The 55,818-nt window shown below is 71.0% G+C and carries 49 protein-coding genes (2 of these 49 cut by a window edge); 22 read left to right on the forward strand and 27 right to left on the reverse strand.

From position 1 onward, the window contains the following. The 6 genes from ACWD5F_RS33010 to xylB all read right to left on the reverse strand — a co-directional run. Nucleotides 1–593, reverse strand: partial view of a GAF domain-containing protein gene (locus ACWD5F_RS33010; protein WP_451260011.1) — the 5' portion only. It extends 739 nt beyond the left edge of the window; only the first 593 of its 1,332 coding nucleotides appear in the window; the start codon lies at nt 591–593; the stop codon falls past the left edge of the window. Nucleotides 594–664: 71 nt separating this feature from the next. Beyond that, entirely contained in the window at nt 665–1,264 is a 600-nt protein-coding gene (locus ACWD5F_RS33015; protein ID WP_451260013.1) for an N-acetylmuramoyl-L-alanine amidase, read from the reverse strand. 81 nt (nt 1,265–1,345) lie between these two features. Further along, nucleotides 1,346–2,359 (reverse strand): acetamidase/formamidase family protein, encoded by a 1,014-nt coding sequence (locus tag ACWD5F_RS33020; protein ID WP_451260015.1) that lies wholly within the window; start codon nt 2,357–2,359, stop codon nt 1,346–1,348. Then, entirely contained in the window at nt 2,356–3,840 is a 1,485-nt protein-coding gene (locus ACWD5F_RS33025) for an APC family permease (RefSeq protein WP_451260017.1), read from the reverse strand. The genes ACWD5F_RS33020 and ACWD5F_RS33025 overlap by 4 nt, the downstream gene beginning before the upstream one ends. Nucleotides 3,841–4,037: 197 nt before the next feature. Next, nucleotides 4,038–5,282 carry an ROK family protein gene (locus ACWD5F_RS33030; protein ID WP_451260019.1) on the reverse strand — a complete coding sequence of 415 codons (1,245 nt, stop codon included), beginning with the start codon at nt 5,280–5,282 and terminating at the stop codon, nt 4,038–4,040. A gap of 37 nt (nt 5,283–5,319) precedes the next feature. Next, on the reverse strand, nt 5,320–6,759 hold the full coding sequence (gene xylB, locus ACWD5F_RS33035) for a xylulokinase (RefSeq protein ID WP_451260021.1): 1,440 nt from the start codon (nt 6,757–6,759) through the stop codon (nt 5,320–5,322). 215 nt (nt 6,760–6,974) lie between these two features. On the opposite strand from xylB, the gene xylA reads away from it, so the two are divergent. Both xylA and ACWD5F_RS33045 read left to right on the forward strand, forming a co-directional pair. Continuing rightward, on the forward strand, nt 6,975–8,141 hold the full coding sequence (xylA, locus tag ACWD5F_RS33040) for a xylose isomerase (RefSeq protein WP_451260023.1): 1,167 nt from the start codon (nt 6,975–6,977) through the stop codon (nt 8,139–8,141). Nucleotides 8,142–8,336: 195 nt separating this feature from the next. After that, nucleotides 8,337–8,810, forward strand: coding sequence for a hypothetical protein (locus tag ACWD5F_RS33045; protein ID WP_451260025.1), 474 nt, complete (start codon nt 8,337–8,339; stop codon nt 8,808–8,810). 7 nt (nt 8,811–8,817) lie between these two features. Here ACWD5F_RS33045 and ACWD5F_RS33050 read toward each other — a convergent pair whose 3' ends face one another. The 3 genes from ACWD5F_RS33050 to ACWD5F_RS33060 form a co-directional block, all read right to left on the reverse strand. Next, nucleotides 8,818–10,158: an esterase-like activity of phytase family protein gene (locus ACWD5F_RS33050; protein WP_451260027.1), complete on the reverse strand. Its 1,341-nt coding sequence runs from the start codon at nt 10,156–10,158 to the stop codon at nt 8,818–8,820. A gap of 193 nt (nt 10,159–10,351) precedes the next feature. Next, nucleotides 10,352–11,635 (reverse strand): SWIM zinc finger family protein, encoded by a 1,284-nt coding sequence (locus ACWD5F_RS33055; protein WP_451260029.1) that lies wholly within the window; start codon nt 11,633–11,635, stop codon nt 10,352–10,354. Beyond that, on the reverse strand, nt 11,632–14,565 hold the full coding sequence (locus ACWD5F_RS33060) for a DEAD/DEAH box helicase (protein ID WP_451260031.1): 2,934 nt from the start codon (nt 14,563–14,565) through the stop codon (nt 11,632–11,634). The genes ACWD5F_RS33055 and ACWD5F_RS33060 overlap by 4 nt, the downstream gene beginning before the upstream one ends. A gap of 183 nt (nt 14,566–14,748) precedes the next feature. Here ACWD5F_RS33060 and ACWD5F_RS33065 point away from each other — a divergent pair, with 183 nt between their 5' ends. Beyond that, nucleotides 14,749–14,931: a hypothetical protein gene (locus tag ACWD5F_RS33065; protein ID WP_401726133.1), complete on the forward strand. Its 183-nt coding sequence runs from the start codon at nt 14,749–14,751 to the stop codon at nt 14,929–14,931. A 246-nt stretch (nt 14,932–15,177) separates the two neighbouring features. Continuing rightward, a complete protein-coding gene (locus ACWD5F_RS33070) occupies nt 15,178–18,582 on the forward strand; it encodes a hypothetical protein (protein ID WP_451260033.1) in 3,405 nt (1,134 codons plus the stop codon). Nucleotides 18,583–18,768: 186 nt separating this feature from the next. Here the strand turns inward: ACWD5F_RS33070 and ACWD5F_RS33075 are convergent, their stop codons facing one another. From ACWD5F_RS33075 to ACWD5F_RS33085, 3 genes are all read right to left on the reverse strand, one after another. Then, nucleotides 18,769–19,623, reverse strand: a complete 855-nt coding sequence (locus tag ACWD5F_RS33075) for a hypothetical protein (RefSeq protein WP_401726136.1) — start codon at nt 19,621–19,623, stop codon at nt 18,769–18,771. A 135-nt stretch (nt 19,624–19,758) separates the two neighbouring features. Continuing rightward, nucleotides 19,759–20,055 (reverse strand): hypothetical protein, encoded by a 297-nt coding sequence (locus ACWD5F_RS33080; RefSeq protein WP_401726138.1) that lies wholly within the window; start codon nt 20,053–20,055, stop codon nt 19,759–19,761. Nucleotides 20,056–20,169: 114 nt separating this feature from the next. Continuing rightward, nucleotides 20,170–20,769, reverse strand: coding sequence for a class I SAM-dependent methyltransferase (locus ACWD5F_RS33085; RefSeq protein WP_451260036.1), 600 nt, complete (start codon nt 20,767–20,769; stop codon nt 20,170–20,172). 152 nt (nt 20,770–20,921) lie between these two features. On the opposite strand from ACWD5F_RS33085, the gene ACWD5F_RS33090 reads away from it, so the two are divergent. The 5 genes from ACWD5F_RS33090 (at nt 20,922) to ACWD5F_RS33110 (ending at nt 25,909) form a co-directional block, all read left to right on the forward strand. Continuing rightward, on the forward strand, nt 20,922–21,695 hold the full coding sequence (locus ACWD5F_RS33090) for an MHYT domain-containing protein (RefSeq protein ID WP_451260038.1): 774 nt from the start codon (nt 20,922–20,924) through the stop codon (nt 21,693–21,695). A 109-nt stretch (nt 21,696–21,804) separates the two neighbouring features. Further along, complete coding sequence (locus tag ACWD5F_RS33095; RefSeq protein WP_451260040.1) at nt 21,805–24,354, forward strand: nitrate- and nitrite sensing domain-containing protein; 2,550 nt, start codon at nt 21,805–21,807, stop codon at nt 24,352–24,354. Beyond that, nucleotides 24,351–24,788: a roadblock/LC7 domain-containing protein gene (locus ACWD5F_RS33100; protein WP_124000755.1), complete on the forward strand. Its 438-nt coding sequence runs from the start codon at nt 24,351–24,353 to the stop codon at nt 24,786–24,788. The genes ACWD5F_RS33095 and ACWD5F_RS33100 overlap by 4 nt, the downstream gene beginning before the upstream one ends. A 20-nt stretch (nt 24,789–24,808) precedes the next feature. Continuing rightward, nucleotides 24,809–25,222, forward strand: coding sequence for a DUF742 domain-containing protein (locus tag ACWD5F_RS33105; protein ID WP_124000756.1), 414 nt, complete (start codon nt 24,809–24,811; stop codon nt 25,220–25,222). 81 nt (nt 25,223–25,303) lie between these two features. Continuing rightward, nucleotides 25,304–25,909 carry a GTP-binding protein gene (locus tag ACWD5F_RS33110; protein WP_401726147.1) on the forward strand — a complete coding sequence of 202 codons (606 nt, stop codon included), beginning with the start codon at nt 25,304–25,306 and terminating at the stop codon, nt 25,907–25,909. A gap of 24 nt (nt 25,910–25,933) precedes the next feature. Here the strand turns inward: ACWD5F_RS33110 and ACWD5F_RS33115 are convergent, their stop codons facing one another. Continuing rightward, nucleotides 25,934–26,362, reverse strand: coding sequence for a PPOX class F420-dependent oxidoreductase (locus ACWD5F_RS33115; protein WP_451260043.1), 429 nt, complete (start codon nt 26,360–26,362; stop codon nt 25,934–25,936). Nucleotides 26,363–26,454: 92 nt separating this feature from the next. On the opposite strand from ACWD5F_RS33115, the gene ACWD5F_RS33120 reads away from it, so the two are divergent. Beyond that, nucleotides 26,455–26,868, forward strand: coding sequence for a roadblock/LC7 domain-containing protein (locus tag ACWD5F_RS33120; RefSeq protein WP_451260045.1), 414 nt, complete (start codon nt 26,455–26,457; stop codon nt 26,866–26,868). Nucleotides 26,869–26,993: 125 nt separating this feature from the next. Next, entirely contained in the window at nt 26,994–27,941 is a 948-nt protein-coding gene (locus ACWD5F_RS33125) for a DUF6397 family protein (RefSeq protein WP_451260047.1), read from the forward strand. Between the two features lies 1 nt (nt 27,942). On the opposite strand, the gene ACWD5F_RS33130 is transcribed toward ACWD5F_RS33125, so the two are convergent. Next, nucleotides 27,943–28,809, reverse strand: coding sequence for an acyl-CoA thioesterase (locus tag ACWD5F_RS33130; protein ID WP_451260049.1), 867 nt, complete (start codon nt 28,807–28,809; stop codon nt 27,943–27,945). A 37-nt stretch (nt 28,810–28,846) separates the two neighbouring features. Next, entirely contained in the window at nt 28,847–31,360 is a 2,514-nt protein-coding gene (locus tag ACWD5F_RS33135; protein WP_401726157.1) for a DEAD/DEAH box helicase, read from the reverse strand. Nucleotides 31,361–31,505: 145 nt separating this feature from the next. On the opposite strand from ACWD5F_RS33135, the gene ACWD5F_RS33140 reads away from it, so the two are divergent. Then, nucleotides 31,506–32,300 carry a metal-dependent hydrolase gene (locus tag ACWD5F_RS33140; protein WP_451260051.1) on the forward strand — a complete coding sequence of 265 codons (795 nt, stop codon included), beginning with the start codon at nt 31,506–31,508 and terminating at the stop codon, nt 32,298–32,300. A gap of 62 nt (nt 32,301–32,362) precedes the next feature. On the opposite strand, the gene ACWD5F_RS33145 is transcribed toward ACWD5F_RS33140, so the two are convergent. The 5 genes from ACWD5F_RS33145 to ACWD5F_RS33165 all read right to left on the reverse strand — a co-directional run bounded on the left by ACWD5F_RS33145 (nt 32,363) and on the right by ACWD5F_RS33165 (nt 37,611). Continuing rightward, complete coding sequence (locus ACWD5F_RS33145; RefSeq protein WP_451260053.1) at nt 32,363–32,860, reverse strand: carboxymuconolactone decarboxylase family protein; 498 nt, start codon at nt 32,858–32,860, stop codon at nt 32,363–32,365. 162 nt (nt 32,861–33,022) lie between these two features. Then, nucleotides 33,023–33,301: a type B 50S ribosomal protein L31 gene (locus ACWD5F_RS33150; protein ID WP_401726161.1), complete on the reverse strand. Its 279-nt coding sequence runs from the start codon at nt 33,299–33,301 to the stop codon at nt 33,023–33,025. A gap of 33 nt (nt 33,302–33,334) precedes the next feature. Next, the gene (locus ACWD5F_RS33155; RefSeq protein WP_124000766.1) at nt 33,335–33,805 is read right to left on the reverse strand and encodes a DUF5709 domain-containing protein; all 471 of its coding nucleotides are present in this window, start codon (nt 33,803–33,805) and stop codon (nt 33,335–33,337) included. 204 nt (nt 33,806–34,009) lie between these two features. Further along, nucleotides 34,010–35,791, reverse strand: coding sequence for an ABC transporter ATP-binding protein (locus tag ACWD5F_RS33160; protein WP_451260056.1), 1,782 nt, complete (start codon nt 35,789–35,791; stop codon nt 34,010–34,012). Further along, nucleotides 35,788–37,611, reverse strand: coding sequence for an ABC transporter ATP-binding protein (locus ACWD5F_RS33165; protein ID WP_451260058.1), 1,824 nt, complete (start codon nt 37,609–37,611; stop codon nt 35,788–35,790). Before ACWD5F_RS33165 ends, ACWD5F_RS33160 begins: the two co-directional genes overlap by 4 nt. A gap of 246 nt (nt 37,612–37,857) precedes the next feature. Between ACWD5F_RS33165 and ACWD5F_RS33170 the strand changes: the two genes are divergently transcribed. The 3 genes from ACWD5F_RS33170 to ACWD5F_RS33180 all read left to right on the forward strand — a co-directional run bounded on the left by ACWD5F_RS33170 (nt 37,858) and on the right by ACWD5F_RS33180 (nt 41,805). Continuing rightward, on the forward strand, nt 37,858–38,544 hold the full coding sequence (locus ACWD5F_RS33170; RefSeq protein ID WP_451260060.1) for a L,D-transpeptidase family protein: 687 nt from the start codon (nt 37,858–37,860) through the stop codon (nt 38,542–38,544). Between the two features lie 57 nt (nt 38,545–38,601). Then, a complete protein-coding gene (locus ACWD5F_RS33175; protein WP_451260062.1) occupies nt 38,602–40,254 on the forward strand; it encodes a peptide-N4-asparagine amidase in 1,653 nt (550 codons plus the stop codon). Nucleotides 40,255–40,422: 168 nt separating this feature from the next. After that, the gene (locus ACWD5F_RS33180) at nt 40,423–41,805 is read left to right on the forward strand and encodes a cation:dicarboxylate symporter family transporter (RefSeq protein ID WP_451260064.1); all 1,383 of its coding nucleotides are present in this window, start codon (nt 40,423–40,425) and stop codon (nt 41,803–41,805) included. An 80-nt stretch (nt 41,806–41,885) separates the two neighbouring features. On the opposite strand, the gene ACWD5F_RS33185 is transcribed toward ACWD5F_RS33180, so the two are convergent. Further along, entirely contained in the window at nt 41,886–42,383 is a 498-nt protein-coding gene (locus ACWD5F_RS33185; protein WP_124000771.1) for a MarR family transcriptional regulator, read from the reverse strand. 93 nt (nt 42,384–42,476) lie between these two features. Between ACWD5F_RS33185 and ACWD5F_RS33190 the strand changes: the two genes are divergently transcribed. Together ACWD5F_RS33190 and mltG are read left to right on the forward strand one after the other, a co-directional pair. After that, nucleotides 42,477–44,279 (forward strand): ABC transporter ATP-binding protein, encoded by a 1,803-nt coding sequence (locus tag ACWD5F_RS33190; RefSeq protein ID WP_451260066.1) that lies wholly within the window; start codon nt 42,477–42,479, stop codon nt 44,277–44,279. A 43-nt stretch (nt 44,280–44,322) separates the two neighbouring features. Continuing rightward, entirely contained in the window at nt 44,323–45,180 is an 858-nt protein-coding gene (mltG, locus tag ACWD5F_RS33195) for an endolytic transglycosylase MltG (protein WP_451260068.1), read from the forward strand. 12 nt (nt 45,181–45,192) lie between these two features. Here the strand turns inward: mltG and ACWD5F_RS33200 are convergent, their stop codons facing one another. The 6 genes from ACWD5F_RS33200 to ACWD5F_RS33225 form a co-directional block, all read right to left on the reverse strand. Then, nucleotides 45,193–46,344 carry an NAD(P)-binding domain-containing protein gene (locus tag ACWD5F_RS33200; protein WP_451260070.1) on the reverse strand — a complete coding sequence of 384 codons (1,152 nt, stop codon included), beginning with the start codon at nt 46,342–46,344 and terminating at the stop codon, nt 45,193–45,195. A gap of 94 nt (nt 46,345–46,438) precedes the next feature. Further along, on the reverse strand, nt 46,439–47,587 hold the full coding sequence (locus tag ACWD5F_RS33205; RefSeq protein WP_451260072.1) for an LLM class flavin-dependent oxidoreductase: 1,149 nt from the start codon (nt 47,585–47,587) through the stop codon (nt 46,439–46,441). 1 nt (nt 47,588) lies between these two features. Beyond that, nucleotides 47,589–48,614, reverse strand: a complete 1,026-nt coding sequence (locus tag ACWD5F_RS33210; RefSeq protein WP_451260074.1) for an ABC transporter substrate-binding protein — start codon at nt 48,612–48,614, stop codon at nt 47,589–47,591. 61 nt (nt 48,615–48,675) lie between these two features. After that, nucleotides 48,676–49,422: an ABC transporter ATP-binding protein gene (locus ACWD5F_RS33215; protein WP_451260076.1), complete on the reverse strand. Its 747-nt coding sequence runs from the start codon at nt 49,420–49,422 to the stop codon at nt 48,676–48,678. Beyond that, entirely contained in the window at nt 49,395–50,297 is a 903-nt protein-coding gene (locus ACWD5F_RS33220; RefSeq protein WP_451260078.1) for an ABC transporter permease, read from the reverse strand. Before ACWD5F_RS33220 ends, ACWD5F_RS33215 begins: the two co-directional genes overlap by 28 nt. Nucleotides 50,298–50,467: 170 nt before the next feature. After that, on the reverse strand, nt 50,468–50,551 hold the full coding sequence (locus tag ACWD5F_RS33225; protein WP_350495123.1) for a putative leader peptide: 84 nt from the start codon (nt 50,549–50,551) through the stop codon (nt 50,468–50,470). 121 nt (nt 50,552–50,672) lie between these two features. On the opposite strand from ACWD5F_RS33225, the gene ACWD5F_RS33230 reads away from it, so the two are divergent. From ACWD5F_RS33230 to ACWD5F_RS33250, 5 genes are all read left to right on the forward strand, one after another. Next, a complete protein-coding gene (locus tag ACWD5F_RS33230; protein ID WP_451260080.1) occupies nt 50,673–51,095 on the forward strand; it encodes a secondary thiamine-phosphate synthase enzyme YjbQ in 423 nt (140 codons plus the stop codon). 320 nt (nt 51,096–51,415) lie between these two features. After that, nucleotides 51,416–52,249: a PIG-L family deacetylase gene (locus tag ACWD5F_RS33235; RefSeq protein WP_451260082.1), complete on the forward strand. Its 834-nt coding sequence runs from the start codon at nt 51,416–51,418 to the stop codon at nt 52,247–52,249. A gap of 339 nt (nt 52,250–52,588) precedes the next feature. Continuing rightward, nucleotides 52,589–55,087 (forward strand): nitrate- and nitrite sensing domain-containing protein, encoded by a 2,499-nt coding sequence (locus ACWD5F_RS33240; protein ID WP_451260084.1) that lies wholly within the window; start codon nt 52,589–52,591, stop codon nt 55,085–55,087. Further along, on the forward strand, nt 55,084–55,515 hold the full coding sequence (locus tag ACWD5F_RS33245) for a roadblock/LC7 domain-containing protein (protein WP_401726722.1): 432 nt from the start codon (nt 55,084–55,086) through the stop codon (nt 55,513–55,515). Before ACWD5F_RS33240 ends, ACWD5F_RS33245 begins: the two co-directional genes overlap by 4 nt. After that, nucleotides 55,512–55,818: the 5' portion of a DUF742 domain-containing protein gene (locus ACWD5F_RS33250; protein ID WP_451260085.1), read on the forward strand. 92 nt of this gene lie beyond the right edge of the window; the window shows 307 of its 399 coding nt (coding positions 1–307); it begins with the start codon at nt 55,512–55,514; the stop codon falls past the right edge of the window. Before ACWD5F_RS33245 ends, ACWD5F_RS33250 begins: the two co-directional genes overlap by 4 nt.

A 55,818-nucleotide genomic window follows, 5' to 3' on the forward strand; every position in this document is an offset into this window, starting at 1 on the left:
GCACCGAGCACCCGCCCGGTGCGCGGATCGTGCACCGGAGCCGCCGCGCACGTCCAGGGCTGCACCCGCCGGGTGAAGTGCTCGGCGGCGAAGACCTGTACCGGCCGGTCGACCGCCACCGCCGTCCCCGGCGCGTTCGTCCCCATCGCCGTCTCCGCCCAACGGGCACCCGGCACGAAGTTCATCAGCCCGGCCTCACGCCGGGTCGACGCATGGCCCTCGACCCACAGCAGCCTGCCCTGCGCGTCGCACACCGCGAGCAGATGCTCGCCGTCGGCCGCGAACGTCCCCATGAGCTCACGGAACAGCGGCATCACCCGCGCCAGCGGATGCTCGGCCCGGTAGGCGCCGAGGTCACCGTCCGTGAGATCCACACTCGCCGTGCCGTCGGGTCCCACGCCCGCCCGCCTGGAACGCCGCCACGACTCGGCCACCACCGAACGCACCGGCCGAGGCACCGTGCCCTTCTCGGTGAACGTCTCGTGCGCGCGACGCAGCATCCGCGCGTGCTCGGCAGGGTCGGCCCCCGGTTCGAGGGCCACCCACGGATCGGTCAACTGGGCCTCCTCGAAGGGCGATGCGGTTGGGGACATCGTCACTCCGGGTACGCGCGCCGACAACCTTTTCGACCGGGCTCACCGCAACGATGCGCGTCGGTTCGCCGTCAGGCGAAGTTGACCAGCCTTATGTAGCGCGTCCAGTCCCAGTTGGGCCCGGGATCGGTGTGGTCCGTCCCCGGCACCTCGTAGTGCCCGATGATGTGCGCCCGGTCCTTGACGATGCCGTACTTGGCGCAGATCGCCGCCGTGAGCCTCGCGGACTGTTCATACAGGGCGTCCGTGAAGTAGGCCGGTTTGTCCACCCACCCTTCGTGCTCGATGCCGATGCTGTGTGTGTTGTAGCTCCAGTTCCCCGCGTGCCAGGCGACATTGGCCTCCCGGACGCACTGCGCCACATGACCGTCGGCGGACCGCACCAGGTAGTGCGCGGACACTTTCTTCTGCGGGTTCTTGAAGATGCCGATCGTGTCCGTGTACGTCTCCTGCGTGACGTGGATGACCACGCGGTTCACGGCGTAGGAGGCGGGGCGGTCGGACACCGTGTAGTTGGAGGTGCTCGCCGGCTGCCATTCGGCGCCCGGATAGTCGACGGCCAGGGGCTGCGCGCCGGCCCGTGTGTCGGGGAGTAACGCGTACGGGACGGCGGCGAGTGCGGTGCCCTTCAGGAACCGTCGCCGGGTGGTGTTCGGTCTCGCTTGCTCCATCGAGCCGCGCCTTTCGGTCGTGACGTGTCTTTCGGCCGTGGGGTGTGGCGGGCCGCTCAGCCCAACAGCGTGGCGGGCCGCTCAGCGCAGCAGCGTGGCCGCGGTCTCCCGCAGCCGCGCATGCACTCCGCGGTGAGTCTCGCGCGCCGGCAGCCACTGCTTGCGGAGCTTGGCCACGCACGTGTAGTTCGTGTCGCACACGTTGGCCAACGGCGACTCCACGGCCTGGGTCGCGAACTGGTACGCGTCCAGCTCGCTGAACCCGTAGTCGCGCACCAGCCACTGCACCAGGTCGAGCTGGGATATCCGGAACGCGTCCTCCAACGGACGAGCCGAGCCAGTCGAGATGATGTGCGTGTCGGACTCGATGCGCGGCCACGGGGTGGCGATCCCCTTGAGCAGCTCGACGATCACCATGGTGTTCATCGCGCACTCGACGGCGACGCCACAGGTCTCGCCCTCGCCCTGCCTCGCGTGCCCGTCACCCAGGCTGAGCAGCGCGCCCTCCACGTTCACCCCGAGGTAGCAGGTCACGCCCGCCCGCATCTCCGGTGTGTCCATGTTGCCGCCGTGCGCGTCGGGCACCAGGGCCGAGCGCACCTCCAGATTCGCGGGCGCCACACCGACCGTGCCGTGCATGGGGTCCATCGGCAGCTCGGCCTCGAAGTCGCTGTCGTGCGCCCGGAACAACGCCGTGCGCCGCGTCCGGTCCAACTGCCAGATCCAGACGGTCTCCGGCAACGGCGGCTGGAGCGTGGCCGTGGTGTGCGTGGAGGTCAGCGCGCCGAACAGCGGGACCGTGGTCGACGCCGCCCAGTCCCGGGCCGGCTCGATCGACACGAAGTGCACGGCGACCGTGTCACCCGGTTCCGCGCCCTCGACGTGGAAAGGGCCGGTCTGCGGGTTGAGGAACGGGAACTCGCACACCTCGGACACCAGGTCCTTCTCGGACCGCACCCGCCCCGCGAAGCAGTCCTCGGTGTACAGGTCGAGAACAGTGCCGGGCGCGATCCGGGCGACGGGCGGCGCGCCGCCGAACGTCCAGGCGTACTCGCCCGGTTCGGGCCGTACGGTCAGGATCCGGGGGCCGTTCATCGCTGTGCTGCTCCGTTCTGCGGAAGGCCGCTCGGGGTGGGGTCGTCGAGGTGGACACGGGCGGTCTCGGATATGCGCTCGGGATGGCGCCGCATCAGCACGACCAGGACCACGATCCCGGCCGCCATCCACACCCCGACGACCGGGCCCGCGTAGGACACCGGGGCGGTCAGCTCGGAGACGAAGTCGAAGACGGGCAGGCCCGCGGCGGTCAGCAGGGCCGGCACGAACGCGACGATGCCGAGGACGGGCAGCACCAGGTGGCGTACCGGTTTGAGCCTCGCCCGCCCGCGGCGCAGGAAGTAGCCGGCGCAGGCCAGGTTCACGACGATGTACACGCCGATCACGACCGTGACGATCACCGTGGCCAGCAGCAGGAACGCGGTCACCGGGTCGTAGCCGAACCCCAGCCCGAGCACCGCGCCGACCGCCACCACCATCTGCACGGCGATCCCGGCGACGGGGGAGCGGTACCGGGGATGGAGCGAGGCGAAGAGGCCGGGCAGGACACGGATGCGGGCCAGCGCGAAGGCCGTCCGCGTCGAGACATTGGCACACGCGTTGGCGTTGGCGATCGTGGAGTTGACCACCGCGAGGAACACCAGCACCCAGAAGAAGCCGAAGGATGCCCGTGCGACTCCCTCCCAGGACGCGTCTCCGGATGCGCCGAAGGTCGCGAAGCGGTCCGGCCCGAAGTACACCGTCATCGCATACGTCGTGACCACGTAGAACAGGCCGATCGACAGAGCGGCGCCGAGCACCGCGCGGTGCATCGTGCGGCGCGGGTTCCTCGTCTCCTCCGCGAGCGGTGCCGCGGCCTCGAATCCGGCGAAGGCCAGCACCGTGTACACCGACCCGGCGAATACCCCGCTGATGCCCTCATGGTCCGCGGGCGTGTGGGACGTACCGAACACCGACAGGGTGTTGTCTCCGCCGGCCTTGCCGATCAGCCAGACGGCGAAGACGAGGAAGACGAGCACCTCGAAGACGCCGAGGACCGTGCCGAACCGGGCCGACGCGCGCACTCCGAAGTAGCCGGCGGCCGCGATGATCGCCGCGCCCGCGAGCGCCCACGGCCACCACAGGTCGGCCGGATACGAGGACCACTCCTGGTGCAGCGTCCCCGCGGTGGTGAAGCCCAGTTGAAGTAGCAGCAGCGGCGGGATCAGCGCCTCGACGAACACGTAACCCCAGCCGACGAGGAAGCCCACGGTGGGGTGCAGGCCCTGCGCCGCGTAGGTGGCGACCGAGCCCGCGCTCGGGAGTTCCCGCGCCAGCTCGGCCACGCAGGACGCGGTGAACAGACAGGCCACGAGCGCGATCAGTACCGCGAGCGGCAGGCTGCCGCCCGCGAAGGCGGCACCGGACGGAATGGACGCGGCGACCGCCGCGGCCGGTGCCATGGCCGTGATGCTCTGGAACAGGACCTCGCGCAGTCCGATCGCGTCCGGCCTGAGGCCCGCTTTCGCTTCCCCCGACATGTGAATCCCCCTCAATCCACGCCGACTTGCTCGGCATCGCCCGTCGGAACGGGTGTGCCTCGCGTGAATCACGGTACGGCGCTCGTGGGTCGGGCAGAAGGGCACAGCGTGGTTCGGTGGACGGCGCCCCGACTGTGGACAACTCGCTCACCCACAGGGGTGAACAGCCGGGGATTCAGCGGAGATTGGGGCCGGAGTCAGGCCCGTCCCGCCACCGCCGTCGGGTCGTCGAGGACCGCCCGAACCACCGAGTGCGCGGCGCCCAGCAACGGCCCGTCGGACCCCAGCCGCGACACCGACACCGGACAGGCCGGCCCCGCGGTGCGCCGGTCCAACTCCGCCTCCAGCGAGGGCAACAGCCAGGGCGCGAGCCCGGCCAGCGCGCCGCCGAGCACCACACTCTCGGGGTCCAGCAGATTGACCGCACCGGTCAGCGCGATGCCGAGCGCCGTTCCCGCGTCCTGCAGCGCACGCCGTACGTCCTCGTCGCCCGCCGCCGCCCGGTGCGCGAGCAGCCCGACCCGGTCCTCGCCCGGCTCCAGGCCCGCCGCGCGCAACACCGCCTCCTCACCGGCGTACTGCTCCAGACATCCGCGCCCGCCGCACGCGCACCCGGGTCCGTCCGGCCACACCGGCACATGCCCCAACTCGCCCGCGAAACCGCGCGTTCCGCGCAGCAGCCCACCGGCCACGACGACCGCCGCGCCGATGCCGATCTCCGCCGACACGTGCAGGAAGTCCAGCGGAGTGTCCTGGCCGAGCCAGAGTTCGGCGAGCGCGCCGAAATTGGCCTCGTTGTCGACGGTCAGCGGGAAGTCCGTGGGCAGCAGCGCGCCGAGATCGGTGTCGTGCCAGTCGAGGTTCGGGGCTCGCATGACCGTGCGGGCGTCGCGCGCCACCAAGCCCGGGACGGCCACCGCCAGACCCGCGGGCCACAACCCCTCGCGCTCCGCCTCGGCGACGACCCGGCGGACCAGTTCGGTGAGTTCCTCGATCACAGGGCCGGGGGAGCGGCCGCGGTTGGCGCCGTGCAGCACGGCTCTCGCGCGGACCTGCCCGCGCAGATCGACCGCGCACACCGCGAGATGGTCGACGCCGACCTCGGCGCCGATCCCGGCGGGACCGTGCCCGCTGACGGCGAGTGCCGAGCCGGGACGGCCCACTCGGCCTGGCCGCTCGGGGCCCAGCTCTTCGAGCAGGCCCGAGCGGATGAGCTCGTCGACAAGGGTCGACACGGCCGCCCGGGTCAGACCGATGCGCGAGGCCACGGCGGCCCGGGAGAGCGGCCCCTCGGCGCTGACGGCGTGCATGACCCGGGCGAGATTGCGGCGGCGCATGCCCTGCTGTGTGTCGGGCAGGGCCCGCGCGGTGCCGACCGGACGGGCCTCGTGCGACGGCCGCCCCGGGCCGTCGGGGTGGGCCTCGTGCAGCGGTGCGGTCATGCCTGGGTCAGTCCTCGGTCGCCGTCCGTCGGGGAGTTCAGTCGGTCCCCCGTTCCAGCAGCGGGGCCGCGTCGGAGAGTACTCCGGCGATCCTGGCCAGCGTCGCCTCGTCCCGTTCCACCGCTTCGAGGACCGGTCCCGCGGCCGTGTTCCAGCGCCGGGCGACGGCGGCCGGGTCCTCGCCGGTCAGCACGCCCGCCGCCTGCGCCGCGGCGCCGAGCGCGACCAACTCCTTGGCCTCGGGCACCTGGACGGGCCTGCCCGACAACCGGCGTACGGTCTGCTGCCAGGCCGCGCCCCGGGCGCCGCCGCCGATCAGCAGCAGGGGAGCCGAGCGGTCCGCGTCCTCGTCGAGGACCAGGTCCAGTGCCCCGAGCAGGGAGTGCACCGCGCCGTCGTAGGCGGCCTGCAACAGCTGGCCCCCGGTGGTGTCGTGGCGCAGCCCGTGCAGCAGGCCCGAGGCGTTCGGCAGGTTCGGGGTGCGTTCGCCGTCCAGGTAGGGCAGGAGCGTGACGCCGGTGACGGGTTCGACGGCCTCGCGGTCCAGGCCCAGCAGGGCGGCCACGCGGTCGACGGCGAGCGTGCAGTTCAGCGTGCAGGCCAGCGGCAGCCAGTCCCCGTGGGCGTCGGCGAAGCCGGCCACCGTGCCCGTCGGATCGGCGGGCCGCCGCTTGGAGACGGCGTACACCGTGCCCGAGGTGCCGAGACTGAGCACCGGTGTGCCGGGACGCAGCCCGAGGCCGAGCGCGGCGGCGGCGTTGTCACCGGTGCCGGGAGCCACCAACGTGCCCTTGGAGAAGGGCAGTTCGTGGCTGTCGCGCACGGTTCCCGCCACCTCGCCGGGTCGCACCACGCGCGGCAGCAGTGCCGGATCGAGGCCTACGTGCGCGAGGGTCTCCTGGTCGTACGACTCCGTCCCGGCCGCCCACCAGCCCGTGCCGGAGGCGTCACCGCGGTCGGTCGTGCCCTGTCCCGTGAGGCGCTCGGTGAGGTAGTCGTGGGGGAGACGCACCGCCTTCGTGGCACGGACCGCCTCCGGTTCGTGCTCGGCCAGCCAGGCCCACTTCGTGACAGTGAAGGACGCGCCGGGCACACTCCCGGTGCGCTCCGCCCATGCCTTCGGGCCGCCCAGCTCCTCGATCAGGCGGCGGGCCTGCGGCGCCGAGCGCACGTCGTTCCACAGCAGGGCCGGGCGCACCGGCTCGCCCCGCTCGTCCAGCGTCACCAGACCGTGCTGCTGGCCGCCGATCGACACCGCCGTCGCCTCGTGCGCCGCGTCACCGCACTGGCGCAAGGCCTCGCACAGCGCGTCCCACCACTGACGGGGGTCGCTCTCGCGGCCCGCCCCCGAGGAGACGGTGTGCGGCGCCTGACCGCTCGCGACGATCCGACCGGTGGCCGCGTCGACGACGAGCGCCTTGGTGGACTGGGTGGACGTGTCCACGCCGACGACGAGCGGACCCTCGGCTGCTGACATCGGGCTCTCCCTTTTTCCGCGGCTCTGCGGGCTCTGACCTGCTGTTTCGAGGGTGCCAAGGCCTGGGCGACCCGGACCGCACCCCTTCGGGGACATCTTGTCCCTTCCCAGGGATGCGTCCGCATACTAATTTGTAAACCGCCATGACGAAATAGTCGCAAGCGAGCAGTCACCGGCAATCAGTGAGCAGTCGCAAGCAATCAAGGAGCCGCGGCATGAGCTACCAGCCCACCCCCGACGACAGGTTCACCTTCGGGCTGTGGACCGTCGGCTGGCAGGGAAGGGACCCGTTCGGCGACGCCACGCGGCGTGCCCTCGACCCCGTAGAGTCCGTGCAGCGCCTGGCCGAGCTCGGCGCCCACGGTGTCACCTTCCACGACGACGACCTCATCCCCTTCGGGTCCTCGGACAGCGAGCGCGAGTCCCACATCAAGCGCTTCCGCCAGGCACTCGACGCCACCGGCATGAAGGTGCCGATGGCCACCACCAACCTCTTCACCCACCCGGTCTTCAAGGACGGCGCGTTCACCGCCAACGACCGCGACGTGCGCCGCTACGCGCTGCGCAAGACCATCCGCAACATCGACCTGGCGGTCGAACTCGGCGCGCAGACCTACGTCGCCTGGGGCGGCCGCGAGGGCGCCGAGTCCGGCGCCGCCAAGGACGTACGCGTGGCCCTCGACCGCATGAAGGAGGCCTTCGACCTCCTCGGCGAGTACGTCGTCTCCCAGGGCTACGATCTGCGCTTCGCGATCGAGCCCAAGCCGAACGAGCCGCGCGGCGACATCCTCCTGCCGACCGTCGGCCACGCCCTCGCGTTCATCGAGCGCCTGGAGCGCCCCGAGATGTACGGGGTCAACCCCGAGGTCGGTCACGAGCAGATGGCCGGGTTGAACTTCCCGCACGGCATCGCGCAGGCCCTGTGGGCGGGCAAGCTCTTCCACATCGACCTCAACGGCCAGTCCGGCATCAAGTACGACCAGGACCTGCGCTTCGGCGCCGGCGACCTGCGTGCCGCCTTCTGGCTGGTCGACCTCCTGGAGACCGCCGGTTACGTCGGTCCCCGGCACTTCGACTTCAAGCCGCCGCGGACCGAGGACCTCGACGGCGTATGGGCCTCGGCGGCCGGCTGCATGCGCAACTACCTCATCCTCAAGGACCGCGCCGCCGCCTTCCGCGCCGACCCGGAGGTCCAGGAGGCCCTTAAGGCCTCGCGCCTGGACGAACTCGCCCAGCCGACCGCCGCGGACGGTCTGCAGGCGCTGCTCGCGGACCGCGGCGCGTTCGAGGAGTTCGACGTCGAGGCGACCGCCGCGCGCGGGATGGCCTTCGAGCACCTCGACCAGCTGGCCATGGACCACCTGCTGGGGGCTCGCGGCTGACACCGTCGGCACCTTTCGCACGCGCACGCGTGTGTGGCTGACACCGCTCGTACACGCGTGCACGCGTGTGTGCTTGCGGCGATGCACACACGCGTGCGTGCGTTTGCTGCGGAATCGTGCGGTCCACGGCATGGGCCCGTATCAACTTCCGCGTGGGGGTCGCCTGATGTCCGTTCCGAGGCGACTCTGGACGGTATGGCCATGCCGCCCGTACCGCCTCAGCCGCCCGGACCGCCGGGTGGCCCGCCGCCCTCGGGCGGTGGCTTCGGACCGCCCTCGGACGACTTCGGCCCCGGTTACGGGGCCTATGGGAACGGAGGAGGACACGAGCCGCCGACCCAGGCGGGTTGGCAGCCGCCACCGGAGCCGCCCGGAAGGCGTCGGAACCCGCCCTTCCTCCTCCTGGTCGGCATCGCGGCGGTCGCGGCCGTCGTCGCCGTCTTCGTGTGGATGGCCTCCGGCAACGACGACTCGCCCGACAAGAAGTCACCCGCCGAGAGCAGCGCGAGCTCCAGCGGCTCGCCCAAGCCGTCCTTCAGCATTCCGACCACCCTGCCGAGCGAGTTGCCCAGCGGTCTCCCCACGAAGCTGCCCACCGAGCTGCCGAGCGGCATCCCGAGCGAGATCGAATCGCTGATCCCGTCCCTGGGGGACATCGACCTGCCGTGACGTCGGCTCAGATGCCGTGCGGCAACCGCACGTAGGTGACCGTCGTCTCGATCCCGCTGTCGACCAGCCGGCCCTGTGCGTCGAAGGCCTCCCCGCCGTCCGTCATACCGAAGTCGTTGTCATTGATGAGGGCGATCGTGTCGCAGTCCACGCGCGCGACGCCCTCGATCTTCTGGGGCACACCGGCGACCGTGCCCAGGTCGACGACCAGCTTCTTGGCGAGCACCGGGACACCGGCGGCGGCCGGGTCGTCGAGCTCCTCCAAGGAGGGCGACGTCGAGTCGTCGTCGTAGGCGCCGCCCAGGATGTTCGCGCTCCGCCCGAGCTTGACCACCTGGAGCCGCGCGGCCTTGTCGGTGCGCTCCTCGACCAGCAGCCGGTCGTTGGCCAGGGCGACGACGGAGGAGATCTTCAGCTCGGAGGTGTCGTCCTCGCTCGGGTCCACGACGTTCACCGGGTCGAAGCGGTACGCGTACTCGGCGATGACCGCCTTCTTCTTGGGCGAGAAGCGCAGCAGGCGGGTGTTGAGGGAGCCCTTGGCGGTGTCGTCGTCCGGCACCGACAGCGGGCTCTGCAGGGCGATCACCAGGTCGCCGCCGGGCAGTTGGGCGAGTCCCTCGAAGCCGCGGTTGATCTGCCGGTGCAGATAGACGGCCGGCAGGGCCTCCACCACCGGGTAGTCGGCGCCGCTGAGGTGCAGCCCCTTGGGGACGTACCGCGTGAGCACCTTCCCGCGCGCGGAGACGTGGACGATCGAGGGCCCGTACTCGTCGACGAGCCAGAAGGTCCCGTCCGCGGCACGCACGATGCCCTCGGTGTCCAGCCCGTTCGGGTTGTACGACAAGGGGGTCTGGGCGTCGTAGGAGTACGGCGCCTCGTCGCGTCCCTCCTGGTTCGACAGCCCGGTGACGGCCTTCCCCGAAGACGTGGTGATCGGGAGCGCGTCGAGCACCTTCACGGAGCTGCCGGACACCCGGATCTTCACGATCGCCGGATCGAACCCGGGCACCGGGAACGTACGGCGCTTCTTGCCGGACACCTTGATCTGGCCGTTCGGCCCGCGGTCCGTGACCGTCCAGAACTCGCCCTTGCGGCCCGCCGGGTAGATGTCGCTGCCGATGCCGCCGAGGTCGACGCCCCGGTCATTGGCCACGGTGCCGGGCAGCAGGGAGTTGCTGAACGGCCCGAGCGGGATGTCGCCGAGCGTGGCCGTGTGGATGACGTGCGCGGTCCGCGACGGGGTGCCTGCGGCCGGGCCGGCCGCCACGAGGGCCGCGATCACGGCGAGCGGAACACCTGCCGCGACGGAACGTCTGATGCGGTGCGGGCCGGTGGCGTGCGGGGACATCGGGCCTCCTGAGTGACAACTTCGTAGACAGCGGCCAGATTTCGGCCCTCCGGCGAACGCGCCGCTACCAAGAGGTGAACTGGGGGCGTCGGCTGACCGAGCACACGGGCCGACCGTGTCGCTGGTGAGGGCCCTGGTGGGCGCATCCTGCTCGCGGATCCGGTGTCGCCCATGTGTCGAGGCGACGCCCGTCTCAGGAGCCCGCCTCCCCGGGCGTCGGCTCCAAAGCGGCCAAGGCGGTCGCCGGATCCCTGGACGTGCCCGAGACGGGCACCCAGCGCCCCTGCTGCCTGCGATACGGCCACCAGCGGCCGTCCCGCCCCAGGCGCAGTTGATTCGGCGAGCCGACGACGGTCCATCGGTTGCCCCGCATCCGAAGTGCCGGACGTTCGTCCTCGTCCCAGGCCGACTCGAGAGCCGCACGCGCGCGTGTGAGCGTTTCGCCGGAGACGGACCACTCCTCCTCCAGCACGGACAGCGAGGTGGTACCACCCACGTGCCAGGCCTCTACGGCCGCGGTCAATTCCTCCTGGCTGCGCCCCGATCCGACGGCGAGCCGGTCCAGGACCTCCTCGTCCTGGGCATCCACGGCCAGCCGAACGGCATCCTGGGCGACCGTCAACTCCGGCTCGAAGCCCGGCAGTTCCGATCCGGCGCGGAGCACGTCGGCAAGCAGCCGACGTGCTTCCACCGCCGTACGGGCGATCAGATGGCGCAGGGCGGCCGGATCGACGCCCGGTCCGGGTGGGACCTCGGTGTCCAGCGAGGGCGGCACGCCGGGCGACGCGGGCAGCTCGGGCGGGTCGGGCAGGGGCGGCAGGATGTCGCCGGCCGCGTACGCCTCGGCGGCGTCCACTCCCGGTGGCCCGGCGGGAGCCTCGGTGGAGGCGGCGCTGCGGGCCTGGAGGTCGTCCAGGAGGGCCCGTTCGCCTCGTCCGCGTATCAGCAGCAGGACGAAGGGGTCCTCGTCCAAGAGCCGCGCCAACTGGTAGCAGAGGGCCGCCGTGTGCCCGCAGTGGTCCCAGGCGCCGCAGTCGCACTCCGGCTCCAACTCGCCCATGCCCGGCAGCAGTTCGACGCCGGCGGCCGACGCATCCTCGACCAGGTGCGGGGGCATCTCCCGGTCGAGGAGGGCCGCGACGTGCCCGGCCCGCTCGACGGTCATCCCGAGTAGACGGTCCCACTGCTCCTCGGAGAGTTTCGCCAGGAGGACGTCGGCCCGGTGAGCTGTGCGGTCCCGGCCCTGGACCACGGCCGTGATCCGCCCCGGCCGCACGGACACGGCACCCACCGCTCCGGCGCGCGCGAGCCTGCGACCCGCCTTGAGCTGCTGCGAGTCCAGCGTCGCGTCCTCCAGCGCCTTCAGCCACGCCTGGCCCCACCACGTCCGTGCGAAACCTCGCCCCTGTGCGGGCGGCAGCGCGGCGAACGTCCGCTCCATGTCGCCGTCGTACGCATCGCCGTCGTACGCGTTCATCGCCCGCCCCCTCGCAGCTCGACCAGAGCTGCCAGCTCCGTGTCCGTCAGTTCGGTGAGCGCCGCCTCGCCGGTGCCCAGCACCGCGTCGGCCAGTTCCCTCTTGCGGTCGAGCATCTCGGCGATGCGGTCCTCGATGGTTCCCTCGGCGATCAGGCGGTGCACCTGCACGGGCCTGGTCTGGCCGATCCGGTACGCGCGATCCGTGGCCTGCGCCTCGACGGCCGGGTTCCACCAGCGGTCGTAGTGCACGACGTGCTCGGCCCGGGTGAGGTTCAACCCGGTGCCCGCGGCCTTCAACGACAGCAGGAAGACCGGCACTTCACCCTCCTGGAAGCGCCGCACCATCGACTCGCGCTCGGCGACGGGCGTCCCGCCGTGCAGGAACTGCGTGCCGATGCCACGGGCCGCCAGATGCCGCTCCAGGAGACGTGCCATCTGCACGTACTGGGTGAACACCAGGATCGACGCGCCCTCGGAGAGGATGGTGTCGAGCAACTCGTCGAGCAGTTCCAGCTTTCCGGAGCGTCCGACGATCTTCGGCCGCTCCTCCTTGAGGAACTGCGCCGGGTGGTTGCAGATCTGCTTCAGCCCGGTCAGCAGCTTCACCACGAGTCCGCGCCGCACCATGCTGTCGGCGGCCGCGATCTCCGCGAGCGTCTCGCGCACCACCGCCTCGTACAGACCGGCCTGTTCCGTCGTCAGCGACACGGCACGGTCGGTCTCGGTCTTCGGCGGCAGTTCGGGGGCGATCCCCGGATCCGACTTGCGGCGCCTCAGCAGGAACGGCTGGACGAGGCGCGCGAGCCGCTCGCCGGCCGCCGGGTCCTGGCCGCCCTCGACCGCCTGCGCGTACCGGGCGCGGAAGGTCCCGAGCCGGCCCAGCAGCCCCGGGGTCGTCCAGTCGAGGATCGCCCACAGCTCCGAGAGGTTGTTCTCCACCGGGGTGCCGGTGAGCGCCACGCGTGCGCGCGCGCCGATGGAACGCAGCTGCCGCGCGGTCGACGAGTACGGGTTCTTCACATGCTGCGCCTCGTCCGCCACGACCATGCCCCACGGCACCTCGGCGAGCCGGGCCGTGTCCAGGCGCATCGTCCCGTACGTGGTGAGCACGAACTCCCCGTCGGCCACCCCCTCCAGGCTGCGCCGCGCCCCATGGAAGCGGCGCACCGGCGTGCCCGGCGCGAACCTCTCGATCTCGCGCTGCCAGTTGCCCAGCAGGGACGTCGGGCACACCACGAGCGTGGGACCGGCCGACGGCTCTTCCGTCTGCCGGTGCAGATGGAGCGCGATCAGCGTGATCGTCTTGCCGAGCCCCATGTCGTCCGCCAGACAGCAGCCGAGCCCCAAGGACGTCATGCGGGCCAGCCAGCTCAGCCCCCGCCGCTGGTAGTCGCGCAGCGTGGCCGAGAGCGCGGCGGGCTGTGCCACGGGCTCCTGCGCCTCGGGATCCGCGAGCCGCTCCCGAAGGGCCGCCAGCCACCCCGTGGGCTGTACGTCGACCAACTGACCGTCCGCCTCCGCGGAGCCCGTCAGAGCGGCGCCCAGCGCCTCCACGGGCGTGATCTTGCGTTCCTGCCGACCGCGGGCGCGGCGGACCTCACGGGGGTCCACGAGCACCCACTGGTCGCGCAGCCGCACGACGGGACGGTTCGCTTCGGCGAGTCGGTCCAGTTCCTCGCGCGTGAGCTGGTGATCGCCCAGCGCGAACGACCAGTCGAAGGCGAGCAGCGCGTCGGCGGACAGGAACGACGGCGTGTCCGAGGCCAACCGCCCGGTCTTCGGCGCGTCGTCCGGCGGGCCGATCACGGCACGAGTGGTCAGCTCGCGGGCGAGCTCCCTGGGCCAGTGCACGTCGACACCGGCCGCGGCGAGCGCCTGGGCGCCCGCTCCGAGAAGCTCGGTGACCTCCTCGTCGGCCAGCTCGACCGCGTCCGGCACGCTCGCCGACAGCAACGGCGCGAGCGGCGGCCAGGCCCGCGCCGCGCGACGGAGAGCGAGCAGGGCGTCCATGCGCGCGCGTGGACCGAAGACGCCGGATCCGCCCCACACTTCGGTGGCATCGGCCACGAGACCCGGATCGGTCACGCCGTGCACCTGGGGAACGGCCCGGAAGGTCAGCGTCCCCTCGTCCAGGGCAGGGTCCGCGAGGCCGTGCACCTCGATCCGCAGCGAGATCCGTACGCCGGCGTCGTGGCCGGCGGAGACATCGGCGGCCCAGGCGCGCTGCTCGGGCATGTGCCGCGGCTCGCGCGCCGCGTAGGCGGGTCCGCCCGTCACGAGCGGGGCGGCGGGTGAGCGGGGGAGGGTGTCGGCCACCGCGTCGAGGAAAGCGCGCAGCAACTGCTCTGGATCGGGCAGCCGTGGCGGCGCCGAATCGTCGACCGCAGCGGCGTGGGCCTCGACCGGCACGGCGTGGGCCTCGGGCGGCATCGTGGCGGCCAGTCGGCGGACGCGGTCGACGTCCTCCGTGGACAGCGGGCCCACCCGCCACGCGTCGTGGTCTGCGGGGGACAGACCCGGCAGCAGCAACCCCCGTGCCACGAACTGCAGGGCCAGCACGGAAGCGGCGCCCCAGAACACGCTTCCGCGGTGTCCGTTCGCGTCGGTACGCGCACGCGTGAGCACCGGCAGCGCCGCCCGCACGGGCAGGACGACGGCGCGCACACTCCTCGGCAGGACCCCGTCGTCGCCCGGCACGGCGACGGTCAGGTCTTCGGCGGACCCGGCCGTGACGAGCGGCGGCGCGGTGCCGTCGGGCCGCCAGAAGGCGACGCTGCCGGTACGGGCCGGATCGCCCGGGACGAAGACGGCGCAGCAGCGGGCCAGTTCGGAGATCTCGGACGGTGTTGCCGCAGGGACACTCTGCACAGCGATACCGAACTCCTCAAATTTGACTACCAGGCCCTGAGGTCGCCGAGGGTACAGCATGGGAACGATCCACCGGAGCGGCCGATCCGTGACCTGGCCGAGTCCGGGATTGGGTAGGAGGGTCTCAGGGACGAGTAGGGGTCGCGCCTCAGGGATGTCTCAGGGTCGCCGTTCGGAACTGTGCGCGGCGCGGACCCGTTTTCAGGACAGAGAGCGGCCCCGGCCGCGAAGGAGGCGACGTACATGTCGAAGAAGGCGAAGATCGCCGCAGGGGGTGTGGCGGTCGGGCTCATCCTGTTGATCTGGTTGCCGTGGTGGGCGACGCTCCTGATCATCCTGGGAGTCCCGACCGCCGCGTACCTCACGTTGGACCCTTCCCAGCGGCGCAGGCTGCGCCGGGTCAGCCGCAAGGAGCTGGGTCGCTGACCGGACCGGCACGGAGAGACACCGACGCAGAAAGACACCGGCACGGAGAGGTACCGACGCGCGGCGGCCGCGAGGCCGGCGTGGGCACAGACGTCGGTCACATCGCCGTCCGCGGGCTGTGGGACGTACGGTCCGCGGACGGCGAGTGGCGTGTACTCAAAATCGTTTGCGTGCCTTGCGCGCGGCACCTCACCATGACCGCATGAAGCATGGAAAGGAGGCCCAGCGACTCCACGGTGAGCGCTGATGGCCCGATACGAGGCGTCCCCGACGCCGTCCGGACAGCCCCAGACCCCGCCGGCGCCCCTGACGCCCGCCTGGCTGAGGACCCACTTCGACCCTTTGCCGTTCCCGGCACGCATGAGCGCATTGGCGCGCTATGCCCGCACGCTCACGCCACACGCGTACGAGACCCTGCACCACGCCCTCGACACCGGCGACGGGGACGAGCGGCACACCGCCCTCTTCCTGGCCGTCGTCCGCCGCGATCTGGAACGCGTGGCCAAGGCTCTCGCCGACCCGCTGCTGGGCCGCCGCGCGCGTGCTGCGGCCATCCGACTCCCGATACCCGAACAGGCCCTGGAACGACTGGCGTCGAGTGACATCAGGGCCATTCGCCTCGACACCTACCGGCTGCTCAGGCGCAGCCGCCGCCACACCCTGGCCGCCGGACTGCTGCCCGGCGTCTTCGAACGCCACGGGCCTCGGGAAGCTGCCGAGCTTCTGCCCGCATGTCCTCCGGAGACCGTGACGGCCTGGTTGCCCCGACTCGAACCGTCCGCCGGCACGATCAACTCCCTTGCGCGCACGGCACCCCAGGCCCTCGCCGCGTATCTCGCGGCACAGAGCGACCAACAGGCGCGGGAGGCGTCGTACGCCTTCGACCGCAGCCATCGCGGGGCCGCGACGGTCGCCGCGCGCCGTGACCCGGACGCGGCGGTCCTGCTCCTGGAACGGGCCCCCGATCTGCTCACCGCGCGTGGAGTCCTCTCCGCGCTGTACCGGCCCGTGAAGGCGGCAGCCGTTCTGCGAGCGGCTCCGCCGCGCGAGGACGGGCGTCATCGCGAACGGCCCGTGCCCGGGGGACCGTTGCCGCCCTCCCTGCGACGGATCCTCGTCGAATCGCCCCCGGCGGATCTCCTGGTGCTCGCCGAGCACTGTCCCGCCACCGGCAGCCGGTACGCCGGGCCCGGCCGCCAAGAGGTGGCCCCCGACGCTCTGTTGCTGCTCCTTCCGCCCGTCGAACGGCGGCGGATCGCGGAGCTCCGCCTCTCGCGCCACCGATTGAGTGCCGCCTTGGCCCCAGCGCTCGCAGCGCTGGACCCCGCCGACCGCGCGGCCTTGATCGAACCCCGGCTGAAGCACTCACGCAGGCCCTGGTACTCGGCCCGATGGGCCATGACCCTCCCACTGGCCGACGGCGAACCGCTGCTGCGGGAACTCGCCGAGAACCACCGCGTCCACCATCGCGCCCATGCCTGGCCCGCCCTGCTGGCCTGCGCGGAACTCCAAGGCGACCCCGCGGAGTTCGCACGGGTCGCCGCCGGCTGCGAACGGGCCTGGCACGACCGGGACGAGGTGCGCCGCCCGGCACTGCAACAACTCGCCGGCACCGCACCCCACCTGCTCGCCGCGCTGCCCGAACAGGTGCTGCGCGACGCCGTCCGCACCACCGTCCAGTCACGCGACTCGACGGCCGACACCCTCGACGCGGCCCGAACGCTGCTCCACCGCGTCGTCGAACGAGCCGCGGCAGTCGGTGACATCGCACGCGCGGCGCTGGCCGTCGCCCTCCTGGGCGAGGTCGCGTCCGCGCCGCGGCACACCGGCCCGCTGACCCCCGTGCGCGTCGACGAGGCGGCCGCCCGCGCCATCTGGGCCACCACGGCCCGGAGCGCACCGCAGCGGCCCGAGGCGGGCACGGCCTACGCCGAACTCCTCAGGACACACCTGACCGAGCTGCCCGACCTCGACGCGCAGACGCGGCGCATCGCTGTCGAGGGCGACGACCCGGTGCTCGCGGCCCGCGCCGCGGCTGCCTGGGTGTGGCCGCCACGGCTGCGGGAACAGCGCTGCGCCGAACTGATCGCCTTGGACGCCACTTTCGCCACCGTGCCCCTCGTCCTGCGAACCGTGGCGGAACGCCGGACGACCCTCCTGGATCCCGTCCTGGCAGCCGCCGGCGGGGAGTTCAAGGGCCGTCTGCGCAGCCGTGCCACGCCTTGGACACCTCGGCTGCACCCCGGAGTGATCGGCCGATGGCTGCCGCGGCAACGAGACGCGTGGAGCGAGCATCACGCGCGTGTGGCCGCCGACGAGACGGCTTCCCTGCACGTCCGCACGGACGCGGCACAACTCCTCGGAGATCCCGTGCGGTTGACCGCGCTCGCCGAGCAGGCGCCACAGCCCGTGGCTGCCGCGGCGCTCACCGCTCTGGGCGAGTTCCCCGGACGGGCGGCCGAGGACGCGCCCGAGGCGTCGGCCCTGCGTGACCTCCTGCTGCGGCACGCGGCGACCGGCGGCGTGCGGGGGCGGGCCGCGATGGCCGCGATCCGGCGCCTTCTCGCGCGCCTGCCCGACGACGAGGCAGTGCGCCTGCTCGCCCCGGTGGCCCGTGCGGCCGACGCCCCGGTGGGCACCCGTAAGGAGGCCGCCCGAGCACTGGGTTCCCTGCCGGGCGACGACGCCTTCGAGGCGCTCGTCGAGGCCTGGGACCAGCCCGACGGGCACCCCGATGTCCGGGCCGTGCTGGCACGCGCGTTGCTGCCCGCCGTCGACCGGCCCGGTGTGACCGACCGCCTTCTCGGCGCGGTCCACGAACCTGCCGTACGCGAAGCCGTCGTGCACGCACGCGTACGTGCGGTGCCCACCTCCAAGAGGCTGCCGTACACGGCCTTCCTGGTGCGGATCGTCGAGGAGGGCGACGACGAGTCGGCGGCGGCCACGTGCGGTGTCCTGCCGTCGTGGCTCGGCGCGGACACGCCGGACGGGATCCGCGTGCTCGCGGACACCGTGGCGGACCCGGAGCGATCCGGCCGGGTGTGGCACGCCGCTGCCCGTCACCTGCTGCGCCTGCCACCCGGACCGGAGTCGGAGACCGCCGTCCGCCACGCGTTCGGCCTGCTGGAGGAGCGGGCCCGCGCGCGGGACCCCCTGGTGCGTACCGACGCCCTGCGCAGGCTGCACGCGATCGCGGACGACGTGCGGCCGGGTGTCGGCGGTCCGCAGGCGCTGCGCCTTCTGGACGCGCTGATCGACACCCTGGAGGCGGTCGGCCTGTCGGCCGACGCCGCGCGCCTCACCTGGGACGCCGCCCTGCACGACATCGGCCGCGGCAGATACGTGGCGGACCACTGGACGAGGCTGGCGCGACTGTGCGAAGCGGCACCGACACGCCTGCCGGTGCCCACGTACCTGACCGTCGACCTGGGGCGGGCACCCGCGCGAGAGGTCGCCCTCGCCGCGGCACGCACACTGGGCGCCCACGACACGGCCCTCTCAGGTCAGTTGGCCCTGGCGTTCGTCCGGGCCGGCGGCCGAGCCGCACAGTGGGAGGAACCCTGGAGGGCCGAACTCGAAGCGCTGCGGGCCCACCAGGATCCGGACACGGCGATGGGCGCGCTCCTCGTCGACCCGGACGCGGGACGGTGAGCCGGGTCAGACCGCACGCGCGCGTGACGCGGCCCCGTTGCGCCGAGCCGCGTGGGCTCTTGGCGCGCGTGAGCGTGACGCCAATTTGATGTAGGACGGCGTGCGCAAGGCAGTGGGCCTCCCGCGCGCGTGGGCGTCACTGTCGCCCCTACGCGCGGGAGCTCCCTACACGCGTGAAGCAGCCGTTCAACTGGGCCGTACGGCCATCTTGTCGAGCGCTTCCAGAAGACCCGGCAGCTCCGGTCCGCGGCCCACCGGCAGGACCTCGCCCGGTTCCTCGTCGAGCAGTACGAACGCGATGTCGTCGGTCCTGGCCACGAGCGACCAGCCGGGACCGTCGGCACGCAGCGTCCGTGCCTCGCCCGGGGCGAAGGACGATCGCACGCGGCCGAGCGGCGGCGGGGACTCCACGTATCCCCGTGCCTCCGAGAGGACGCGTCGGATGCCGCTGTGGCCAGGCTTCTTCTCGGTGCCCTCGTCCGGGCCCTGATCGGCCTTCTCGGCCCCGTCGGGGTCCGTGGTGGCCTCCGGGACCCGGAAGTCGGCGTCGTCGATCTGCTCGCGCCACACGGCCCACTGGAGGGCGATCTCGTCGGCGCCCAGCCGTCGTTGGGCCGGCCCCCACGTCGTCGTGTCCGGCGGCGACAGCGTGGGACCGTCCACGACGTCGGGACCCGGGTCGTGCGGATCCGGCACGCCGGGAGCCGCGACGGCGACCGCCAGGGGCCAGCCGGGCAGGGCGGCGACGACCGTGCGCTCGGTGGGCGAGAGGTCGTACTCCATGCCGCAGTCCCAGGACGCGATGGCCACGGCGACCAGGGAGACGTCGTCGACGACGACGGTCCACCGGGCGCCGTCGCCGTCCTGGCCGAGCACCAGGCCGTATCCGTCGGCGAGCGGCGCGAGGCCGAGCGCCGCGCAGGCCTCCGGATAGTCGTCGCCCAGCACGCTCGGGAACTTCGCCGGCGTCAGCAGTACCGCCGTGAGCACATAGAGCGCGTCGTCCTCGGCGGCGACGGCGTCCTCGTCCGTCCCGGCCATCCCAGCCTCCCCATCGGTTCGTCCAACGGCGCGCACCCTAATGCGACCGGAAGCAGCTTGTCACGACTGCCCGGCGACGCGGACCTGCAGTTTTCCGGGTGCACGGGGCGAATCGACCGCGCAATGCCCCGCGCGTCAGTCCGCGGGGAGCCCGAGGAGCGCGCGGGCCACGTTCTGCGGGGACTCGTCGCGCTCCCGCGCGAGCGCGACGACGGCCCTGCACGCGAGCTCGCTGACACCGAAGGACAGCGCCTCAGGCGACACCCAGCCGGCCGCCTCGTCGATCCGGTCCTGGTCGTCCTCCGCGCGGGCCGAGACGTATGTCGCCGCGGCCTCGAAGAGATTGTGCGGATGTTTGTCCCGGCCAGGGTCCACCTCCACGCGCAACGCGTTGCGGACTCTGGAACCGGACCTGCGCACCCTGCCCCACATGTGAACCACCTTCCCCCTACGTGGTCGACTTTGCTCAACGTTCATCTCCTGCTACTCAACGTAGAGTTGGAGTTCCCCCAGCAGAAGGGTCCATGGCGATCCGCCGCTGTGACGTCAGCCTTCCCGCACGGCCAGTGCCAGGAAACGGGCGTCCTCGTCGACGTAGGAGATCATGCGCCAGCCCGAACCGACCAGCAGGGAACGAAGGTTGGGTTCGGCGCGCAGGTCCTCCGGGGTGATCTGCCGGCCCTGGCGCGCCGCGAGCGCGGCCCGGCCGATCGGGTGGAACAGCGCGAGCCTGCCGCCGGAGCGCACGGCGCGTGCCAACTCCCGCAGATTCTCGGTGGGATGCGGCAGGTGGGCGATGAGCCCGGCCGCGAACACCGCGTCGAGCGACCCCGACCGCACCGGCAGCGCGGACACGTCGGCGAGCAGCAACCGCCCCTGACGGTCCCTGCCGGCGGCCACGGCGGCCCGGAGCATGGCAGGTGTCAGATCGGCGCCCAGGACCACTCCGGAGGGCCCCACGGCCGTCCGCAGCGGCGGCAGGGCCCGCCCCGTGCCGCAGCCCGCGTCCAGCACGCGGTCGCCCGCGCGCAGTCCCAGCTCGGCGACCGCCGCCGCGTAGGCGGGACCGTCATCGGGGAACCGGCTGTCCCAGTCCGCGGCGCGCGGGGTGAAGAACTCCCGGACATGCGTGTGGTCGTCGCTCATGTTCCGCATGATCCCTCACCGACACGGATGATGCCGCAGCGCGCACGTTCGAGCTGGACACGATCGTTCAGGGGTACCGCTGTGTCATATTTCAATACCTTTCGAAATGCGCCCTCATTGCGCGCCCCTGCCCCGACTAGCGTCCCGGGGTCATGGGACACCTGGACCACGCAACCTTCGGTTGGCTGACCCCCGCGCTGTCGTACGTGATGGCCTGCATCGGCTCCGCCCTCGGGCTGCGCTGCACCGTCCGCGCGCTCGGCGCCACCGGACGGTCGCGCCGCAACTGGCTCATCACCGCGGCCTCGGCGATCGGCACCGGCATCTGGACCATGCACTTCGTGGCCATGCTCGGGTTCGGCGTCAGCGGCACCGACATCCGCTACGACGTGCCGCTCACCATCGCCAGCCTGCTCGTCGCCATGGTCGTCGTCTGCGCCGGCGTGTTCGCCGTCGGCTACGGCAAGGACCGCACCCGCTCGCTCCTGCTCGGCGGCCTCACCACCGGGCTCGGGGTCGCGAGCATGCACTACATGGGCATGGCGGCCGTACGGCTGCACGGCGCCGTCCACTACGACCCGGCGCTCGTCGGCCTGTCCGTCCTGATCGCCGTCGTCGCCGCGACGGCAGCCCTGTGGGCGGGGCTCAACATCAAGTCGCCCGTCGCCGTCTTCGGCGCCTCGCTCATCATGGGGGCCGCGGTCGCCAGCATGCACTACACCGGCATGTTCGCGGTGAGCGTCGACGTCACCCCTTCCGGCACGGCCCTGCCCGGGGCCACCGCGATGCAGTTCATCTTCCCCCTCGCCGTCGGCCTCGGGTCCTACCTGTTCCTGACCTCGGCCTTCGTCGCGCTGTCGCCGACCAGCGGGGAGCGCGAGGCATCCGCCTCCGCCCAGCGGCCGGTCGAGGGCGCCTTCGGCTAGCGACCACCGGATCGACGGCATGCCCCGAGGCACCGTCGCGAGCGCGTCGCCGACCCCGACGGCCGCGGCCCGACGGCCCGCCCCCGAACCACTTCCGAGCGAGGAGGCCATGCGTACACCCCGTAGGACGCCCGCACTTGGCGCCGAGACGCCGAACACATCTCCCGCGCGCGGTCGTCGCGCGCACGCAGGACCGCCTGCCGACGAACACCCGGAGGACCCCGCGGGTGCGCTGCCGGACGAGGCACCCGAGCGTGACGGGGGCTGGCGAATAAGGCCGCGGACCGTAAGAGCCAAGATCGTCTGTCTGCTGATGGTGCCGGTCGTCTCGCTGCTGGCCCTGTGGGCCTTCGCCACCGTCAGCACCGCTCAGGACATCGCCAGGCTGCGGCAGTTGCAGCGCGTCGACTCCGAGATCCGCACACCCGTCGCGTCGGCCGTCACCGCCCTCCAGGCCGAGCGCACGGCCGCCGTGCGGTACGCGACCCGCCCGTCCGCCGCAGCGAGCGGCGACTACAAGAAACTCGCGGACCGCACCGACCGGGCCGTGGCCGAGCTCCGGCTCGGCGGCGACAACACCGTCGCCGACAGCGAGGAACTGCCCCCAGGAGTGGCCCGACGGCTCGACGCGTTCGTCACCGGCGTCGAACGGCTGCGCACGCTGCGCGCCGCGGTGCTCGACCGGCGCACGGGCTGGGACGAGACCTACGGGCAGTACACCGGCACCATCGCCACCGCCTTCGCGGTCGGCGGCGCCCTCACCAGCATCCAGGACGCCGACCTCGGCTCCGACGCACGCGTACTGCTCGAATTCTCCCGCGCGGGAGAGGCGTTGGCCCAGGAGGACGCACTGGTGGCCGGCGCGCGCCTCGCCGGCGGCCTGCACGGCGAGCGGCTGCGGCTGTTCACCGGCGCCGTCGACACACGCCGCGCCCTCACCGACTCGGCCGTCGCCGACCTGCGCGGCCCGGAAGGCAGCGCCTGGCGGCACCTCGCCGCAGGCAGCGCCTACGAGGCCCTGGGCACCGCGGAGGACAAGGCCATCGCCGGCACTCCCGGCCCGCTCACCGCAGCGCCCTCGAATACCTGGGACACACCCCACGCACGCGTGCAGAACGGCATGCGGACGATCGAGGAACGGGCGGGGCAGGACGTCGCGAACCGGGCCGACCCGTTCACCCGCGGTCTGCTCACCCCGGCCGGCGCCGCGGTCCTCTTCGGCCTCGCCGCCGTCGCCGCGTCGCTCGTCATCTCCGTACGCATCGGCCGCGGCCTCGTCGTCGAACTGGTCGGGCTGCGCAACAGCGCCCTGGAGATCGCCCGGCGCAAGCTCCCCGAGGCGATGCGGCGGCTGCGCGCGGGCGAGGAGATCGACGTCCACGTGGAGGCCCCGCCGGGACCGCCCGCCGAGGACGAGGCGGGCCAGGTCGCCGAGGCCCTCGGCACCGTGCACCGCGCCGCCCTGCGCGCCGCCGTCGAACGCGCCGAACTCGCCAGCGGCATCTCCGGAGTGTTCGTCAACCTCGCCCGTCGCAGCCAGGTTCTCGTGCACCGCCAACTGAGCCTGCTGGACAGCATGGAACGCCGCTCCGACGACCCGAACGAACTGAGCGACCTGTTCCGGCTCGACCACCTCACCACCCGTATGCGGCGCCACGCCGAGAGCCTCATCATCCTGTCCGGAGCCGCGCCGGGCCGGGCCTGGCGCATGCCGGTCTCGCTGACCAACGTGGTGCGCGCGGCCGTCTCCGAGGTCGAGGACTACGCACGCGTGGAGGTACGACAACTCCCCGAGGCGTCCGTCCTCGGCACGGCCGTCGCCGACCTCACCCACCTCCTGGCCGAGATCGTCGAGAACGCCGCCCAGTTCTCGCCGCCCCACACACGCGTGCGCGTCAGCGGGGAACCCGTCGGCAACGGCTACGCGATCGAGGTCGAGGACCGCGGCCTCGGCATGGGCAGCGAGACGCTCGCCGAGGCCAACCGCCGCATCGAGCAGTCCGAGGCACTGGACCTCTTCGACAGCGACCGGCTCGGTCTCTTCGTCGTCAGCAGGCTCGCCGCCCGGCACGACATCAAGGTGCATCTGCGCACCTCGCCCTACGGCGGCACCACCGCGGTCGTCCTGCTGCCCACCCCGCTGCTGCACGGTGGTGCTGCGGAACGGTCAGCGGCGGAACGGCCAGCGGCGGAACGTTCATCCGAGAGGGCGGCCGCAGGCAGGGAACGGTTCGCGGAACGCGAGTACGCGCGCGTGCCGGGCGCCGCCCTTCGCCAGGAGTCCGTCCCGGCGCCGGCCGAACGGCCCGCGCTGGTGCCCAACGCGCCGGCCGCGGTGGAGGAGACGGCGCCCGAAACCCCACCACCCGGAGTCACCACCTTGCGCCTGCACCGTCCCCCGGACGACGTCGAGGAGTCCGACGACCTCCCGCGCCGCGTACGCCAGGCGAACCTCGCCCCGCAACTGCGCAGGCAGCGCCCCGAAGAGCCCGACCGGGCCCCCGCGTCCCACCACGACGACGGACGCACCCCCGAAGTCGTACGGGAACGCATGGCGGCGTACCGCGACGGCTGGGCCCGCGGCGGCGGCAGGCAGCCCGGGCGCGGCGCCACTCCGCATTCCACAGCGCGCAGGGACAGTGAAGGAGATCCCGCATGATCAAGGACCCGAGCATGAGGGCCGCCACGCAGTCGGGTGAACTCGACTGGCTGCTGGACGACATGGTGCTGCGCGTGAGCGAGGTACGGCACGCCGTGGTGCTGTCCAACGACGGCCTGGCCGTGGGCGCCTCGACCGACCTGCACCGCGAGGACGCCGAACACCTCGCGGCGGTCGCCTCCGGCTTCAACAGTCTGGCCAAGGGAGCCGGCCGCCACTTCGGCGCCGGAGGCGTGCGCCAGACCATGGTGGAGATGGACGACGGCTTCCTGTTCGTGGCCGCGGCGGGCGACGGCTCCTGCCTCGCCCTCATCACCGACGTGACCGCCGACATCGGCCTGGTCGCCTACGAGATGGCACGGCTGGTCAAACGCGTCGGCGAGCATCTGTACACGGCACCGCGCGTCGCCGCGCGGCCCCCGGCCGCCGGATAGGGCGAGGGCGGTTCGCGCACATGATCGAGGACAGGACAGGCACCCCGCACGAGCCGGGCAGCCAGTGGTACGACGGTGAGGCCGGGCCGCTGGTCCGTCCGTACGCCATGACGGGCGGGCGCACCAGGTCAGGACCCGCGGGGGTCCGCTTCGACCTGATCGCCCTCGTCACCCTGGACGCGAGTGCTCGCGGCATCGACGACGACCCCGCGCTCGGGCCGGAACACCGGGCCCTGATCGACCTGTGCCGCACGGAGACGCAGTCGGTCGCGGAACTCGGCGCGGGCGCCGATCTGCCCGTCGGCGTGGTCAGGGTGCTCCTGGGCGACCTGCTGGAGCGCGGCTGCGTCACCGTCAGCCGCCCGGTGCCCCCCGCGCAGCTTCCTGACGAACGGATTCTGCGCGAGGTGATCGAAGGGCTGCGGGCGCTGTAGCCGAAGTGCACGACCATCCGACGGAGAGTTCACCCCCATCCGACGTTGCCGGTACTCCCGTCCTCCCGAGAGAAGTGATCAATGGACTCCGAGCACTCCGATGCCGCGGGCGGCGAGACGGCCGCCCTGGCGCTGAAGATTCTGGTCGCCGGCGGATTCGGCGTGGGCAAGACCACCCTGGTGGGCGCGGTCAGCGAGATCAAACCGCTGCGCACCGAGGAACTGCTCAGCGAGGCGGGCCAGTTGGTGGACGACACCGACGGCGTCGACCAGAAGGTCACGACCACCGTCGCCATGGATTTCGGCCGCATCACCATCCGGTCGGGCCTGTCCCTGTATCTCTTCGGCACGCCGGGCCAGGACCGCTTCTGGTTCCTGTGGGACGAGTTGTCGCAGGGAGCCCTCGGCGCGGTCGTCCTGGCGGACACCAGGCGCCTTGAGGACTGTTTCCCCGCGGTGGACTACTTCGAGCACCGGCACATCCCGTTCGTGGTGGCCGTCAACTGCTTCATGGGCTCCCGCAGGTACGGCCCGCAGGACGTCTCGCGCGCCCTCGACCTCGACCGGGGAACCCCGGTGGTGCTCTGCGACGCCCGTGACCGCGACTCCGGGAAGGAGGTGCTGATCCGGCTCGTCGAGTACGCCGGGCGGATGCACACCGCCCGGCTGCTCGACTCGGTCGGCTGACGCGGCCGCGATACGGCCGTGAAGTCAGCTCGCGACGGCCTTCTCCGCCAGGATCTTGTCGACCGCGATCCGGACGAGGAGTTCCCCGGGCACGCCGTTGCGCTCCCCGAACTCCGCGGCGCGCTCCTCACCCATGTAGCGCGCGCCGATACGGCCGGCCCAGTGCCGCAACTCGTCGAGATCCTCCGAGATCCTGGCGCGGCCCTGCAGCACCACGTAGTCGAACGGCGGCCGGTCGTCGTCCACACACAGCGCGGCCCGACCGTCACGGGCCAGATTCCGGCCCTTCACACTGGTCTTCGCGGTGTTGAACACGATGTCGTCCCCGTCGAGCAGGAACCAGATCGGCGTCACATGCGGGCTGCCGTCGGCCCGGACGGTGGAGAGTTTCGCGGTGCGGGTGCCGTGCGAGACGAAGGCCCGCCATTCCTCATCGGTCATCTTCTGTGCCATGCCCCCATCCTCCTTGCTCGTGCGCCGGTGGTGGGGAAGGCTGGCGAGGGATCCTCCCACGAGGGGGAGTCGGCACACGGGGAGTCGGAGACATGGGGCAGAACGAGGGACTCGGCTGGCTGCTGGACGACCTCACCGAGCGGGTCGAGCACGTACGCCACGCGCTGGTCCTGTCCAACGACGGCCTGGTGACGGGTGCGAGTACGGGACTGCGCCGCGAGGACGCGGAGCATCTCGCCGCCGTCTCGTCCGGACTGCACAGCCTCGCCAAGGGCTCGGGGCGCCACTTCAGCGCGGGCGGGGTACGCCAGACCATGGTCGAGTTCGACGACGCGGTGCTGTTCGTCACCGCGGCCGGCTCCGGCAGCTGTCTGTGCGTACTCAGCGGGGCCGACGCGGACATCGGCCAGATCGCGTACGAGATGACCCTGCTCGTCAATCGAGTCGGCGAGCATCTCGGCGTGGAGGCCCGGCAGCCCGAGCGATCACCGGCCACAGAGGCCTGACCTGCACGTTCGCTACCTCCCGCAGAGTTATCCACAGGCTCGCCACGAAGTCAGCGGAATTGGCTACGGTTTTTTCCGAGGCCACGCGGACGGCGCGGGCCCCGCACTCCACGGGGGAGACGAGCATGTCAGGCAACACCGTCACGAAACCGCAGTCCCTGTCCTTCGCACCGAGTCGCGCGGCCAGGGAACTGGAGCTCAGGCGAGGCGAGTTCGACCTCGCCGTACACCTCGGCTGCGTCAGGACCGTGCCCGACGAAGGGGGCGGAGGCCGGCGGGTCGCCCGCACCGAGATCGACCGGCTGCGCACGGAGGAGGGCTATCCCGAGGCGTTGCGGAAGCGCGTCGAAACGGTGGGCACGAAGCAGGGAGCGGACCTGCTGGAGGTGACGCCCGCCAGGTTCACCCGACTGGCCAGGCTCGGCGTGGTCGTGCCGGTCACCTTCTATCTCAACCGCTACCGGGCCGTGGTCTGGCTGTATCTGGCCGAGGAACTAAGGCAGTTCGCCGCCGACGGGGACAGCACGGGCCTGCTCAGCGGGACGACGCCGTCCGGACTGCGCGAGCAGCTGGAGGCGGGGCTGGATCTACGGGCCCGGAACTGGCGAGGACGGCACCTCGGGTTCCTGCTCCGGCAGGCCGACGGCCACCCCTGGGCACGCGCGGCGGCCGTGGCGTCCCTGCTCGATCCCGTCCAGGTCGCGGAGATCGTCCAGGATCCCTACGAGCGCTCCCACTTGAACCGATTCCGGCCCAGGCCCGTGACGAACGGAGCTCCCGGCTCGCCCTCGGCACAACTCGCCGAGCGGATCATGACCGCGGACCATCCGGACGAGATCGGCTGGCTGCGCGCCGACCTCGCACAGGCGGTGAGCGAGGCCCGCACGGACCACCCGGCACCGCGACCCGCACCGAATGCGACGGGAGAGCGGCCGACACCGCATCTCGCGGCGCCCCGACAGACTTCCCGGCCGACGGCACCGCCACCGCTCGCGCAACACCACGACCCCGCACACCAGGAGCCGGAGCGCTCCCGTGGTCTGCTGAGCCGGCTGCTGCGCAGAAACCCGTGAACTACAGCGCCCTGAACAGCCCTTCCTGGACCACGGACACCAGCAGCCGTCCCTCGATGTCGTAGATCCGCCCACGGGCCAGACCCCGGCCACCCGTGGCGATCGGCGACTCCTGGTCGTACAGGAACCACTCGTCCGCGCGGAACGGCCGGTGGAACCACATGGCGTGGTCCAGTGACGCCATGTCGAAGCTCCGTGGACCCCACAGAGGTTCGACCGGGATGCGGACGGCGTCCAGGAGGGTCATGTCGCTGGCGTAGGTGAGCGCGCAGGTGTGCACCAGCGGGTCGTCACCCAGCGGCCCGACCGCGCGCATCCACACGGCACTGCGCGCCTCGGCGCCCTCCAGGTCCTCGGCGCTCCAGCGCAGCCGGTCCACATAGCGGATGTCGAAGGGCTGACGGCGCGCCATCCGCTCCAACTGCTCGGGCAGCGCGCCCAGATGGGCCCGTACCTCTTCCGCGACGGTCGGCAGGGACTCCGGATCCGGGACCTTGCGGGCGGGCGGCAGTTGGTGCTCGAAGGGTCCTTCCTCAGGCTTGTGAAAGGAGGCGGTGAGATTGAAGATCGTGCGGCCCTGCTGCACGGCGGTGACCCGGCGGGTCGTGAACGACCTGCCGTCACGCACCCGTTCGACCTCGTACACGATCGGCACGCCCGGCCGGCCCGGGCGCAGGAAGTACGCGTGCAGGGAGTGCACCGGACGGTCGCCCTCCGTGGTGCGGCCGGCGGCGACCATGGCCTGGCCCGCCACCTGGCCGCCGAAGACCCGCTGCAGAGACTCCTGCGGGCTGCGGCCACGGAAGATGTTGACCTCGATCTGCTCCAGGTCGAGCAGGTCGACCAGTCTCTCGGCCGGGTTCGTCATGCGTGGAGTTCTCCTTGGCTCACGGCTGTCCGACGGCTCACAGCTGACCGACGTCGGTGACACGGACGACCGCGTGGCCCTCCGCGTCGGAGGCCGTGAGGTCGATCTCCGCGCTGATGCCCCAGTCGTGGTCGTCGTTCGGGTCGTCGAAGATCTGGCGGACGCGCCAGAGGCCGTTCTGCGGCTCCTCCTTGATCACGAGGAGCTTGGGGCCGCGGGCGTCGGGACCGGTGCCGAGGTCGTCGTACTCGTCCCAGTACTTGTCCATCGCCTCGCCCCAGGCGTCCGCGTCCCACCCGTGGTCGCCGTCCAACTCGCCCAGCTCGTCGACGTGATCGAGGGCGGCCAGCTCCACGCGGCGGAACATGGCGTTGCGGACCAGGACGCGGAAGGCACGCGCGTTGGCCGTGACGGGCTTGACCTCGTCGGCCTTCTCCTGGGCCTCCTCCGCGGTCATCACTTCCGGATTCGCGAGCTGTTCCCACTCGTCGAGCAGGCTGGAGTCGACCTGGCGGACCATCTCGCCGAGCCACTCGATCAGGTCCTGAAGGTCCTCGGACTTGAGGTCGTCCGGGATGTTGTGGTCCAGCGCCTTGTACGCGCTCGCGAGGTAGCGCAGCACGATGCCCTCGGTGCGGGCCAGCTCGTAGTGGGACACCAACTCCGTGAAGGACATGGCCCGTTCGTACATGTCACGGATGACGGACTTCGGCGACAGCGGATGGTCGCCCACCCACGGGTGGCTCTTGCGGTACGTGTCGTACGCGTGGAAGAGCAGCTCCTCCAGGGGCTTCGGGTACGAGATGTCCTGGAGCCGCTCCATGCGCTCCTCGTACTCGACGCCGTCCGCCTTCATCGCGGCGACGGCCTCGCCCTTCGCCTTGTTCTGCTGGGCGGCGAGGATCTGCCGCGGGTCGTCCAGGGTCGACTCGACGACGGACACCATGTCCAGGGCGTAGGACGGCGACTCCGGGTCCAGGAGCTCGAACGCGGCGAGGGCGAACGTGGACAGCGGCTGGTTCAGAGCGAAGTCCTGCTGGAGGTCCACGGTGAGGCGGACGATGCGGCCCGAGGCGTCCGGCGTGTCCAGCTTCTCGACGATGCCGCCGTCCAGCAGCGAGCGGTAGATGGCGATCGCGCGCCGGATGTGCCGCAGTTGCTGCTTGCGCGGCTCGTGGTTGTCCTCCAGCAGATGACGCATCGCGTCGAAGGCGTTGCCCGGCCGGGCGATCACCGACAGCAGCATCGTGTGCGTCACCCGGAAGCGGGACATCAGCGGTTCCGGCTCGGAGGTGATGAGCTTCTCGAAGGTGGCGTCCGTCCACCCGACGAAGCCTTCCGGCGCCTTCTTGCGGACCACCTTGCGGCGCTTCTTCGGGTCGTCGCCCGCCTTCGCGAGCGCCTTCTCGTTCTCGATCACGTGCTCGGGGGCCTGCGCGACGACGAAGCCCGCCGTGTCGAAGCCGGCCCGCCCGGCGCGTCCGGCGATCTGGTGGAACTCACGGGCGCGCAGGGTGCGGACGCGATTGCCGTCGTACTTGGCCAGGGCGGTGAACAGCACTGTGCGGATGGGGACGTTCACGCCCACACCGAGCGTGTCCGTACCGCAGATGACCTTGAGGAGACCGGCCTGCGCGAGCTTCTCCACCAGCCGGCGGTACTTGGGCAGCATGCCGGCGTGGTGGACGCCGATGCCGTGCCGGACGTAGCGGGAGAGGTTGCGGCCGAACTTGGTGGTGAAGCGGAAGTTGCCGATCAGCTCGGCGATCTGGTCCTTCTCCTCGCGCGTGCACATGTTGATGCTCATCAGCGCCTGCGCCCGCTCCACGGCCTGCGCCTGGGTGAAGTGGACGATGTAGACCGGGGCCTGCCGGGTCTCCAGCAACTCGGTGAGGGTGTCGGTGAGCGGGGTGAGCCGGTACTCGTAGGACAGCGGCACGGGCCGGGTCGCCGAGCGGACCACCGAGGTCGGGCGGCCGGTGCGCCGGGTGAGGTCCTCCTCGAACATCGAGACGTCGCCGAGCGTGGCGGACATCAGGATGAACTGCGCCTGGGGCAGCTCCAGGATCGGGATCTGCCAGGCCCAGCCGCGGTCCCCCTCCGCGTAGAAGTGGAACTCGTCCATGACGACCTGGCCGACGTCCGCGCCCTTGCCGTCGCGCAGCGCGATCGACGCGAGCACCTCGGCCGTGCAGCAGATGACGGGCGCGTCGGCGTTCACGGACGCGTCGCCGGTCAGCATGCCGACGTTCTCGGTGCCGAACATCTTGCACAGCTCGAAGAACTTCTCCGAGACCAGCGCCTTGATCGGAGCCGTGTAGAAGGTGACCTCGTCCCGGGCCAGCGCGGCGAAGTGCGCGCCCGCCGCGATCATGCTCTTGCCGGAGCCGGTGGGCGTCGACACGATCACGTTCGCACCGGAGACCACCTCGATCAGCGCCTCCTCCTGATGGGAGTAGAGCGTGAGACCGCGTTCCTGGGCCCACGACTCAAAGGCTTCGTAGAGGGCGTCGGGGTCGGCGGTCGCAGGGAGCTGATCGATGAGGGTCACGGACCCATCTTGCCTGGCCTCCTCCCTCAGGGGGGAATCGGATGTCCGCCCGAAGATCACGACCTATACGCTGTGTCGCCGACGGAGCGTCAGCGAACTCGGTCAACTGGACAGCGGTACACGAGGAATGGGGCGGGCAACGGCCATGATGGGACCAGCACACTCACTGTCGGGCGCCGCGGCCTGGCTCGGTGTCGGAGCCGCGGCCGCCGCGGCCGGGCACACGATGCCCTGGCCGGTCCTCCTGGTCGGCGCCTTGATCTGCGCCGGCGCCGCGCTCGCCCCGGACCTGGACCACAAGGCCGCGACCATCTCCCGAGCCTTCGGTCCCATCTCGCGCGGGTTGTGCGAGATCGTGGACAAGCTCTCCTACTCCGTCTACAAGGCGACGAGGAAGCAGGGCGACCCGCGCCGCTCCGGGGGCCACCGCACGCTCACGCACACCTGGCTGTGGGCGGTCATGATCGGGGCCGGGGCGTCGGCGCTGGCCATCATGGGTGGCCGCTGGGCGGTCCTCGCCCTCCTCTTCGTCCACATGGTGCTGGCCATCGAAGGCCTGCTGTGGCGGGCGGCCCGAGGCTCCAGCAGCGATGTCCTGGTGTGGCTCCTCGCGGCGACCAGCGCGTGGATCCTGGCCGGTGTCCTGGACAAGCCGGGCAACGGCGCGGACTGGCTCTTCACGGCTCCCGGGCAGGAGTACCTGTGGCTGGGGCTGCCGATCGTGTTGGGCGCGCTGGTGCACGACATCGGCGACGCGCTGACGGTCTCCGGCTGCCCGGTCCTGTGGCCGATCCCGATCGGCCGCAAGCGCTGGTACCCGATCGGCCCGCCGAAGATCATGCGCTTCCGGGCGGGCAGCTGGGTCGAGCTGAAGGTGCTGATGCCGGTGTTCATGCTGCTCGGCGGGGTGGGCTGCGCGGCCGCGCTGAACTTCATCTGAGGGGCGGGCCCCTCCGGGCGGGGCACGGCGGTCGTGCCCTCACCCGTGAGAGGCCCAGGCTGTCAGTCCCGCCACTGCTCGCTGGGCGCCACTCCGGGCAGCGGCCGGCCGATGGTGGCGAGGGGGAGGAAGAACAGTCCCTGGCCGATCGCGAACGTCAACGTGGTCAGGGCCTTCTCGTCGTAGTGCTCGGACACCTGCGTGTAGAGGTCCGCCGGGACCCGTTCACCGCGCGGGTTCGGGGTGAGCACGGCCTCGATCAGGGCGAGCGCGGCGCGCTCGGCGTCCGTGAAGCAGGGTGCGTCGTGCCAGGACGACACGGCCGTGATCCGCTCCTCGGACTCCCCGGCCCTGCGCAGGGCACCGGTGTGCATGACGGTCAGGTAGGTGTTGCCGACCAGCTGGCCGAGGCGCAGATGGATCAGGCTGACCGTGGTCTGCGGCACCGAACCGTTGCCGACGGCCGTGAAAAGAGCCTCGGCGACCGGTGCGAGCTCGGGGACGGTCTTGAGCGGGTTGGGCAGGCGCGACTCGGTGGTCACTGCGTTCTGGGTGGTCATGGCGTTCTGTTCTCCGGATCCTCGACATCATCGGTACGGGCGAAGGCAGCTTCGGTAAATGCGAAGTGCCTCTGTCGCACTGACGGATGTCGAGGTCCGGATGTGACCGCCGAACGCCATGGATCTACGGTCGGCCGTGCGGCTGCGGCGCCGCGAGCCGGTTCAGCCGGTGGATCCGCCCGTGGAACCCTGGCCCGCTCCGCCGCCGTAGCGACGCTCGAACTGGGCGATGCGGCCCTCGGTGTCCACCGTTCGCGCCTTGCCGGTGTAGAACGGGTGGCTCTCCGAGGAGATCTCCACGTCCACGACCGGGTAGGTCTCGCCGTCGTCCCACTCGATGGTCTGCTCGCTGGTCGCGGTGGAGCGGGTGAGGAAGGCGTAGCCTGCGGCGCGGTCACGGAAGACGACCGGGTGGTAGTCGGGCTGCTTGTCGTTCTGCATGCGTGCTCCTCTGCAGGTCGGCCAGGCGACGGTTCAGCCGGACAGGGTGTCCTCGTCGACGATGTGCATGGCGGCCTCCTCGGCGGAGGCCGCGGCGCCGTCGATCCCCACGTCCGTGGCGATCAGCGCGCTCTCCTCGTCCTCGTGCGCGCCTTCGTCGGGCGCCACGAGCCGGCCGGAGCGGAAGTCGCCGACCTCGTTGTCCAGGAGTTCCCCGTCGGAGTCCTCCGAGTCGCCGAGGCCGTCGCCGTCGTAGGCGCCGAGGTCGGGAACCTCCTCGGCGAGCCGCTGGTCCAGCGTCTCCCCACGCTGCCCCTCGGCCGCCGTCACACCGTCGTGCTCCACCGCCCAGGGCCGCTCCGGCGGGGACCAGCCCCGGTCGAGGGGGTCACCGACACCGTCGTCGTCCAGGGTGTCCTCCGGGTCGAGCAGACCCGAGTCCTCCTGGATCTCGGATCCGTCGGGCTGGTAGACGTCGTCTCCCCATCCGTCGGCGCTGGTCACGGGTACCTCCAGGTGATGGGGACAGTCCCGCGGTGGATGGCGGGTCGCCGGCACGCGGCGCGAACCGGTACCGGTGCCCAGCCTTCCACCCCCTTTCGGGACCGCGCAACGGCACAGGGCGACGAGCCGGCCGGGCCACGAGCCCGACCGGCGTCCGAGACCAGGGCCCCGCTCACCGGGTCACCCCCGCCCCGGCCCATCGCCTCACCCGTGCCAGGACCGCCACAGCGCCGCGTACGCACCGTCCGCGGCGACCAGCTCGCCATGGCTGCCGAGCTCGCTGATGCGGCCGTTCTCCACGACGGCGATGACATCCGCGTCGTGGGCGGTGTGCAGCCTGTGCGCGATGGCGACGACCGTGCGGCCGTCCAGGACCCGGGCCAGGGACCGCTCCAGATGGCGGGCCGCACGCGGGTCCAGCAGGGACGTCGCCTCGTCCAGGACCAGCGTGTGCGGATCGGCCAGCACCAGCCGGGCCAGCGCGATCTGCTGCGCCTGGGCCGGGGTGAGCGTGAGCCCGCCCGAGCCGACCTCCGTGTCCAGACCCTCGTCCAGCGCCCGTGCCCACCCGTCCGCGTCGACCGCGCCCAGCGCTGCCCAGAGCTCGGCGTCGTCGGCGCCCGTCCGGGCGAGCAGCAGGTTGTCGCGCAGGGAGCCCACGAAGACGTGGTGCTCCTGGTTGACGAGGGCCACGTGCGAGCGGACCCGCTCGGCCGGCATCCGGGAGAGCTCGGCGCCGCCGAGGGTGATGTGACCGTCCCGGGGCGCGTAGATGCCGGCGAGCAGCCTGCCCAGCGTGGACTTGCCCGCGCCCGACGGCCCGACCAGCGCGAGGCGGGTGCCGGGCGCGACCTCCAGGGACACCTTGCGCAGGACGTCCACGCCCTCGCGGTAGCCGAAGTGCACCCGGTCCGCGTGCACGTCACGCCCGTCCGGCGCCAGCGACTCCTCACCGGCCTCCGGTTCGATGTCCCGCACCCCGACGAGGCGGGCCAGCGACACCTGGGCCACCTGGAGCTCGTCGTACCAGCGCAGGATCAGGTTCACCGGATCCACGAGCATCTGCGCGATGAGCGCGCCCGTGGTCAGCTGGCCGACCCCGATCCAGCCGTGCAGGACGAACACGCCGCCGATCATCAACACGGAGGCGAGCACCGTGACATGGGTGAGGTTGATGACGGGGAAGAGCACGGACCGCAGCCACAGTGTGTAGCGCTCCCATGCAGTCCACTCCTGGACCCGGCGCTCCGAGAGTTCGACGCGGCGGGCACCCAGGCGCTGGGCCTCGACGGTGCGGCCGGCGTCGACGGTCTCGGCGAGGGCGGCGGCCACGGCCGCGTACCCCGCGGCCTCCGAGCGGTAGCCGGACGGCGCCCGCTTGAAGTACCAGCGACAGCCGATCACCAGCAGTGGCACGGCGATCAGCACGGCGGGTGCCAGCGGCGGCACGGTGACGACGAGCCCGCCGATCAGCAGCACCACCCACACCACGCCGATCGACAGCTGTGGCACGGCCTCGCGCATCGCGTTGGCCAGCCGGTCGACGTCCGTCGTGATCCGGGACAGCAGGTCGCCGGTGCCCGCCCGCTCCAGGACACCCGGCGGCAGCCCGACCGACCGCACCAGGAAGTCCTCGCGCAGGTCGGCCAGCATCCGCTCGCCGAGCATCGCCCCGCGCAGCCGCACCTCGCGCACGAACACGGCCTGGACGACCAGCGCGAGCACGAACAGCGAGACGGTGAACGGCATATGGAGCTCCCGCGCACCGTCCGACACCCGCTGCACGAGGTCGCCGAGCAGCCACGGGCCGACCAGCGAGGCGATCACGGACACCGTGTTGACGGTGATCAGGATCAGGAAGGCACGGCGGTGCCGTCGGAACAGTTCGGCCACGTAGGCGCGTACGGTCGCGGGGGCACCGACCGGCAGGGTGTTCGCCGTGGTCGGGGCCGCCGGGTCGTAGTCCGGTGGCGCCACGCCGATCATGCTGTCTCCTCGATCTCTTCCAGTTCCTTCAGTACGCCGGTGAGGGCCGACTCTCCCTCTTCCTCGAGTACGCCGGTCAGGGCGGCCTCTTCCTCGGTCTCCCGGGTCACCACGGCCCGGTACCGGGGCTCGGTGTGCACCAGGTCGCGGTGGACGCCGACCGCGGCGACCTCGCCCTCGTGCACCAGCACGACCCGGTCCGCGTGGTCCAGGAGCAGCGGCGACGAGGTGAACACCACCGTCGTCCGCCCCTCCCGCAGTCCGCGCAGTCCCTCCGCGATCCGCGCCTCGGTGTGCGAGTCGACGGCCGAGGTCGGCTCGTCCAGGACGAGCACCTCGGGGTCGGTGATCAGCGAGCGGGCCAGGGCGAGCCGCTGCCGCTGCCCGCCGGACAGCGACCGTCCGCGTTCGGTGATCCGCGTGTCCATCGGGTCCGCCGCATCCAGCGACCCCTGGGCGAGCGCTTCCAGGACGTCCCCGCACTGGGCGGCCGCCAGGGCGTCGGACGCGGTGACGTCACCCGAAGCCGGCACGTCGAGCAGTTCGCGCAGGGAACCGGACAGCAGCACCGGGTCCTTGTCCTGGACCAGCACGGCCGTGCGGGCGGTGGCCAGCGGCAGCTCGTCGAGAGGGACACCGCCCAGCAGGACGGACGTGCCCTCCTCGGCCGGGTGGCCACCCAGTCGTTCGGCGAGCAGGCCCGCCGCGTCCGGGTCGCCGCACACCACGGCGGTGAGCCGTCCGGCGGGGGCCAGCAGACCGGTGGCCGGGTCGTACAGATCGCCGGCCGGTGGGTCGGCCTCGCGCACGCCGTCGGCGTCCGTGGCCCGTTCCAGCGACAGCACGCGCGCGGCCCGCTTGGCGGAGGGACGCGAGAAGGAGTACGCCATGGCGATCTCGTGAAAGTGCTGGAGCGGGTAGCTCAGGACCATCACCGAGCTGTAGACGGTGACCAGTTCGCCGATGCTGATCCGGCCCTGGCGGGCCAGGTGGACGCCGTACCAGACGACCGCGATCATCAGCGCGCCCGGCAGCAGCACCTGGATCGCGGCGATCAGGGACCACATGCGGGCACTGCGTACGGCGGCCCGGCGGACCTCCTGGGAGGCGCGGCGGTAGCGGTCGAGGAACAGTTCCTCGCCGCCGATGCCGCGCAGCACGCGCAGTCCGGCGACGGTGTCGGAGGCGAGTTCGGTGGCCCGGCCCGCCTTCTCGCGCTGGAAGTCGGCCCGGCGGGTCGCCCGCGGCAGCAGCGGCAGGACCGCCAGTGCCACCACCGGCAGACCGGCGGCGACGAGCACGCCGAGCGCCGGCTGGTAGACGACCAGGGCGACGCAGACCAGAACGGCGGTGAGGGCTGCCGCGGTGAACCGGGAGACGGCCTCCACGAACCAGCCGATCTTCTCGACGTCACCGGTCGACACGGCCACCACCTCGCCGGCCGCGACCCGCCGGGTCAGTGCCGAGCCCAGCTGTGAGGCCTTGCGGGCGAGCAGTTGCTGGACGCGGGCGGCGGCGGTGATCCAGTTGGTGACGGCGGTCCGGTGCAGGAAGGTGTCGCCGAGCGCGACGCCGATCCCGCACAGCGCCAACAGGCCGCCGGCCAGCGCCAGTCGGGTGCCGGAACGATCCACCACGGCCTGAATGGAGAGGCCCACGCAGAACGGCAGCGCGGAGACGCACAGGAAGTGCAACAGCCCCCAGGCAAGGGACTTGAACTGTCCGCCCAGCTGATTCCGGCCCAGCCACCACAGGAATCGGGGGCCCGAGCGCGCGTCCGGCGTGCCCGGGTCGGCATAGGGAAGGTCTTGGATCTGCATGACGGATGAGGTCCCAGTGGCTCGTGTCAGGGAGGGGAGGAGAGGCCGCGAGCGGCGACAGCAAACCGTGAAAGGTTCGCGTCACTCCGTGGTCGAGGGCAACCGGTTTTCCACGTAGCCCGCACAGAACCGGCATCTTTCCGGTCTGCCCCCTATCTCCCGAACCGCAGGTAAGCGCCCGGGACGTGCTGTCACCATGAGTCGATGCAACACGTACGAAGTGTGACGATCGCGACAGTCCTTCTGATGGCTCTGTCCGCGTGCGGCGGCACGCACCACACCGGGGGAGAGGGAACAGGACCGAAGGAGAAGACGGCGATCACGACTGCACCGACCCACGGTCTCCCGGGCGTCGGTGACGCCCTGCGTCGCCAGATCCCCGCCGCCACCCGCCAGGCCGTCGTCGTCTACGGCGACGGAAAGGACTCCCCGGATGCCACCGTCGCCCTCTACACGAGACACGTGAAACGCGCGGAGCACGGCTCCGGCTGGGAACGGACGCGCGCATGGCCCGCGCACAACGGCAAGAAGGGCTGGACCGCCGACCATCACGAGGGCGACAAGCGCAGCCCCGTAGGCGTGTTCACCCTCAGCGACTCCGGCGGGGTACTGCCCGACCCTGGTGCCCACCTCCCGTACACGCGCTCCGCCGCCTTCGCCGCGCCGCGCTGGTGGGCCGAGTCGCACTGGCATGACTTCGACTACGTCATCGCCATCGACTACAACCGCGTCAAGGGCACCCCGCCCAACGACCCGACCCGGCCCGAAGGCGAGTCCAGGGGTGGCGGCATCTGGCTGCACATGGACCACGGCAGCGGGACGTCGGGCTGCGTCAGTCTGCCGAAGGCGGCGATGGAGTACCTGCTGCGCACGCTCGATCCGAACCGGCATCCCGTGGTGGTGATGGGGGACAGGGCTGACCTGAAGACCTAGCTTCCTCGCCGGAGGCGTCATTGCCAGAACGTCCCGACTCCCCGTAGAACACCGGCCATGAAGAGACGGATCATCATGTCCATGCTCGCCGGGGCGACCCTCGTGGCGAGCACCCTTCTCGGGGCGGGCCCGGCCCAATCCGCCCAGATCCAGGGTCAGTCCACCGAAGCGCGCACCCAACCCACAGACGTGCCGGCGGAGTTCGGCTCCGACTGGCACGACCCGGTCACCGCGGTCCCGCCCGTCGATAAGCCTTCCGGCAAGTCCTGCCGAGTCACCCTCGCCGAGGCGCAGTTCCGAGACTTCACGCCCTATCGGGGCACCTACACCCCGCCCACCGGCTGTGGCGACCGCTGGAGCAAAGTGGTGCTGCGCCTCGACGGCAAGGTCGCGGGACGGCAGTACGACCGGCTCGGCTATGTGCACGTCGGCGGGGTCGAGGTCCTCCGTACGTCGACGCCCGAGCCCTCGCCCGACGGCATCACGTGGTCCGTGGAGAAGGACGTCACGCGCTACAGCGACACCTTCCGCCGCGCCCAGGACGTCGAGATGCTCATCGGGAACGTCGTCGACGACACCTACACCGGCGTCCTCGACGTCAAGGTCACGCTGACCTTCTACGCGGCCCGCCCGGCCGTGACTCCCGACAGGACCCGCACCCCCGACAGGGTCCTCACCCTCGCCGACGGCGACACCCTCACCACCCCGCGCAACAGCGAACGCATCCTCGCCGAGGTGTACGCCACCGGATCGGGCGGCGGCTGCGAGGAGTTCTGGTACCTCAGCGTGCCCGACTCCGCGCCCTACTCCTGCCAGTCCGACGGCGGCCCGTACCGCGAGGTGCAGATCAAGGTGGACGGCCAACTCGCCGGAATCGCCGCCCCGTTCCCGACCGTGTGGACCGGCGGCTGGTCGAATCCCTTCCTCTGGTACGTGATTCCCGGCCCGCGCGCCTTCGACGTCAAGCCGATCGAATACGACCTGACGCCCTACGCCGGTCTCCTCAACGACGGCCGCCCGCACCGCGTCGAGGTCTCCGTCGTCGGCGTCCCCGAAGGGCAGAGCGGCTGGAGCACTCCCGTCAACGTTCTCGTCTGGCAGGACGCCAAGCGGGCGCGCGTCACCGGCAAGGTCACCGCGCACGAGGTCGGCGACCTCGCCAACTCCTCGACGTACACGCCCGGTTCACCGCACCACGTGGACACCGAGGGCGGCCACGAGCTGACCGTCGCCGGCTACGTCGACACCTCGCACGGCCGCGTCACGACCACCGTCCGACGCACCCTCGCCAACACCTCCACGCACCACTGGACCGACGGCGAGAACGTCGACGGACTCGACGCGACCTGGTCCGACGACGAGTCGGTCACCGTCGACGGACGCGGACCGGCCCGCACGACGCACACGCGACGGACGTACACGATGAACGGCACGACCAGCGTCGGCGACGACGCCCGGCTGCGCACCGTGCTGACCATGGGTGACCGTGCCTCGGTGGTCGAGTCGCGCGGCGGACGGCGTACCGCGTGGTCGCGGTTCGACGACACGTACACCGGCGACGCCACGTATCTCACCGGTGTGCCCCGTGACCAGCGGCACGCGGTCGGCACGACGAGCGAGCGCTACCGGCTGTACGGATCCGACGGCTGCTACGACCGCTCGCTGACCACCGTGCAGGGGGTGCTCACGGAGGAACGCGACCGCTGCTGAGCGCAGTTGTGTGCGACGCGTCACACGGGTCGTGATTTACGTGTCTGCAACACGGAGGTCTTCGGTGCGATCAACAAAGCCCTGAAAGTGATCGTCACGGAAGCCGCTTTCCGTATCGCAGAAGTCGCCCCGGACCTCTGCGGCAGACGTCCCCCACAAGGAGTGCCCGTGCCGCCGTCCGTCCCGTCTCTGCCGCGACGCGTCGCACGCATATTGCGTACCTCTCTCTTCGCGCAGGTCGCCTGCGCGCTCGTACTCGGCATCGTCGTAGGGAAGTTGTGGCCTGATGTGGCCACGGATCTCCAGCCGCTCGGCGACGGTTTCACCCGGCTGATCAAGACGATCATCTCGCCGCTGGTGTTCTGCGTGGTCGTCGTCGGCATCGCCAAGGCCGGTGATCTGAAGGCGTTCGGGCGGATCGGGCTCAAGGCCCTGATCTGGTTCGAGGTCGCGAGCACGCTCGCCCTGATCATCGGTCTGGTCGCCGCCAACGTCGTCCAGCCCGGCTCCGGGATGCACGTCGACCCGTCGACGCTGGACGCCTCGGCGGTCGACGCGAAGACGGGCGGCGGCTCGCTGCCGTCGACGACCGAGTTCGTGCTGAACGCCCTGCCCACCAGTTTCATCGGCGCCTTCGCCGAGAACTCGCTCCTTCAAGTCCTCGTATTGGCCTGTCTGGTGGGTGCCGCGCTGCTTCATCTCGGCCGCACGAAGGTGCCGCAGGTGCTGCCCGCCATCGAGCAGGCGCAGGAGATCATCTTCGCGATCGTCGGCTTCGTGATGCGCCTCGCGCCGATCGCCGTCTTCGGCGCGATGGCCGTCCTGATCGGGCAGTACGGGCTCGGTGTGATCGAGACCTACGCCAAGCTGATCATCCTGTGCTACGCGGCCGCCGCGGCGTTCGTCGTGCTGCTCGCCGTCGCCCTGCGCATGGTCACCGGGCTCAGCCTCTGGAAGTTCCTGCGCTACATCCGCGAGGAGATGCTGCTCGCACTCGGCACCGCGTCCACCGAGTCCGTCCTGCCGCGCGTGATGCAGAAGCTGCGCAAGGCCGGCGCCCGCGACGACGCCGTGGGCCTGGTGCTGCCCACCGGCTACTCCTTCAACCTCGACGGTGCCTCGCTCTACCTCTCCATCGGCACGCTGTTCATCGCGCAGGCCGTGGGCGTCGACCTCAGCCTGAGCGACCAGATCACCGTCGTCCTGGTCCTGATGCTGACCAGCAAGGGCATGGCGGGCATCCCCGGCTCCGCCTTCCTCGCCCTGTCCGCGACCGCCTCCTCGCTGGGCGCGATCCCGGCCGGCGCGGTCGCCCTGCTGCTCGGCGTGGACCGCATCATGGACTCGATGCGTGTCGTCACCAACCTGCTCGGCAACTGCGTCGCCGTCTTCGCGGTGTCCCGCTGGGAGGGGGCGCTGGATGTGGAGCGGGCGAAGAAGGTGCTGGACGGCGAGGTCGTGGCCGTAGCGGAAGAGCCCGGAGAAGAAGCGGACGGATCCGTCGAGCTTCCTGGCCAGGCCGTCAAGGAACCAGCTTCCGAGGCCGGCTGATCCCGCCGGGACGCCTGATCGGGCCGTGTGCCGCAGCTCCAGTCGTACGGAGCGGCGGCACACAGCCCGATCCGTCTTGTTCAGCAGGCGTGCCCGTGCTTCTCGTGGACGCCGGACGTCCCGTCCGTGAGGGTCCCGTCCACCAGACCCCCGTCCAGCAATGTGTCCAGCAGCGTGCCGAACACCTCCCGCTGCTCGCCCGTGAGGGGCCCCAGGATCTCCTCGGCCGCCGACCTGCGTGACCTGTGCAGGCCGCGCAGCGCCTCGCGGCCGTCGTCCGTCAGCTCGATCCGGATCACCCGGCGGTTGGTCGGATCGGGGACCCGGCGCACCTTGCCGTTCGCCTCAAGGCCGTCGACCAGCGTCGTCACCGCTCGCGGGACCACCTCGAGGCGCTCGGCGAGATCCGCCATGCGCGGTGGCGAGCCCCAGTGCGACAGCGTGCGCAGCAGCCGGGACTGGGCGGGGGTGACGCCCAGTCCCGCCAGCTCGATGTGCCGCTTCTGGATGCGGTGCACACGGCGGGTGAACCGCAGCAACTGCTCCGCGAGCAGGCCGTCGGAATCTGGCGTGGTCATGCGGGAACAATATCAGGATGAAGTTCATTGTGAGCATAGGTAACAATGAGCTAAGCTCCGTCAGTCCTCACTACCTCACCCTCCGTAGGAGCCATGCCCCGAGACGACATCAACTGGACCCCCGCCCCCGGCACCTCGACCGACGAACCCCGGCAGGTGCGCCGAATCCTCCGACTCTTCAAGCCCTACCGAGCCCGGCTCGCCGTCGTCGGCGTGCTGGTCGGTGCCGCGTCCGTGGTCACCGTGGCCACCCCGTTCCTGCTCAAGGAAACGCTGGACGTGGCCATCCCCCAGGGCCGCACCGGGCTGCTCAGCCTGCTCGCCCTGGGCATGATCCTGAGCGCCGTCCTCACCAGCGTCTTCGGCGTGCTGCAGACCCTCATCTCCACGACGGTCGGTCAGCGCGTCATGCACGACCTGCGCACCGCGGTCTACGGCCGCCTGCAGCGCATGTCGCTCGCCTTCTTCACCCGCACCCGCACCGGCGAGGTGCAGTCCCGCATCGCCAACGACATCGGCGGCATGCAGGCCACCGTGACCTCCACGGCCACGTCCCTGGTCTCCAACCTGACCAGCGTGGTCGCCACGATCATCGCGATGGTCGCCCTCGACTGGCGACTGACCGCCGTCTCCCTGGTCCTGCTCCCGTTCTTCGTGTGGATCAGCCGTCGCGTCGGCAACGAACGCAAGAAGATCACCACCCAGCGCCAGAAGCAGATGGCCGCGATGGCCGCGACCGTCACCGAGTCGCTGTCGGTCAGCGGCATCCTGCTCGGCCGCACGATGGGCCGCTCCGACTCGCTGACCCACGCCTTCTCGGAGGAGTCCGAGGGCCTGGTCGACCTCGAGGTCCGCTCGAACATGGCCGGCCGCTGGCGCATGGCCGTCATCACGATCGTCATGGCCGCGATGCCGGCGGTCATCTACTGGACAGCCGGTCTCGCGCTGCAATCGGGCGGCCCGGACATCTCCATCGGCACCATCGTCGCCTTCGTCTCGCTCCAGCAGGGCCTGTTCCGCCCGGCCGTGAGCCTGCTGGCCACCGGCGTCCAGATCCAGACCTCGCTCGCGCTCTTCCAGCGCATCTTCGAGTACCTCGACCTGCCGATCGACATCACCGAACGCGACAACCCCGTCCACCTCGACCGCGTCAAGGGCGAGGTCGCCTTCGAGAACGTCGAGTTCCGTTACGACGACAAGGGCGCCCCGATCCTCGACGCCATCGACGTCACGGTCCCCGCGGGCAGCAGCCTCGCGGTCGTCGGCCCGACCGGCGCCGGAAAGTCGACGCTCGGCTATCTGGTCCCGCGGCTGTACGACGTGACGGGCGGCCGGGTCACCCTCGACGGGGTCGACGTGCGCGACCTCGACTTCGACACCCTCGCGCGCGCGGTCGGCGTCGTCTCGCAGGAGACGTACCTCTTCCATGCGACGGTCGCCGACAACCTGCGCTTCGCGAAGCCGGACGCCACCGACGAGGAGCTGTACGCGGCGGCCCGGGCGGCCCAGATCCATGAGCACATCGCGGGCCTGCCCGACGGGTACGACACCGTCGTGGGCGAGCGCGGCCACCGGTTCTCCGGCGGCGAGAAGCAGCGCCTGGCCATCGCCCGCACGATCCTGCGCGACCCGCCGGTGCTGATCCTCGACGAGGCGACCAGCGCCCTGGACACCCGCACCGAGCACGCCGTGCAGGAGGCCATCGACGCGCTGTCGGCCAACCGTACGACGCTCACCATCGCGCACCGCCTGTCCACCGTCCGCGACGCCGACCAGATCGTGGTCCTCGACTCCGGACACGTCGCCGAGCGGGGTACGCACGAGGAGCTGCTGGAACAGGACGGGCGGTACGCGGCCCTCGTACGCCGGGATGCCCAACTGGAACCGACAAGCTGAAAATATGCCGGGTTTGTGACGATATGCGGGTTAACGTGCCCGCATGTACCTCAACACTCCGCCACGGAGAACGATTCGACTGACGCGCAGGGGCCGGCTCGTCCTCATCGCGACCGGCGCCGTCGTGGCCGGCACCGCCGTGGCGGTGCCGCTGCTGAGCCTGGACAGCGAAGGGGAGTCGGCCAAGCCCACCGCGCTGGTCATCCCGGAGGGCTGGCGCGCCGGCCAGATCTACGACGCCGTCGACAAGGCCCTCACCCTGCCGCCGGGCAGCGCCAAGAAGTCCCTTGCCAAGGCGAACCTCAAGCTGCCGAACGACGCGGAGGGCAACCCCGAGGGCTACCTCTTCCCGGCGACGTACCCGCTGGCCGAGAAGGCGACTCCGGAGTCACTGCTGTCGTACATGGTCGACACGGCCAACAAGAAGTTCAACGGGGCGCCCATCGCGGCGGGCGCCCAGCGCAACTCGATGAACGTCTACCAGGCGGTCACCATCGCGAGCATCGTCCAGGCCGAGGCGGCCACCAAGGCGGACATGGGCAAGGTGGCCCGGGTCGTCTTCAACCGGCTCGAGCGGGGGATGCCGCTCCAGATGGACTCCACGCTCAACTACGCCCTGAACCGCTCGACGCTGCGTACGACCAGCGACGACACGCGGATCGACAACCCCTACAACTCGTACATGCGCATGGGCCTGCCGCCCACGCCGATCGACAACCCCGGCGAGGACGCCATGCGCGCGGCCCTCAGCCCGACGCCGGGCGACTGGCTGTACTTCGTCACGGTCAAGCCCGGTGACACCCGCTTCACCGCCGACTTCGCCCAACACCAGCGCAATGTGGCGCAGTTCAACGCGCAGCAGAAGGGCGGGGCGGGCGCGCAGACCAAGCCTGCGAGGTGACCGGGCGGGGCGTCATGCGGCGGCCGACCCGGCAGGCTCGACCGATTCGGCGGGCTTGCCGGGTTCGCGCGACCGGGCCGGGTCGGTCGGCTGTTCGCCCGGCGATTCGGCCAGCAGTCGTCTGATGTCCCGTACGGCCGCGCGGCCCGCCCGGTTGGCGCCGATGGTGCTGGCCGAGGGGCCGTAGCCGACCAGGTGGATGCGTGGGTCGGCTACCGTGCGGGTGCCGTCGACCCTGATCCCGCCGCCCGCCTCGCGCAGCCGCAGGGGCGCCAGGTGGTCGATGGCGGCGCGGAATCCGGTGGCCCAGAGGATCACGTCGGCGGCCACGCGCCGCCCGTCGTTCCACTCCACGCCCTCGGGCGTGATGCGGTCGAACATCGGCTGCCGGTCGAGGACACCGTCGTCGATGCCCTGCCGGATCGCGTCGTTGAGCGGCAGCCCGGTCACCGACACGACACTCTTCGGCGGCAGCCCCTGCCGCACGCGCTCCTCGACGAGCGCGACGGCCGACCGGCCCACGTCCTCGCTGAAGGGACCCTCGCGGAAGACGGGCGGGCGCCGGGTGACCCAGGTCGTGGAAGCCGCGTAGGGGGCGAGCTCCAGCAGATGCTGGGTGCCGGAGGCGCCGCCGCCCACCACGATCACCCGCTGCCCGGCGAACTCCTCGGGGCCGCGGTACTGCGCGGTGTGCAACTGCCGCCCACGGAAAGTCTCTTGGCCCTTGTAGCGCGGCCAGAACGGCCGGTCCCAGGTGCCGGTCGCGTTGATCAGCGCCCGCGTCGACCAGGTGCCGTCCGAGGTCTCGACGAACAGCCGCCCGCCGACGCCCTCGCGCACCGCATGCACGTCCACGGGACGTCGTACCCGCAGGTCGAAGGCGCGCTCGTATGCGGTGAAGTACTCCGCGACGACCTCGGCGGAGGGGCGTGCCGGGTCGGCGTCCGTGAGTTCCATGCCCGGCAGGGAATGCATGCCGTGCACCTTGCCGTACGTCAATGAGGGCCAGCGGAACTGCCAGGCGCCGCCCGGGGCGGGAGCGTGGTCGAGCACCACGAAGTCGCGCTCCGGCTCGAAACCGGTGCGGCGCAGGTGGTAGGCGCTGGACAGACCCGCCTGCCCGGCGCCTACGACGACGACCTCGACCTCACGCGTGTTGTTCACGCTTCTACCAACGGTGTCGGGGTCACCGATCTTCCCGGTCCCGTGTGCGGCCCTGCCCGTACCGTGTCCGGCCCTCCCCGCGCTGTCCTTCGGCTCACCGCCCGCCGGCGACCAGGAGGGGCACGGCGCCACCGACGACCGTGTCCTCCAGCAGCCCGCGCGCCGACAGCTCGGGGATCACGCCCTCGCCGAACCAGTACGCCTCCTCCAGATGCGGATACCCGGAGAGGACGAAGTGCTCGACGCCCAGCGCGTGGTACTCCTCGATCAGGTCGGCCACCTCGGCATGGCTGCCGACCAGAGCGGTCCCCGCGCCACCGCGTACCAGACCCACCCCGGCCCACAGGTTCGGGTGGATCTCCAGCTCACTGCGCGAGCCGCCGTGCAGGGCGAGCATCCGCTGCTGGCCCACCGACTCGCTGCGCCCGAGCGCGGTCTGCGCGGCGGCGATCGTGTCGGCGTCGAGGTCGTCGAGCAGCCGGTTCGCGGTCGCCCAGGCCTCGGCGGAGGAGTCGCGCGAGATGGTGTGCAGCCGCACCCCGAAGCGCACGGTCCGGCCCTCCCGCTCGGCCAGCGACCGGATCCAGTCGATCTTCTCCTTGACCTGCGCGGGCGGCTCGCCCCAGGTCAGATAGACGTCCGAGTGCCGCGCGGCGACCGGCCCGGCGGCCGGTGACGACCCACCGAAGAAGATCTGCGGCAACGGGTCGGGCGGCAGCGCGGTCAGCCCGCCCTCCACCTGGTAGTGCTCGCCGTCGAAGTCGTACGGCTGCCCCCGCCACACCCCGCGTACGACCGACAGGAACTCGTCCGTGCGCGCGTACCGCCGGTCGTGGTCGAGCCGGTCGCCGAAGCGCCGCTGCTCGGCCGAGTCGCCGCCGGTGACGACGTTCAGCAGCAACCGTCCCCGAGTGACCCGCTGATAGGTCGCCGCCATCTGCGCGGCGAGCGTCGGTGAGATGAGCCCCGGCCTGAACGCGACCAGGAACTTGAGCCGTTGGGTGTGCTGCGCGAGCGCCACCGTCGTCAGCCAGGCGTCCTCGCACCACGTACCGGTCGGCGTCAGTACTGCTTCGAAGCCCAACTGCTCGGCGGCCTTGGCGATTTGGGCGAGGTACTCGATGTCCGGCGGGCGCACCCCACGAACCGGCGAACCGGCCTGGTTCGACCCGTAGGCGTGCCGGTCGACGAGCGTACGGCCGTCACCGCCCGTCGGCAGGAACCAGTGCAGGTGGACGGACATGTCACGAACCCCCGGAGGTACGGGCCGGAGTGGAGGACGGGGGCAGGTCGCCGTTGTAGCGGGCGTCCACGAAGTCGGCGAAGTCGACCTTCTTCGGGATGAGCTTCAACTCGGTGAAGGTGTCCGCGATTTCCTGCTCCGAGGCCACGACTCCCTTGTCGACAGCGACCGTCACCCGCGTGGAGTTGGTGCGCTTCACCGAGGCCAGCGCCGTCTCATAGGGCAGCCCGGTGTCCTTCGCCCACACCTTGGCCCACTCCTCCTGATGGCTGTAGACCCACTCGGTCGCCCGGTCGAGGCGCGCCAGATAGTCCTTGATCGCGGCGGCCTTCTCCTTGTTCCCCAGCGCGCTCGGCGCCGCCACCTGGAAGGTCAGACCGTTGGTCACGCCCTGCCCGGTGGTCAGGACACGCCCCTGCTTGGCCTGGAGTACCTGAGAGGTGTACGGGTCCCACACCGCCCACGCGTCCACCTTGCCGGACGTGAACGCGGCGAGCGCGTCGGCGGGTTGGAGGTACTTGACCTTCACGTCGCTCAGCGTCAGCCCGGCCGCCTTGAGGGAGGCGACCAACTGGTAGTGCGCGGACGAACCCTGCGCCACAGCGACCGACTTCCCCTTCAGCTCCTGGGGTTTGGCCAGCTTCGAATCGTTCGGTACGAGGATGGCGTCGCCCTCGGACGTGCCGTGCCAGGCGGCCACCACCGAGATCTTCGAACCGGCGCCGGCCGCGAAGACCGGCGGAGTGTTACCGACGCCGCCGATGTCGACGGCCTTGGCGTTGACGGCCTCCAGGAGCGGCGGGCCAGAGGTGAAGGTGGACCACTTGATCTTGTACTTGAGGTTCTTGAGCTCTCCGGCGGCCCGCAGGATGGCCTCCGAACCACCCTTCTGGTCACCGACGTTGAGCGTGACGGAGCCCGAGCCGTCGGTGTCGGTCCCCGTGCTGGCGGACGAGTCCCCACCGCAGGCGGTGAGCAGGAGGGCGAAGGGGAGAAGCAGTGCGGCGGGGACGAGGCGACGTCGCATGGGGGTCTGTTCCGTTCATCTGGGTGTGGAGAGGAGCAACGGGGTTGTTCGGTGGGGGAGTTCAGGCGGCTTCGGCGGCGGTGTCGACGCCGAGCCGTTCCAGCAGGCCGGCGCGGAGTTCGGCGAACCGGGGGTCGGTGATGTCGCGCGGGCGGTCGAGGTCGATGCGCTGCTCGTGCGCGATGACGCCGTCGTCCATCACCAGGACGCGGTCGGCGAGCAGGACGGCCTCCTCGACGTCGTGCGTGACCAACAGGACGGCGCAGCCACGCCGTTGCCACAGTTCGCCGACCAGTCGCTGGGCCTTGATGCGGGTCAGCGCGTCGAGTGCGCCGAACGGCTCGTCGAGCAGCAGCAGATCGGGCTCGCGGACCAACGCCCGTGCCAGGGAGGCGCGTTGGGCCTCGCCGCCGGAGAGGGTCTTGGGCCAGGCGTCGGAGCGGTGGCTCAGGCCGACTTCGGTGAGGGCCTGTTCGGCGACGGAGCGGGTCGGCTTGCCGGGGAGTCCCAGCAGCACGTTGCGCCAGACCTTCTTCCACGGCATCAGGCGCGGTGCCTGGAAGGCGACGGCCTTGCGGCGCGGGACCAGGACCGTGCCCTGGATGTCGCGGTCGAGGCCGGCGAGGATCCGCAGCAGCGTGGACTTGCCGCAGCCGCTGCGACCGAGCAGGGCGACGAACTCGCCCGGCCGGACGTCGAGCCGGAGGTCGTCGATGACGGCACGGCCGTCGAAGGAGCGGGTCAGCCCCTCGACCTGGACGGCGTGCGTGGCGGTGGGGCTCACCGGCCGGTGAACGTCGGTCGCCATTGCAGCAGCACCTTTTCGAGGGAGCGGACGATGAAGTCGGCCAGCAGGCCGAGGAAGGCGTAGACGATCAGGCAGACCACGATCACGTCGGTCTGCAGGAAGTCCCGTGCCTGCACCATGAGGAAGCCGATGCCCGCGTCGGCGTTGATCTGCTCGGCGAAGACGAGCGCGAGCCAGGCGATGCCGAGGGAGTAGCGCAGTCCCGTGAGGGCGCCGGGCAGCGCCCCCGGCAGGACGACGTGCCGGACCAGTCCCCACCGGGACAGCCCCAACGACTCGCCGGCCTCGATGAGTTGGGTGTCCACACCGCGGATGCCGGCGTAGACGTTGAGGTAGAGCGGGAAGGTCACGCCTAGCGTGATGATGGCGACCTTCGGGGCCTCGCCGATGCCGAACCAGATGATGAACAGCGGGATGAGACCGACGAACGGCACGGTCCGCAGCATCTGCACCGGCGCGTCCACCAGATCCTCGCCGATCCTGAACAGCCCGGAGACCAGGGCGAGTCCGGTACCGATCAGAGTGCCGAGCAGCAGCCCGAAGGCCACGCGCTGGAGCGAGGTGCCCATGGCCGAGGTGAGCGAACCGTTGCCGATCAGATCCCCGGCGACCTGCGCGATCCGCCCCGGGGATGCGAGCACGTCGGAGGTCAACACACCGGTGCTGCTGAGGAGTTGCCAGAGCGCGAGCAACAGGACGGGTCCGGAAGTACGGCGCAGCCAGCGTGGGACGCGGGTGCGTCGGGAGGAGGCGGGGGTGATGGGAACGAGGTCGAGGTCGGCGCCCGGACCGCCGCTGACCACATTGTCCTTCGCTGTGGATATAGGCGATATATCGGGTTCGGAGGCGCCGGGCGGCGCATGGCTGATGCTCATGGGGACTCCACGGGGAGGAGAGCGGCCGGTGGGGGCGGGCCTCGGTGCCGCCACACCGGCTGAACCGACGCCGATCAACATCGATCAGTACGGATCAGTGGGCGTGCGGGCATGCGGCGTACGAAGGCCGAAAGGCGAGAGCCGGAGAAACGAGGGGGGAGAAAAGGGCGTCAGCAGCCGCGGCGACACGCGGCGGAGGCCACCCGCAGCAGGTCGATGTGACCGCGCGTGGTGAGCAGAACTGAACGCAACATGCGGCGAAAGTAGTCAGATCGTCGGGTCACGGTCAATGGCGTCTCGCGGACTGGACCCCTCGTATCAACCGGCGGTCGCCCGCTCGCGTGTCCGACTGGACGTATGGGTCAGGATGGGGGCATGTCAGATGCCTTCACCACGCGCGTCCTGAACGTCACCACGGGTTCGAGGGAGCGGGTCGTCGACCTGACGGGCGACTGCGAGGCGTTCCTGAGGGAGGTGGCCGCCGACCGCGACGGCCTCCTCAACCTCTTCGTCCCGCACGCCACGGCCGGAATCGCGATCATCGAAACGGGCGCCGGCAGCGACAACGACCTCCTCGCCGCCCTGCACACCCTCCTCCCGGCCGACGACCGCTGGCAACACCGCCACGGCACTCCGGGCCACGGCCGCGACCACGTCCTCCCGGCGTTCGTGCCACCGCATGCGACGTTGCCGGTGGTGGGTGGGCGGTTGGAGCTGGGGACTTGGCAGTCGGTGTGTCTGGTGGACACGAACCGGGACAACCCCAATCGCCAGGTACGGCTGAGCTTCTTGGGGTGAGGAGTGGAGTCCTGAGGGCGACCTGGCTCTTGGGCAGCAGTTCTTCGCGTACACCGAATACCCGGGAGCCCAGCCGCGGCCAAGCGCGCACGGCGTCGTCAGGCGTGCTCCATCGGCCGGCGCAGCTTCGTAGAGGCAAATGGTCGTGTCGGGAACAGCCGGTCCTGCCGGGACGGTTGCATCGAGCGGGAGATCGGCACCGCACGGGTGGGGGCACGGGGGCCGCAAGGTCGTCCGCCCCGCCAGCCCGGTGGCGCCGGGTATCGGCACGTCCGCCGATCTCTCGAACCACGACGTACTTCTGCAGAAGGACTGTTTTCATGGCTGACCGACCCTTGACGCTCATGGCGGTACACGCACACCCCGACGACGAGGCCACCGGAACCGGAGGGGTTCTCGCTCGGTACGCGGCGGAAGGCATCCGCACGGTTCTCGTGACCTGTACCGACGGCGGCTGCGGCGACGGGCCGGGGGGTGTCAAGCCGGGCGAGCCCGGCCACGATCCGGCGGCCGTCGCCCTGATGCGCCGCCAGGAACTCGAAGCGAGCTGTGGCGTCCTGAAGATCAGCGATCTGGAAATGCTCGACTACGCCGACTCCGGGATGATGGGCTGGCCCAGCAACGACGCCCCCGGAGCCTTCTGGCGGACCCCCGTGCAGGAAAGCGCGGCACGCCTTGCGGACCTGATGCGGCACTACCGACCCGATGTGGTCGTCACGTACGACGAGAACGGCTTCTATGGCCACCCCGACCACATCCAGGCCCACCGCATCACGATGGCGGCGCTGGAGATGACCGAGCTGACGCCGAAGGTGTACTGGACCACGATGCCCCGCTCGATGATGCGGCGGTTCGGCGAGATCATGCGTGAGTTCCAGGAGGACATGCCGGCGCCGGATCCCGAGGAGGCCGCCGAGATGGCCAAGATCGGTCTCCCCGACGACGAGATCACCACGTGGGTGGACGCCACCGCGTACAGCGACCAGAAGTTCGACGCGCTGGCCGCGCACGCCAGTCAGGGCGACAACATCTTCTTTCTCAAGCTGGGCAAGGAGCGGTTCGGCGAACTGATGGGCACGGAGACCTTCGTACGCGTCCAGGACCCCACCGGCACGGCCCTACCGGAGAGCGACCTCTTCGCCGGACTGCGCTGATCCGAACGGACCAGATCCTGAGGGAAGTGAACCCCGGGAGGCCAGTTCCGCAGAGTGCGACGAAAGGCCTACGGGCTGCGATGGATTGTGGCTACTATCGGCCAACCAGTCGCCGGGATTTGGCGATTTTTCCTCATGGATGCGCAGAACGGTGGGGGGAGTGTCACCAAAGTGACCGGATTGGGAAGGTTCGGGGGTAGACGAACCAGAATCATGGCCGTCGACGACCAGCCCTCGGCTGCTGCTTCGACGTCAACCGACCTTCCCCCGGCGGCAGTCGGGTCAGGTTCCAGTCCCCGTCGACTGCCTCTACGTACTGTTCTGATCATTCTTGTGGTCGTGCCGAGCTTCGCACTCGCACCCCTGTGGGGTCTGAGCACGTATCAACTGGCCACCCGCTGGCAGGCGGAGCGAACGCAGGGGGACCTGACCACGTCGTTGAGTCCGCCTTCGTTCGCTCTCTTCCAGGCCCTCCAGAAGGAGCGACGGCTCACCGCTGAGGCACAGGCCGACCCCGGCGGCACCACCCGGGGTCGGCTGGTCGCCGCGCGCAGAGTGACGGACAAGGCGGTGGCGGACTTCCGTCCGGTGGCGGCCGAGAGCACCTCGCACGGGCAGGAGGGACTGAGTGGGGCCCTCGCCGGTACCACGGACGACCTCGACCAGATCTCCATGCAGCGCAAGGCAGTTGACACCGGGTCGGTCGACGCGAAGGCGGCATTCGACTACTACAACGGGACCGTCGACTCCCTGATCACCGTCTTCACCGCGCTGGGCCGCACCAGCAACGCCGACGTGACTCTCCTGGCGCACACGAGCGTCGATCTCTACGGCGCCATCGACATGATCGGGCGCGAGGACGCCCTGCTCGGCCGCGACTGGGACACGACTGGGCATCTGTCGGTCCCCGAGTACGACGTGTTCGTCGATGCCGTCGGCGCTCAGAACTACCTGCTCCAACGCGTCGCCCTCAGCCTCACCGGCGATGAACGCGACACGTACAAGAAGCTGACGAGCGCCAAGTCCTGGGCGGTTCAGCAGGATCTGGAGAAACAGATCATCGTCGCCGGCCCCCACCACTCGCAGGGCGAGTTGGTGCTCGGCCAGATCCACGCTCAATGGCGCAGTTCGGTGGACGCCAACTACCCGCTGCTGCGGAGCCTGGTCGACGTGCGGGCCGCGAACGTCGACAAGGCCTCCGCCGACAGTGTCGGCCGACTCCTGCAAACTCTCATCATCGTCAGCGCCTTCAACCTGCTCGCCGTGATCCTGGTCATCATCACCAGCTGGCGTCTGACCGTCATGCTGCGCCGACGTATCCACGGCCTGCGCGAGGAAGCCGTGGAACTCCAGCAGCGACTGCCCGACGTGGTGGCCCGGTTGGAGCGCGGCGAGAACGTCGACGTGGACCGCGAGGTCCGGCTGGTCGAGTCCACCCCCGATGAACTCGGCGAACTCGGACAGGCTTTGAACGCCGCCAGCCGCAGCGCGGTGTCCACGGCAGTGCGCCAGGCCGAACAGCACCGCGGCTTCGAGCGCCTGCTCCAGCGGATCGCCCGCCGCACCCAACTCCTCATCGGCCTCCAGCTGCGCAAGCTGGACGAGCTGGAACGCACCCACGAGGACCCGGAGTTGTTGACCGGCCTGTTCGCTCTGGACCACCTCACCGCCCGGCTCCGCCGCTACGAGGAGAACCTGGTCATTCTCGGCGGTGGCCAGCCGCAGCGCCGCTGGCGCAAGCCGGTCCGGCTGATCGACGTGCTGCGCGCCGCGCAGAGCGAGGTGAGCGACTACGACCGGATCTCGATCGACGTCGAGGGCGAGCCCTGGGTGTCCGAGCGGGCGGTGGGCCCGCTCGCGCACATATTGGCGGAGCTGATGGAGAACGCCGCCGTCTTCTCGAAGCCGCCAACTCCGGTCGAGGTACGGGCCGTTCTGGTCAGCAGGGGCATCGCGGTCGAGATCGAGGACCGCGGCCTGGGCATGGAATCCGAGGAGTACGCCGCCGCCAACGCCTTGATGGAGGCGCCGCCGCAGCTCGATGTGATGACCCAGGCCGATGACGTACGGCTCGGTCTGTACGTGGTCGCCCGGCTGTCGGCGAGCCTGGGCCTGCGGGTGGAACTGCGGCCGTCCGCATTCGGCGGCACCCGGGTGATCGTACTGCTGCCGGAACAAGTGGTGGTGGAACAGCCCGGCACGGAGCCGGAGCCGGTAGCGCTCCCCGCTGATGCTCCGCCACTCCCGACGGGTCCGAGGCCGCACCCGCACGACGCCGGCATCGGTCGGCAGGTGCCGTACCGGGAAGGGCAGTTGCCCTTCCGCGCCAGGGGACACGCGATGGCGAACGTCACCGCCTCCGGTCTCCGTGCTCCGGTCGAGAGCGAGCCATCCCCGTCCACGCCCGCCAGCGCGGACCCGCTGCCCCAGCGGGTCCGACAGGCCAGTCTGGCGCCCGAACTCCAGATCCCGGCGGAGCCGGAGAGTCCGGACGAGCAGACTCCCTGGGCGATCCCCGACCGGCCCAGCAGGTCAGGGGCCACTATCGGTGCGTTCCAGCGGCAGTCCCGGCTGGCCCGGAGCGGGAACAGCTCGGACGGCGGCACCACAGGCGGATTCGGCAACGGCTTCGGCAACGACTTCGGCAGCGGTGGGGTCCACCGGGGCTTCGGCGACGGCGCCGGTGACAGCGGCGGTTACGCCACGGGCTACGACACCGGCCACGGTTACGGCAGTGGCTATGGCAACAGCAATGGTGATGGCTACGGCGACGGCAGCGGTGAAGGGCCCACCTCGCCCGACCGGCCCGGCTCTTCTAGGACGGATGATCGAGAATGACGCAGCGAACGACGGCCACCAACGTGGACCTGGACTGGCTTCTGGACGGTCTGGTCGACCAGGTGACGGGTACCCGGCACGCCATCTTGCTCTCGGACGACGGCCTGGTGATGAGTCGTTCGCAGACCGTCGAACGCTCGGACGCGGAGCGGCTCGCCGCGATCGCCACCGGTCAGCAGAGCCTCGCCCGCGGCGCCGGTCAGCTCTTCGGCGGCGGCCCGGTGCACCAGGTCATCGTCGAGATGGCCGGCCTGTGGCTGTTCGTCATCGCCGCGGGCCGCGGTACCCACCTGGCGGTGGTCGCCTCCCAGGAGGTCGACGCCGAGCTGATGAGCGTCGCGATGCACACCCTGGTCCAGCAGGTCGGTCGGCGGCTGGGCGCCGACGCGCGTACTCCGCCGGCCGATGACGCCGGGAGAGCCGGATGAGGCACTGGACCGAGGTGTTCGACGACGGCGACGCCGACGAACAACTGGTCCGTCCCTACACCATCACCAGCGGACGTACGAGCCCCGAACGGGCGGATCTGACACTGATCACCCTGGTGACCACGGTGCCCGAGGGCACCACGCGGACAACGCTCGCGCTACGCAGGATGCAACCGGAGCACCGGACGATCCTCGCGCTGTGCCGGGAGTCCAAAGCGGTCGTGGAAGTCTCCGCCGAACTGGGCCTCCCGGTGGTGCTGACCAAGATCCTCATCGGCGATCTGGTCGACTCGGGGCAGGTGT

It is taken from the genome of Streptomyces sp. NPDC002499, from assembly GCF_053595415.1.

Excerpts from the sequence above, each read along its gene's own strand:
- ACWD5F_RS33015 (WP_451260013.1), bottom strand. The coding sequence starts at position 1,264 with ATGGAGCAAGCGAGACCGAACACCACCCGGCGACGGTTCCTGAAGGGC.
- ACWD5F_RS33020 (WP_451260015.1), bottom strand. The coding sequence starts at position 2,359 with ATGAACGGCCCCCGGATCCTGACCGTACGGCCCGAACCGGGCGAGTAC.
- ACWD5F_RS33025 (WP_451260017.1), bottom strand. The coding sequence starts at position 3,840 with ATGTCGGGGGAAGCGAAAGCGGGCCTCAGGCCGGACGCGATCGGACTG.
- ACWD5F_RS33030 (WP_451260019.1), bottom strand. The coding sequence starts at position 5,282 with ATGACCGCACCGCTGCACGAGGCCCACCCCGACGGCCCGGGGCGGCCG.
- xylB (WP_451260021.1), bottom strand. The coding sequence starts at position 6,759 with ATGTCAGCAGCCGAGGGTCCGCTCGTCGTCGGCGTGGACACGTCCACC.
- xylA (WP_451260023.1), top strand. The coding sequence starts at position 6,975 with ATGAGCTACCAGCCCACCCCCGACGACAGGTTCACCTTCGGGCTGTGG.
- ACWD5F_RS33045 (WP_451260025.1), top strand. The coding sequence starts at position 8,337 with ATGGCCATGCCGCCCGTACCGCCTCAGCCGCCCGGACCGCCGGGTGGC.
- ACWD5F_RS33050 (WP_451260027.1), bottom strand. The coding sequence starts at position 10,158 with ATGTCCCCGCACGCCACCGGCCCGCACCGCATCAGACGTTCCGTCGCG.
- ACWD5F_RS33055 (WP_451260029.1), bottom strand. The coding sequence starts at position 11,635 with ATGAACGCGTACGACGGCGATGCGTACGACGGCGACATGGAGCGGACG.
- ACWD5F_RS33060 (WP_451260031.1), bottom strand. The coding sequence starts at position 14,565 with ATGCTGTACCCTCGGCGACCTCAGGGCCTGGTAGTCAAATTTGAGGAG.
- ACWD5F_RS33065 (WP_401726133.1), top strand. The coding sequence starts at position 14,749 with ATGTCGAAGAAGGCGAAGATCGCCGCAGGGGGTGTGGCGGTCGGGCTC.
- ACWD5F_RS33070 (WP_451260033.1), top strand. The coding sequence starts at position 15,178 with ATGGCCCGATACGAGGCGTCCCCGACGCCGTCCGGACAGCCCCAGACC.
- ACWD5F_RS33075 (WP_401726136.1), bottom strand. The coding sequence starts at position 19,623 with ATGGCCGGGACGGACGAGGACGCCGTCGCCGCCGAGGACGACGCGCTC.
- ACWD5F_RS33080 (WP_401726138.1), bottom strand. The coding sequence starts at position 20,055 with ATGTGGGGCAGGGTGCGCAGGTCCGGTTCCAGAGTCCGCAACGCGTTG.
- ACWD5F_RS33085 (WP_451260036.1), bottom strand. The coding sequence starts at position 20,769 with ATGAGCGACGACCACACGCATGTCCGGGAGTTCTTCACCCCGCGCGCC.
- ACWD5F_RS33090 (WP_451260038.1), top strand. The coding sequence starts at position 20,922 with ATGGGACACCTGGACCACGCAACCTTCGGTTGGCTGACCCCCGCGCTG.
- ACWD5F_RS33095 (WP_451260040.1), top strand. The coding sequence starts at position 21,805 with ATGCGTACACCCCGTAGGACGCCCGCACTTGGCGCCGAGACGCCGAAC.
- ACWD5F_RS33100 (WP_124000755.1), top strand. The coding sequence starts at position 24,351 with ATGATCAAGGACCCGAGCATGAGGGCCGCCACGCAGTCGGGTGAACTC.
- ACWD5F_RS33105 (WP_124000756.1), top strand. The coding sequence starts at position 24,809 with ATGATCGAGGACAGGACAGGCACCCCGCACGAGCCGGGCAGCCAGTGG.
- ACWD5F_RS33110 (WP_401726147.1), top strand. The coding sequence starts at position 25,304 with ATGGACTCCGAGCACTCCGATGCCGCGGGCGGCGAGACGGCCGCCCTG.
- ACWD5F_RS33115 (WP_451260043.1), bottom strand. The coding sequence starts at position 26,362 with ATGGCACAGAAGATGACCGATGAGGAATGGCGGGCCTTCGTCTCGCAC.
- ACWD5F_RS33120 (WP_451260045.1), top strand. The coding sequence starts at position 26,455 with ATGGGGCAGAACGAGGGACTCGGCTGGCTGCTGGACGACCTCACCGAG.
- ACWD5F_RS33125 (WP_451260047.1), top strand. The coding sequence starts at position 26,994 with ATGTCAGGCAACACCGTCACGAAACCGCAGTCCCTGTCCTTCGCACCG.
- ACWD5F_RS33130 (WP_451260049.1), bottom strand. The coding sequence starts at position 28,809 with ATGACGAACCCGGCCGAGAGACTGGTCGACCTGCTCGACCTGGAGCAG.
- ACWD5F_RS33140 (WP_451260051.1), top strand. The coding sequence starts at position 31,506 with ATGATGGGACCAGCACACTCACTGTCGGGCGCCGCGGCCTGGCTCGGT.
- ACWD5F_RS33145 (WP_451260053.1), bottom strand. The coding sequence starts at position 32,860 with ATGACCACCCAGAACGCAGTGACCACCGAGTCGCGCCTGCCCAACCCG.
- ACWD5F_RS33150 (WP_401726161.1), bottom strand. The coding sequence starts at position 33,301 with ATGCAGAACGACAAGCAGCCCGACTACCACCCGGTCGTCTTCCGTGAC.
- ACWD5F_RS33160 (WP_451260056.1), bottom strand. The coding sequence starts at position 35,791 with ATGATCGGCGTGGCGCCACCGGACTACGACCCGGCGGCCCCGACCACG.
- ACWD5F_RS33165 (WP_451260058.1), bottom strand. The coding sequence starts at position 37,611 with ATGCAGATCCAAGACCTTCCCTATGCCGACCCGGGCACGCCGGACGCG.
- ACWD5F_RS33170 (WP_451260060.1), top strand. The coding sequence starts at position 37,858 with ATGGCTCTGTCCGCGTGCGGCGGCACGCACCACACCGGGGGAGAGGGA.
- ACWD5F_RS33175 (WP_451260062.1), top strand. The coding sequence starts at position 38,602 with ATGAAGAGACGGATCATCATGTCCATGCTCGCCGGGGCGACCCTCGTG.
- ACWD5F_RS33185 (WP_124000771.1), bottom strand. The coding sequence starts at position 42,383 with ATGACCACGCCAGATTCCGACGGCCTGCTCGCGGAGCAGTTGCTGCGG.
- ACWD5F_RS33190 (WP_451260066.1), top strand. The coding sequence starts at position 42,477 with ATGCCCCGAGACGACATCAACTGGACCCCCGCCCCCGGCACCTCGACC.
- mltG (WP_451260068.1), top strand. The coding sequence starts at position 44,323 with ATGTACCTCAACACTCCGCCACGGAGAACGATTCGACTGACGCGCAGG.
- ACWD5F_RS33205 (WP_451260072.1), bottom strand. The coding sequence starts at position 47,587 with ATGTCCGTCCACCTGCACTGGTTCCTGCCGACGGGCGGTGACGGCCGT.
- ACWD5F_RS33210 (WP_451260074.1), bottom strand. The coding sequence starts at position 48,614 with ATGCGACGTCGCCTCGTCCCCGCCGCACTGCTTCTCCCCTTCGCCCTC.
- ACWD5F_RS33215 (WP_451260076.1), bottom strand. The coding sequence starts at position 49,422 with ATGGCGACCGACGTTCACCGGCCGGTGAGCCCCACCGCCACGCACGCC.
- ACWD5F_RS33220 (WP_451260078.1), bottom strand. The coding sequence starts at position 50,297 with ATGAGCATCAGCCATGCGCCGCCCGGCGCCTCCGAACCCGATATATCG.
- ACWD5F_RS33225 (WP_350495123.1), bottom strand. The coding sequence starts at position 50,551 with ATGTTGCGTTCAGTTCTGCTCACCACGCGCGGTCACATCGACCTGCTG.
- ACWD5F_RS33230 (WP_451260080.1), top strand. The coding sequence starts at position 50,673 with ATGTCAGATGCCTTCACCACGCGCGTCCTGAACGTCACCACGGGTTCG.
- ACWD5F_RS33235 (WP_451260082.1), top strand. The coding sequence starts at position 51,416 with ATGGCTGACCGACCCTTGACGCTCATGGCGGTACACGCACACCCCGAC.
- ACWD5F_RS33245 (WP_401726722.1), top strand. The coding sequence starts at position 55,084 with ATGACGCAGCGAACGACGGCCACCAACGTGGACCTGGACTGGCTTCTG.